The sequence below is a fragment of the Pseudomonas sp. GD04058 genome (assembly GCF_029836855.1).
Classification (GTDB): domain Bacteria; phylum Pseudomonadota; class Gammaproteobacteria; order Pseudomonadales; family Pseudomonadaceae; genus Aquipseudomonas; species Aquipseudomonas bharatica.
The window spans coordinates 1-56,879 of record NZ_JAOECN010000034.1 but is presented as its reverse complement, the minus strand read 5'-3'; the positions used below and the strand labels follow the sequence as shown (position 1 = coordinate 56,879).

49 protein-coding genes and 1 pseudogene (1 of these 50 running past the window's edge) are annotated in these 56,879 nt (G+C 62.7%); 23 read left to right on the top strand and 27 right to left on the bottom strand.

Translation table 11 applies throughout. The annotated features are described in order from the left end of the window. The 4 genes from N7650_RS22435 to rpsU form a co-directional block, all read right to left on the bottom strand. Positions 1-3,585, bottom strand: partial view of an EAL domain-containing protein gene (locus N7650_RS22435; protein ID WP_279900072.1) — the 5' portion only. Its footprint begins 159 nt before the window's first position; 3,585 of the gene's 3,744 nt are visible here — the first part of the coding sequence; its start codon is at positions 3,583-3,585; its stop codon lies beyond the left edge, outside the window. 122 nt (positions 3,586-3,707) lie between these two features. Further along, positions 3,708-5,558 (bottom strand): RNA polymerase sigma factor RpoD, encoded by a 1,851-nt coding sequence (rpoD, locus tag N7650_RS22430; RefSeq protein ID WP_064302989.1) that lies wholly within the window; start codon positions 5,556-5,558, stop codon positions 3,708-3,710. A gap of 67 nt (positions 5,559-5,625) precedes the next feature. Next, entirely contained in the window at positions 5,626-7,620 is a 1,995-nt protein-coding gene (gene dnaG / locus N7650_RS22425; protein WP_279900071.1) for a DNA primase, read from the bottom strand. 321 nt (positions 7,621-7,941) lie between these two features. Next, entirely contained in the window at positions 7,942-8,157 is a 216-nt protein-coding gene (gene rpsU / locus N7650_RS22420) for a 30S ribosomal protein S21 (RefSeq protein ID WP_002551877.1), read from the bottom strand. A gap of 201 nt (positions 8,158-8,358) precedes the next feature. On the opposite strand from rpsU, the gene tsaD reads away from it, so the two are divergent. Beyond that, complete coding sequence (gene tsaD / locus N7650_RS22415; protein ID WP_009404243.1) at positions 8,359-9,384, top strand: tRNA (adenosine(37)-N6)-threonylcarbamoyltransferase complex transferase subunit TsaD; 1,026 nt, start codon at positions 8,359-8,361, stop codon at positions 9,382-9,384. Here tsaD and plsY read toward each other — a convergent pair. Further along, entirely contained in the window at positions 9,381-9,950 is a 570-nt protein-coding gene (gene plsY, locus N7650_RS22410) for a glycerol-3-phosphate 1-O-acyltransferase PlsY (protein WP_009404244.1), read from the bottom strand. The genes tsaD and plsY overlap by 4 nt on opposite strands. 75 nt (positions 9,951-10,025) lie before the next feature. Here plsY and folB point away from each other — a divergent pair, with 75 nt between their 5' ends. Both folB and folK read left to right on the top strand, forming a co-directional pair. Further along, positions 10,026-10,382 carry a dihydroneopterin aldolase gene (folB, locus tag N7650_RS22405; RefSeq protein WP_009404245.1) on the top strand — a complete coding sequence of 119 codons (357 nt, stop codon included), beginning with the start codon at positions 10,026-10,028 and terminating at the stop codon, positions 10,380-10,382. Then, positions 10,373-10,888 carry a 2-amino-4-hydroxy-6-hydroxymethyldihydropteridine diphosphokinase gene (gene folK / locus N7650_RS22400; protein ID WP_009404246.1) on the top strand — a complete coding sequence of 172 codons (516 nt, stop codon included), beginning with the start codon at positions 10,373-10,375 and terminating at the stop codon, positions 10,886-10,888. The genes folB and folK overlap by 10 nt, the downstream gene beginning before the upstream one ends. Positions 10,889-10,999: 111 nt before the next feature. Here folK and N7650_RS22395 read toward each other — a convergent pair whose 3' ends face one another. The 11 genes from N7650_RS22395 to N7650_RS22345 form a co-directional block, all read right to left on the bottom strand. Further along, positions 11,000-12,229, bottom strand: coding sequence for a multifunctional CCA addition/repair protein (locus tag N7650_RS22395; protein WP_279900070.1), 1,230 nt, complete (start codon positions 12,227-12,229; stop codon positions 11,000-11,002). Positions 12,230-12,289: 60 nt separating this feature from the next. Then, complete coding sequence (locus tag N7650_RS22390) at positions 12,290-13,852, bottom strand: SpoVR family protein (protein WP_009404248.1); 1,563 nt, start codon at positions 13,850-13,852, stop codon at positions 12,290-12,292. Then, positions 13,849-15,120 (bottom strand): YeaH/YhbH family protein, encoded by a 1,272-nt coding sequence (locus N7650_RS22385; protein WP_009404249.1) that lies wholly within the window; start codon positions 15,118-15,120, stop codon positions 13,849-13,851. The genes N7650_RS22390 and N7650_RS22385 overlap by 4 nt, the downstream gene beginning before the upstream one ends. 141 nt (positions 15,121-15,261) lie before the next feature. Continuing rightward, entirely contained in the window at positions 15,262-17,184 is a 1,923-nt protein-coding gene (locus N7650_RS22380; protein WP_009404250.1) for a PrkA family serine protein kinase, read from the bottom strand. 283 nt (positions 17,185-17,467) lie between these two features. Then, positions 17,468-17,797: a thiosulfate sulfurtransferase GlpE gene (gene glpE / locus N7650_RS22375; protein WP_009404251.1), complete on the bottom strand. Its 330-nt coding sequence runs from the start codon at positions 17,795-17,797 to the stop codon at positions 17,468-17,470. 32 nt (positions 17,798-17,829) lie between these two features. Next, positions 17,830-18,693 (bottom strand): symmetrical bis(5'-nucleosyl)-tetraphosphatase, encoded by an 864-nt coding sequence (locus tag N7650_RS22370; RefSeq protein ID WP_279900067.1) that lies wholly within the window; start codon positions 18,691-18,693, stop codon positions 17,830-17,832. Then, the gene (apaG, locus tag N7650_RS22365) at positions 18,693-19,073 is read right to left on the bottom strand and encodes a Co2+/Mg2+ efflux protein ApaG (RefSeq protein WP_009404253.1); all 381 of its coding nucleotides are present in this window, start codon (positions 19,071-19,073) and stop codon (positions 18,693-18,695) included. The genes N7650_RS22370 and apaG overlap by 1 nt, the downstream gene beginning before the upstream one ends. A gap of 103 nt (positions 19,074-19,176) precedes the next feature. Continuing rightward, positions 19,177-19,983: a 16S rRNA (adenine(1518)-N(6)/adenine(1519)-N(6))-dimethyltransferase RsmA gene (gene rsmA, locus N7650_RS22360; protein WP_279900065.1), complete on the bottom strand. Its 807-nt coding sequence runs from the start codon at positions 19,981-19,983 to the stop codon at positions 19,177-19,179. Continuing rightward, entirely contained in the window at positions 19,980-20,969 is a 990-nt protein-coding gene (gene pdxA, locus N7650_RS22355) for a 4-hydroxythreonine-4-phosphate dehydrogenase PdxA (protein WP_279900063.1), read from the bottom strand. Before pdxA ends, rsmA begins: the two co-directional genes overlap by 4 nt. After that, on the bottom strand, positions 20,966-22,282 hold the full coding sequence (gene surA, locus N7650_RS22350; RefSeq protein WP_009404256.1) for a peptidylprolyl isomerase SurA: 1,317 nt from the start codon (positions 22,280-22,282) through the stop codon (positions 20,966-20,968). Before surA ends, pdxA begins: the two co-directional genes overlap by 4 nt. Beyond that, on the bottom strand, positions 22,263-25,085 hold the full coding sequence (locus tag N7650_RS22345) for an LPS-assembly protein LptD (protein ID WP_279900061.1): 2,823 nt from the start codon (positions 25,083-25,085) through the stop codon (positions 22,263-22,265). Before N7650_RS22345 ends, surA begins: the two co-directional genes overlap by 20 nt. A 271-nt stretch (positions 25,086-25,356) precedes the next feature. On the opposite strand from N7650_RS22345, the gene N7650_RS22340 reads away from it, so the two are divergent. Genes N7650_RS22340 through N7650_RS22330 form a run of 3 tightly spaced genes read left to right on the top strand, consistent with a single transcriptional unit; the run spans position 25,357 to position 27,801 of the window. Continuing rightward, on the top strand, positions 25,357-26,370 hold the full coding sequence (locus N7650_RS22340; RefSeq protein ID WP_009404258.1) for a phosphotransferase: 1,014 nt from the start codon (positions 25,357-25,359) through the stop codon (positions 26,368-26,370). Then, the gene (gene murU, locus N7650_RS22335) at positions 26,367-27,038 is read left to right on the top strand and encodes an N-acetylmuramate alpha-1-phosphate uridylyltransferase MurU (protein WP_279900058.1); all 672 of its coding nucleotides are present in this window, start codon (positions 26,367-26,369) and stop codon (positions 27,036-27,038) included. The genes N7650_RS22340 and murU overlap by 4 nt, the downstream gene beginning before the upstream one ends. 1 nt (position 27,039) lies before the next feature. After that, positions 27,040-27,801: a TerB family tellurite resistance protein gene (locus tag N7650_RS22330; protein ID WP_279900057.1), complete on the top strand. Its 762-nt coding sequence runs from the start codon at positions 27,040-27,042 to the stop codon at positions 27,799-27,801. On the opposite strand, the gene N7650_RS22325 is transcribed toward N7650_RS22330, so the two are convergent. Beyond that, a complete protein-coding gene (locus N7650_RS22325; RefSeq protein WP_279900056.1) occupies positions 27,798-28,790 on the bottom strand; it encodes an alpha/beta hydrolase family protein in 993 nt (330 codons plus the stop codon). The genes N7650_RS22330 and N7650_RS22325 overlap by 4 nt on opposite strands. 95 nt (positions 28,791-28,885) lie before the next feature. On the opposite strand from N7650_RS22325, the gene N7650_RS22320 reads away from it, so the two are divergent. The 9 genes and pseudogenes from N7650_RS22320 (at position 28,886) to trpE (ending at position 39,764) form a co-directional block, all read left to right on the top strand. Further along, positions 28,886-31,288 (top strand): transporter substrate-binding domain-containing protein, encoded by a 2,403-nt coding sequence (locus N7650_RS22320; protein ID WP_279900054.1) that lies wholly within the window; start codon positions 28,886-28,888, stop codon positions 31,286-31,288. Next, positions 31,285-31,914, top strand: a complete 630-nt coding sequence (locus tag N7650_RS22315) for a response regulator transcription factor (RefSeq protein ID WP_009404263.1) — start codon at positions 31,285-31,287, stop codon at positions 31,912-31,914. Before N7650_RS22320 ends, N7650_RS22315 begins: the two co-directional genes overlap by 4 nt. A 259-nt stretch (positions 31,915-32,173) precedes the next feature. Further along, positions 32,174-33,298 (top strand): ABC transporter ATP-binding protein, encoded by a 1,125-nt coding sequence (locus N7650_RS22310; protein ID WP_009404264.1) that lies wholly within the window; start codon positions 32,174-32,176, stop codon positions 33,296-33,298. Positions 33,299-33,338: 40 nt separating this feature from the next. Next, positions 33,339-34,373: an ABC transporter substrate-binding protein gene (locus tag N7650_RS22305; protein ID WP_009404265.1), complete on the top strand. Its 1,035-nt coding sequence runs from the start codon at positions 33,339-33,341 to the stop codon at positions 34,371-34,373. Between the two features lie 66 nt (positions 34,374-34,439). Further along, positions 34,440-35,687 carry an ABC transporter permease gene (locus tag N7650_RS22300; protein ID WP_009404266.1) on the top strand — a complete coding sequence of 416 codons (1,248 nt, stop codon included), beginning with the start codon at positions 34,440-34,442 and terminating at the stop codon, positions 35,685-35,687. A gap of 11 nt (positions 35,688-35,698) precedes the next feature. Further along, entirely contained in the window at positions 35,699-36,526 is an 828-nt protein-coding gene (locus tag N7650_RS22295; protein WP_009404267.1) for an ABC transporter permease, read from the top strand. Positions 36,527-36,722: 196 nt separating this feature from the next. Further along, a complete protein-coding gene (gene rpe, locus N7650_RS22290; protein ID WP_009404268.1) occupies positions 36,723-37,397 on the top strand; it encodes a ribulose-phosphate 3-epimerase in 675 nt (224 codons plus the stop codon). After that, positions 37,394-38,210 (top strand): annotated as a pseudogene (locus N7650_RS22285) (phosphoglycolate phosphatase). Before rpe ends, N7650_RS22285 begins: the two are co-directional and overlap by 4 nt. 72 nt (positions 38,211-38,282) lie before the next feature. Then, positions 38,283-39,764, top strand: a complete 1,482-nt coding sequence (trpE, locus tag N7650_RS22280) for an anthranilate synthase component I (protein WP_279900051.1) — start codon at positions 38,283-38,285, stop codon at positions 39,762-39,764. 98 nt (positions 39,765-39,862) lie between these two features. Here trpE and estP read toward each other — a convergent pair whose 3' ends face one another. Continuing rightward, positions 39,863-41,770, bottom strand: a complete 1,908-nt coding sequence (estP, locus tag N7650_RS22275) for an esterase EstP (protein ID WP_279900050.1) — start codon at positions 41,768-41,770, stop codon at positions 39,863-39,865. A 365-nt stretch (positions 41,771-42,135) separates the two neighbouring features. Between estP and N7650_RS22270 the strand changes: the two genes are divergently transcribed. From N7650_RS22270 to N7650_RS22255, 4 genes are all read left to right on the top strand, one after another. Further along, complete coding sequence (locus tag N7650_RS22270; protein WP_064302969.1) at positions 42,136-42,729, top strand: aminodeoxychorismate/anthranilate synthase component II; 594 nt, start codon at positions 42,136-42,138, stop codon at positions 42,727-42,729. Positions 42,730-42,738: 9 nt separating this feature from the next. Beyond that, a complete protein-coding gene (trpD, locus tag N7650_RS22265; RefSeq protein ID WP_279900049.1) occupies positions 42,739-43,788 on the top strand; it encodes an anthranilate phosphoribosyltransferase in 1,050 nt (349 codons plus the stop codon). Continuing rightward, positions 43,785-44,600, top strand: coding sequence for an indole-3-glycerol phosphate synthase TrpC (trpC, locus tag N7650_RS22260; protein ID WP_279900048.1), 816 nt, complete (start codon positions 43,785-43,787; stop codon positions 44,598-44,600). Before trpD ends, trpC begins: the two co-directional genes overlap by 4 nt. A 163-nt stretch (positions 44,601-44,763) precedes the next feature. After that, positions 44,764-45,468, top strand: a complete 705-nt coding sequence (locus N7650_RS22255; RefSeq protein WP_009408509.1) for a lipoate--protein ligase family protein — start codon at positions 44,764-44,766, stop codon at positions 45,466-45,468. Here N7650_RS22255 and crp read toward each other — a convergent pair. Continuing rightward, positions 45,465-46,109, bottom strand: coding sequence for a cAMP-activated global transcriptional regulator CRP (gene crp, locus N7650_RS22250; RefSeq protein WP_279900047.1), 645 nt, complete (start codon positions 46,107-46,109; stop codon positions 45,465-45,467). The genes N7650_RS22255 and crp overlap by 4 nt on opposite strands. 190 nt (positions 46,110-46,299) lie before the next feature. On the opposite strand from crp, the gene N7650_RS22245 reads away from it, so the two are divergent. Then, the gene (locus N7650_RS22245) at positions 46,300-46,722 is read left to right on the top strand and encodes an OsmC family protein (protein WP_009408513.1); all 423 of its coding nucleotides are present in this window, start codon (positions 46,300-46,302) and stop codon (positions 46,720-46,722) included. Positions 46,723-46,726: 4 nt separating this feature from the next. On the opposite strand, the gene N7650_RS22240 is transcribed toward N7650_RS22245, so the two are convergent. From N7650_RS22240 to hemJ, 6 genes are all read right to left on the bottom strand, one after another. Then, positions 46,727-47,767: a DUF2157 domain-containing protein gene (locus tag N7650_RS22240; RefSeq protein ID WP_009408515.1), complete on the bottom strand. Its 1,041-nt coding sequence runs from the start codon at positions 47,765-47,767 to the stop codon at positions 46,727-46,729. 6 nt (positions 47,768-47,773) lie between these two features. After that, complete coding sequence (gene coq7, locus N7650_RS22235; protein ID WP_009408517.1) at positions 47,774-48,421, bottom strand: 2-polyprenyl-3-methyl-6-methoxy-1,4-benzoquinone monooxygenase; 648 nt, start codon at positions 48,419-48,421, stop codon at positions 47,774-47,776. Between the two features lie 65 nt (positions 48,422-48,486). Next, positions 48,487-48,825 (bottom strand): histidine triad nucleotide-binding protein, encoded by a 339-nt coding sequence (locus N7650_RS22230; RefSeq protein ID WP_009408519.1) that lies wholly within the window; start codon positions 48,823-48,825, stop codon positions 48,487-48,489. Positions 48,826-48,898: 73 nt separating this feature from the next. Continuing rightward, complete coding sequence (locus tag N7650_RS22225) at positions 48,899-49,672, bottom strand: SDR family oxidoreductase (protein WP_009408521.1); 774 nt, start codon at positions 49,670-49,672, stop codon at positions 48,899-48,901. A 49-nt stretch (positions 49,673-49,721) separates the two neighbouring features. After that, entirely contained in the window at positions 49,722-50,678 is a 957-nt protein-coding gene (locus N7650_RS22220; protein ID WP_009408523.1) for a nitronate monooxygenase family protein, read from the bottom strand. Positions 50,679-50,705: 27 nt separating this feature from the next. After that, positions 50,706-51,128, bottom strand: coding sequence for a protoporphyrinogen oxidase HemJ (gene hemJ, locus N7650_RS22215; RefSeq protein WP_170395230.1), 423 nt, complete (start codon positions 51,126-51,128; stop codon positions 50,706-50,708). A gap of 142 nt (positions 51,129-51,270) precedes the next feature. On the opposite strand from hemJ, the gene argC reads away from it, so the two are divergent. Further along, positions 51,271-52,305 (top strand): N-acetyl-gamma-glutamyl-phosphate reductase, encoded by a 1,035-nt coding sequence (gene argC, locus N7650_RS22210; RefSeq protein ID WP_009408527.1) that lies wholly within the window; start codon positions 51,271-51,273, stop codon positions 52,303-52,305. Positions 52,306-52,449: 144 nt separating this feature from the next. After that, positions 52,450-52,800, top strand: coding sequence for an iron-sulfur cluster insertion protein ErpA (erpA, locus tag N7650_RS22205; RefSeq protein WP_009408529.1), 351 nt, complete (start codon positions 52,450-52,452; stop codon positions 52,798-52,800). 59 nt (positions 52,801-52,859) lie between these two features. Here the strand turns inward: erpA and N7650_RS22200 are convergent, their stop codons facing one another. Further along, complete coding sequence (locus tag N7650_RS22200; protein ID WP_009408532.1) at positions 52,860-53,951, bottom strand: anhydro-N-acetylmuramic acid kinase; 1,092 nt, start codon at positions 53,949-53,951, stop codon at positions 52,860-52,862. A 3-nt stretch (positions 53,952-53,954) separates the two neighbouring features. Then, positions 53,955-55,382, bottom strand: a complete 1,428-nt coding sequence (locus tag N7650_RS22195) for a peptidoglycan DD-metalloendopeptidase family protein (protein ID WP_009408534.1) — start codon at positions 55,380-55,382, stop codon at positions 53,955-53,957. Between the two features lie 210 nt (positions 55,383-55,592). Between N7650_RS22195 and tyrS the strand changes: the two genes are divergently transcribed. After that, positions 55,593-56,792: a tyrosine--tRNA ligase gene (gene tyrS, locus N7650_RS22190; protein ID WP_009408536.1), complete on the top strand. Its 1,200-nt coding sequence runs from the start codon at positions 55,593-55,595 to the stop codon at positions 56,790-56,792. The last annotated feature ends 87 nt before the right edge of the window (positions 56,793-56,879 follow it).

Sequence of the window (56,879 nt, the reverse complement as noted above, 5' to 3'; positions counted from 1 at the left end):
CTCCACGCCTTCGGCAATCACTGTCAGTTGCAGGCTGCGGCCCAGGGCGATGATGGCCCGGGCGATGGCGGCGTCGTTGGGGTCGTCGGGGAGGCCGCGGATGAAGGATTGGTCGATCTTCAGGATGTCCAGCGGCAGGCGCTTGAGGTAACTGAGGGACGAATAGCCGGTACCGAAGTCGTCGATCGCCAGTTGCACGCCGAGGCGCTTGAGTTGGTGGAGAATGGCCAGGCCTTCCTCGGCCTGGCTCATGATGAAGTTCTCGGTAATTTCCAGTTGCAGATCGCCGGCCTTGAGCTGGTGGGTCCTGAGCAGTTGCTCGATGCGTCGCACCAGCCCCGGCTGGCGCAACTGGGCGCCGGCGAGGTTGACCGAGAGCGGGCCGAACGCCTGGTACTGGCGCTTCCAGGCCTGCATTTGCCGACAGGCATGCTCCAGTACCCAGTCGCCGAGTTGCAGGATCATGCCGTTCTCTTCCGCCAGCGGGATGAAACGCTCGGGCGGCACATCGCCGAAGTTCGGATTGGCCCAGCGAATCAGCGCTTCGGCACCGACCAGGCGTTGGGTCTTGAGGCTTAGCTTGGGCTGGAAATACAGGCTCAGTTCGTTACGTTCGATCGCCCGGCGCAGTTCGTGCTCGAGCGCGATACGCTCGCTGGCCTGTGCGGTGAGGTCGCGGGTATAGGCCTCGACGCGGTTGCGGCCCTTGGCCTTGGAGCGGTACATGGCGGCATCGGCGTTGCGGATCAGCGAGGCGACATCGATACCGTCCTGCGGGTACAGGCTGATGCCAATGCTGGCGCTGGAGAAGAACTCGTGATCGCCGGCCTGGAATGGCGCATTGAAACAGGCCAGGACCTTCTGCGCGATATGCTCGGCATCGCTGGCTTGATGCAGGCCGGGCAGCAGGATGATGAATTCGTCGCCGCCGAGGCGGGCGACGGTGTCGATATCGCGTACCTGTTCCTTCAGGCGATGGGCGATGGCCTTGAGCAGCAGGTCGCCGACCGGGTGGCCGAGGCTGTCGTTGATGTGCTTGAACCGGTCCAGGTCCAGGAACAGCACCGCGCCCTGGCGGCTCGATGCCTGTGGACAACTCAGTGCGGCCTGCAGGCGGTTTTCGAACAGTGTGCGATTGGGCAGGCCGGTGAGCGGATCATGGTGGGCCTGGTAGTCGAGCTTGGCCTGGGCGTGCTTGAGGCTGGAAATGTCGGCGAACACGGCCACGAAGTGGGTGGTGCCAAGTTCCGGGTTGCGCACTGCACTGATGGTCAGCCAGGCGGGATACAGCTCGCCGTTCTTGCGCCGGTTGAGAATCTCTCCCTGCCAGTGCCCGTCGGCACCGAGCTGATGCCACATGGCCGCGTAGAAGGCGCTATCGTGCTGGCCCGAGGCGAGCAGGCGGGGCGTGTGGCCGAGCGTTTCGTCTTCGCTGTACCCGGTGATCTCGCTGAAGGCCCGGTTGACCGCGCTGATGCGCTGGTCGGTATCGGTAATCAGCACGCCCTCGGCGGTGTTTTCGAAGACAGTAGCGGCCAGTTGCAGTTTTTCCTGCATCTGGTGGCGATCGGTGATGTCGCGGGCGATGGTCAGCATGCAGTCGCTGCCGCCGATGGGCAGCGGCCTGGCGGACAGTTCGCAAAGGCGTACCTGACCATCGGCACGCCGCAGATTGCACAGGAAATCTCGCACAAAGCCGTCTTTTTTCAGGTGTTCGAGCATTGCCCTGCGTTCGTTGAGATCGACCCAGATACCCAGGTCGATCGCCGTGCGGTCCAGCGAAGTCTGCATATCGAAGCCGGTCAGGCGGCAGAAACCTTCGTTGACCTCAAGCAACAGCCCGTCGCTTTGCCGCGACAGCAGCATGCCGTCTGGCGAGGCGTGGAAGGCCTTGGCGAATTTCTCTTCGGAAATCTGCAGTTGCTCCTGGGTTTCCTTGAGCTGGCTGATATCGCGTACCGCTACCACCAAGGCGGGGGTGCTTTCCAGGTCGAAGGATTCCGCTGAAATCAGTCCGGTGAACAACTGGCCATTGCTGCGACGGAAGGTCATTTCAAGATTGCGCACGCTGCCGCGCTGCAGACGCTGCAGCAGGCTCGGGCCGATGCCTTCGACGCCCCAGATATTCAGTTCGGTGGCGGTGCGGCCGACCACCTGCGAAGGGGTGAGGCCGATCTGCTCTTCGAAGGTCTCGTTGATTTCCAGCAGGCAACCGTCGCTGAGACGGGCGATCACCAGGATATCCGGGCATTGGTGGAACACCGAGGCGAATTTCTGCTCCGACAGGCGCAAGGCCTGTTCGGTGTGCTTGGCTTCGCTGATATCGATCATCAAGCCGCGCATCACCGGCCGGTGGCCGTGCTCGATGAGGCTGACGATGTCGCGGATCCACAGGGTCCGGCCATCGGCGCGGATTACCCGGTAGTCCAGGCTGTGATCGCGCCCGGCGGCGGTTTCCGCGTCGCAGTAGGCCTGGGCCCAGAGGGCGTCGTCCGGGTGCAGGATGGAACGCCAGAATCCCGGTGTGAGCCATGCGCTCAAGGGGTAGCCGAGCAGGTTTTCGGCATGGGGCGAAACATAGTTGTAGGTGAAGTCGTTGGCGTCGGCTTCCCAGGCAATGGCCGAGAGACTCTCGACCAGGCCGCGGTAGTGGTATTCGCTGCTGTGCAGTTCCTGTTCAAGGGCGATGCGCCGGGAAATCTCCGAGCTGAGCCGGCGATTGACCCGGATCACCGCTGCCAGGATCGCCACCAGCAACAACATGCCTGGCAGGCCGTAGAGCAACAGGTCGCGCCACAGTGGCCGTTGCTCCAGCACCTTGCCGACCCAGCGTGCCTGGATGTCGGCAACCTCCTGCGCAGACATGTCGGCGAGCACTTTATCGAGGATGCCGATCAGGGTCTTGTTGCCTCGGGGCGTACCCATGGCCAGTTGGTAGCGGTAGGGCGTTTCGCCACTGACAAAGAGGCCTTCCAGCTTGAGTTCGCGCAGGGCCCAGACGCTCGAAGCCAGATCGCCGACCACCGCGTCCACCTCGTCGGTAGCCAGCGCTTGCAGCGCCGAACTGACATTGGGCATGGCCACCAGGTTGAGGTCCGGGTAATGGGAGCGCAGCAATTCATGGGGCGCATAGTTTTCCACCACCGCAATCTTCAGGCCGTACAGGTCCTTGATGGCGGCGGGGTGCGGGCCGCCTTCATGGGCGAGGATCACGATGGGGAAATCCAGGTAGGGCCGGGTGAACGCCAGGTACTCCTGGCGCTCGGGCGTGGACATGATCCCGGGCATCAGGTCGATCTGCCCGTTGCGCGCCTGCTCGAGGACCTGCGTCCAACTGGAAGGGGCGCCGAGCGTGAAGTTGACGCCCAGGCGCTCGCGAATCGCGGCGATGTAGTCGGCGGCCAGTCCCTGGTAGCGGCCTTCCTGGTCCCGGTATTCGAAGGGTAGCCACGAAGCATCGACGCCGAGGCGCAGGCTGGAGTGGGCGTCCAGCCAGGCCTGCTCTTCATCGGTCAGGGTCAAGGCGCCGGCCGCTGCGCTCCAGGTGAACAGGAGCGACAGCAGAAGGGCCGGCAATCTCGGCATAGCGGCCTCGTCTACGAATGGATAGATTCGAGTGTAGACGGGCATTTTGCCTTCAGGGTCTGGGCGACAGGCCGTTGTTCGCCCAAAAAGAAAAACCCCGGCGGTGGCCGGGGTTCGTCTTGTTACTCGTCGAGGAAGGAGCGCAGATGCTCGCTTCGCGTCGGGTGACGCAGCTTGCGCAACGCCTTGGCTTCGATCTGACGGATCCGCTCGCGGGTCACGTCGAACTGCTTGCCGACTTCTTCGAGCGTGTGATCGGTGTTCATGTCGATACCGAAACGCATGCGCAGCACCTTGGCTTCACGTGCGGTCAGGCCCGAGAGCACGTCACGGGTGGCTTCCTTGAGGCTTTCGACAGTTGCCACATCGATTGGCGACTGCATGGTCGAGTCCTCGATGAAGTCGCCCAGATGCGAATCTTCGTCGTCACCGATCGGGGTTTCCATGGAGATCGGCTCTTTGGCGATCTTCAATACCTTGCGGATCTTGTCCTCGGGCATTTCCATGCGCTCGCCCAGCTCTTCCGGCGTCGGCTCGCGACCCATTTCCTGGAGCATCTGCCGGGAAATGCGGTTGAGCTTGTTGATCGTCTCGATCATGTGCACCGGAATACGGATGGTGCGCGCCTGGTCGGCGATCGACCGGGTGATCGCCTGGCGAATCCACCAGGTGGCGTAGGTCGAGAACTTGTAGCCGCGACGGTATTCGAACTTGTCCACCGCCTTCATCAGGCCGATGTTGCCTTCCTGGATCAGGTCGAGGAACTGCAAGCCGCGGTTGGTGTACTTCTTGGCGATCGAGATCACCAGACGCAGGTTGGCCTCGACCATTTCCTTCTTGGCACGACGAGCCTTGGCTTCACCGATCGACATGCGACGGTTGATGTCCTTGATCTCGGCGATGGTCAGGCCGGTTTCGGCCTCCAGGTCGACCAGCTTCTGCTGGCAACGCACGATGTCGGCGTCCAGGCGGCCCAGGGCTTCGGCCCATTTGGTGCTGCGCTTGGCGAGATCGCCGCTCCAGGTCAGGTCGACCTCGTTGCTCGGGAACAGGCGCAGGAAGTCGGCGCGTGGCATGCGGGCGTCACGAACGCACAGTTGCATGATGGCGCGTTCCTGGGCACGCAGGCGGTCCAGGGCACCGCGGACGCGCTCGACCAGCACTTCGAACTGCTTGGGCACCAGCTTGATCGGCATGAACAGCTCGGCCAGGGCCAGCAGCTCGGCGACGCCCTGCTTGCTGTCACGACCATGCTTCTTGAGGATCTTGGCGGTCGCTTCCAGTTGTTCGGCGACGGCGCCGAAACGCTGGCGAGCGACTTCCGGGTCGGGACCGCTCTCGGTCTCTTCCTCTTCGTCGCCGCTTTCTTCCTTTTCCTCGTCTTCGTCGTCACTGTCGGCAGCAGGAGCTGCCTTGGTGTCGACGGGCGGCGGCATCTCGGCTGGCGCCGCGATGCTGTCGTCAGGGTCGATGTAGCCGCTCAGCACGTCCGACAGGCGGCCGCCTTCGGCGGTGACGCGATCGTATTCGCCGAGGATGTATTCGACGGTGCCGGGGAAGTGGGCGATGGCGCTCATCACTTCACGGATACCTTCCTCGATCCGCTTGGCGATTTCGATCTCGCCTTCACGGGTCAGGAGTTCGACGGTACCCATTTCGCGCATGTACATGCGCACCGGGTCGGTGGTGCGACCGATGTCGGTTTCCACGGCCGCCAGCGCAGCAGCGGCTTCTTCGGCCGCGGCTTCGTCGGTGTCGGCTTCGGCCAACAAAAGGGCATCCGCATCCGGAGCACTCTCGAATACGTTGATCCCCATGTCGTTGATCATGCGGATGATGTCTTCCACCTGTTCCGGATCTGAAATATCCTCAGGCAGGTGGTCGTTGACCTCCGCGTAAGTCAGGTAGCCCTGCTCACGGCCGCGGGTGATCAACTCTTTGATGCGAGACTGCTGTTGCGCTTTTCCGGACATAACACCCTATCCACTGAAGGTCTTGGCGGGCAAAAAACAAGCCGGGGATTATACCCGAGCATGGACCTCACGCGCCAGTTGAGGTCGGGGTTTGTGCGGGAACATTGCGACTCAGGAGGTCGCGCAGCTGATTTTTTTCCTCTGCGCTCAGTTCGCTTTGACGTGCTTTCCGGAGCAGATGTTCCAGGCTGCGCTCGCGTTGGCGAGCGGACAAGCTAGTTATAGTGTCGAAAAACTGCTGTTCAAGGTTGTCGGCATCGATCAGCCATTCCTTTTCCGCCAGCGCCCGCAGCAGGCGACCCTGTTCGGTACCATGCCAGCGTGCGATCAGCTGTAGTGAGCGTAGCTCAGGATTCTTTTGCAGCGCCTCCAGCAGTGCCACCAGCAACTGTGCGTAGACGTGCTCTTCGTCGGCAAAGTGGCTGGCGTCCTCGACCTTGCGTGCCAGCGCCGGGTGGTGCAGCAGGGTGCGCAGGGCGCTGAGTGTCGGCGGCTCTACCGAGGTCGGCACGCGCGGCGGATGATTCTGCTGCTGGCCGTTTCGCTCCCATGGCTTGCCCTTGCCACCCTTCCTGTCCCATGGCTTGCCATCCCATTTCTTCTTCTGGCCGCCGCCCTGGTTGGGGGGCCATTGCTGCTGTGACTGTGGCTGGAAATGTTCTGCATGATGGAAATCGCTGTAGTCCGGGCTGTAGTCCGGGATCGCATCGTAGTCGATGCCCGGGTCGTAGGCCGGCGGTGCGGTTTCCTGCGGTGCGTTCCGGGCCAGTTGCTCGACCTGCTGGTTGTCCAGGCCGGTGATTTCCTTCAGGCGATTGCGCATCAGCGCACGCAGGTTCGCACCCGGCACCTTGTCGATCAACGGCGCGGCGAGGGTGGCCATGTGGGCCTTGCCTTCCAGCGAGCGCGGGTCGGCTTCCTCGGTCAGTTGCTGGAAGAAGTAATCGGCCAGCGGCTGGGCGTGCTGGTTGATCCGCGCGCGGAAGGCGTCGGTGCCCTCGGCGCGGACCAGGCTGTCCGGATCCTCACCCTCGGGCAGGAACAGGAAGCGCGCCTTGCGTCCGTCCTGCAGGCTCGACAGGGTGGCTTCCAGTGCACGCCAGGCGGCATTGCGGCCAGCCTGGTCGCCGTCGAAGCAGAACAGCACGCTCGGCACCACCCGGAACAAGCGCTTGAGGTGTTCCTCGCTGGTGGCCGTGCCGAGGGTCGCCACCGCATTGCGCAGGCCTTGCTGGGCCAGGGCGATGACATCCATGTAGCCCTCGACCACGATGATTTCGTCGAGGTTGCGATTGAACTTGCGTGCCTCGTACAGCCCGTACAGCTCCTGGCCCTTGTGGAAGACCGGGGTTTCCGGGGAGTTGAGGTACTTGGGCTTGTCGTCGCCGAGCACCCGTCCGCCGAAGGCGATGACCCGGCCACGGCTGTCGCGGATGGGGAACATCACCCGGTCACGGAAACGGTCGTAGCGCTTGCCGCTTTCGGCGTTCTCGATCAGCAGCCCGGCGTCGATCATTGCCTTCTGCTGCAGGCTGTCGCTGCCCAGGTGCTTGAACAGGTTGTCCCAGCCTGGCGGGGCGAAGCCCAGGCCGAAATCGCGAGCGATTTCCCCTGACAGGCCGCGGCCCTTGAGGTACTCCACCGCAGCCTTGCGGGTTGGATGGCTTTTCAGGGCCTGGCGATAGAACTCGGCAGCCGCGGTCAGCAGCGGATAGAGCGGTGAATCCGTGGGCTGTCGCGGCTTGTGCCCGCGCCCGCTTTCTTCTCGCGGCACTTCCATGCCGGCGGCTTTCGCCAGTTCCTCGACGGCCTGGGGGAAGTCCAGGTTGTCGTGGTCCATGATGAAGCCGAGGGCGTTGCCGCCGGCGCCACAACCGAAGCAGTAGTAGAACTGCTTGTCTGGGCTGACGCTGAAGGATGGCGTCTTTTCCTTGTGGAAAGGACAGCAGGCGGTCAGGTTCTTGCCGGCCTTTTTCAGTTGCACGCGCGAACTCACCACATCGACGATATCGGTGCGGTTGAGAAGGTCGTCAATGAAACTCTGGGGAATCAGCCCGGCCATGGCTCTCTCGTCATCAGGCGATAATGAAGTCTATCGCTAATGCTGCGGGAACGACGGTGCATTCGAAACAGGTCGAATGGCAGACGCAAGAAAACGGAAAAGAAGATGTGCTCGTCGGTAACCCGTGAGGGTCCGTCAGTGTGACGTGCACGCCTGGCTATAAGCCAGTTCTGACGATTGTGGCAGGCTGCCCGGGCTGGGAACCAGTCTGGGCGTCTCCGGCGATACGACGGGTGTCGTGGCTGGAGTGAACAGCTTTGCTCGCTGCCGGCAGCCCGGCTTTGGGCCGGGCGAGGCAGAAGCTTGCGACAGACGTCTGTATCAGTACAGACGAACGGCGCGGCGCTGTTCGCGCTGAACTTTCTTGGCGTGACGCTTGACAGCAGCAGCTGCCTTGCGCTTACGCTCGGAAGTCGGCTTCTCGTAAAATTCGCGGCTACGAACTTCAGCCAGTACACCGGCTTTTTCGCAGGAGCGCTTGAAACGACGCAGAGCTACGTCGAAGGGTTCGTTCTCTTTAACTTTGACGGCTGGCATCCAGAGCTACCTTCATTCATTACCGGGGTCAACGAACTCGTGGCAGAAATGTGCACTGGAGAACGTCGGTTTTTAAGGGTTGCGGATGTTAACCCTTAGCCAGCAGGAATGCAAAGCCTCTGATCGAAAACCGCTGGTCGGCACAGGGAGCGAGGACTATCATGCGCGCCTTCGAATTCAGCCTCGACAAGGCAAGGACCCATGCTAGTACTGGGATTGGAAACATCCTGCGATGAAACCGGCGTCGCCCTCTACGACAGCGAACGCGGCCTGCTGGCCGATGCCCTGTTCAGCCAGATCGACCTGCACCGCGTCTACGGTGGCGTGGTGCCGGAGCTCGCCTCCCGTGATCACGTCAAGCGCATGCTGCCGCTGATCCGCCAGGTCCTGAGCGAAGCCGGCTGCGCTGCCAGCGATATCGATGCCATTGCCTATACCGCGGGTCCCGGCCTGGTCGGCGCCCTGCTGGTCGGTGCGTCGTGTGCCCAGGCGCTGGCCTTCGCCTGGGGTATCCCGGCGCTTGGCGTGCATCATATGGAAGGTCACCTGCTGGCGCCAATGCTCGAAGAGCAGCCACCGGAGTTTCCGTTCGTCGCCTTGCTGGTGTCCGGCGGTCATACGCAACTGGTTCGCGTCGATGGCATCGGCCGCTACGAACTGCTCGGCGAGTCGCTGGATGATGCCGCTGGCGAAGCCTTCGACAAGACTGCCAAGCTGATCGGCCTGGATTACCCCGGTGGTCCGGAAATCGCCCGCCTGGCTACCCAGGGCGTGCCGGGGCGCTTCGTCTTCCCGCGACCGATGACCGATCGTCCCGGGCTGGATTTCAGCTTCAGTGGCCTGAAAACCTTCGCCCTGAACACTTGGCAGCAGTGCCAGAAGGCTGGAGACGACGGCGAACAGACTCGTTGCGACATCTCGCTGGCCTTCCAGCAGGCAGTGGTGGAGACTCTCACCATCAAATGCCGCCGTGCCCTGAAGCAGACAGGCCTGAAGCGCCTGGTGATCGCCGGTGGCGTGAGTGCCAACAAGGCCCTGCGCGCGTCGCTGGAGGAAATGACTGCCGGGCTCAAGGGCCATGTCTTTTATGCCCGGCCGAAATTCTGTACCGACAATGGTGCGATGATCGCCTACGCCGGTTGCCAGCGTCTTGCTGCGGGGCAGCAGGAAACCCTGGCCATCAGCGTGCAGGCACGCTGGCCGATGGAGACGCTGCAAGCGATTTAGAAGTGGCGCTCCCGGCCTGCGAAGAGGTCACGCAGGTTGCCGCGATGTCGCCAGACGATCAGCAGCGTCAGCAGGGTCATTGGCAGGAGTGCTTCCGGCTCGCGCCAGGCCAGCAGCGGCAGGGTCAGGGGCGTTGCGATCAACGCCGCCAGCGAACTGGTGCGGGTGAGGTAGAAGGTCAGCAGCCAACTGCAAATGGCCAGTAGGGCGGCAGGCGGGTAAAGGCCGAGCAGCATACCAGCGGCTGTGGCGACGCCCTTGCCGCCACGGAAGCGGAAGTAGAGCGGGAACAGGTGGCCGAGTACCGCGCAGAGACCGATCCAGGCTTGTTGCTGCTGGTCCAGGCCGGCCAGTTGGGCCAGCAGGACCGGCACCAGGCCCTTGCACAGGTCGCCAAGCAGGGTCAGGATCGCCAGTTTCCGCCCCGCCAGGCGCAGCATATTGGTAGCGCCGGCATTGCCGGAACCGCTCATGCGCGGGTCGGGACTGCCGTTCAGGCGGCTGAGGACGATGGCGAAGGACAGAGAGCCAAGCAGGTAGGCGAACATCGCCAGTAACCAAAACATGCTAACTATTCCGGGCAAGGACGCCCCTGATTCTAACGGCGCAAGGCGCCCTTGTCGTGCTGTGGAGAGAAGTGCTTGGACAGAGTGTTCATCGAAGGGCTGGAAGTCGACACCGTGATCGGCGCCTACGACTGGGAGCGTGGCATTCGCCAGTGCCTGCGTCTCGATCTGCGGTTTGCCTGGGACAATCGCCCGGCTGCGGCAGGTGACGACCTGAGCCTGGCCCTGGACTACGCCAGCGTGTCCGCTCGTATCCAGGCATTTGCCGAGCAGGCGCAGTTCGAATTGGTGGAAACCTTCGCCGAGCGCCTGGCCAAGGTGCTAATGGATGAATTCAACATTCCCTGGCTGAGCCTCAAGCTGACAAAGCCCGGCGCCGTGCCGGCGGCTACCGGTGGTGTTGGCGTGGAGATCGAGCGCGGATGCCTCTGACACGGGTCTACCTGGGCCTCGGCAGCAATGTCGAGCGCGAGCGGCACCTGACTGCCGGCCTCGATGCGCTGGCCGGTTTCCTCCAGCAGATGGAGTGCTCGCCGGTCTTCGAGAGCCAGGCGGTGGGAATCAAGAGCGGTCCCTTCCTCAACCTGGTGGTGACCGGCCTGACCGACCTGCCGCTGATCGAGCTGGATCGCCGGCTCAAGTTCATCGAGGCCGACAATGGCCGCTATGCCCCGGAGCGCAAGGGCTTGCCGCTGGATATCGATGTGCTGATGTACGGTGACCTGCACGGCAACTTCGACGGCCTGATCCTGCCTCGCGCCGAAATCCTCAAGAATGCGTTCGTGCTCTGGCCGCTGTCGTTGATTGCTCCGCAATTGGTGCATCCGGGGGCGGGCAAGAGCATGGCGCAACTGTGGAGCGAGGCACGGATCGACCAGGTGCTGGCACCTGTTCCTTTTCTCTGGCATGAGCGGCAACTGGCAATTTCCGGTAGCTGAGGCCTCATCGCTGCGGTGCGGCGGTCCGACAAGCCATACACAGGGTATGCGGCGCCTGCGATCCTGTGGGAGCTGGCTTGCCAGCGATGAGGCCCTCAAAGTCACAGCAGGTCAGCCTGCAGTACTCTCCTTGTAGCCCTTCAACGCATTCAGGCGAGCCTTTTTCAGCGCTTCGCCGAGTGCCTGCCCGGTGTAGCCCTGCTCGACCAGCGGCTGCACCGCGACCTTCCTCGCCGCCTCGGCCGCGCCGCGCAGGTAATCCGCCTGCGGATACTGGCGATCTTCCAGTCCCAGTCGCCCCCGGGCATCCATCTCGCACGCCACGATGAACTCCTCGAAGCGCTGCGGCCGCCGATACACGTCAAAGCGTTGCAGCAGTTCCAGCAGGGTCGCGGGCTTCAGCTCCAGCGCCCGGTGCCCGTGGGTGTGGTACTCGCCCACCAGCATCGCCAGTTCCTGGCAGTCCCGTGGCACCTTGAAGCGTTGGTTGATCTTGTCGATCAGCTTCAGCCCGCGGTGCTCATGAGCGATATGCCGCGGCCATTCGTGTTCCGGTGTGGTGCCCTTGCCCAGGTCGTGCAGCAGGCAGGCCCAGCGTACGGTGAGCGGCTGAGCGTGGCGGGCGGCTTGCTCCAGCACGGCCAGGGTATGGGCGCCGGTATCGATTTCCGGATGATGGGCAACTGGCTGTGGGACACCGAACAGGCTGTCGACTTCCGGCATCAGCTCGCGCAATGCGCCGCAATCGCGCAGGACCTGGATGAATACCTGGGGATGATCTTCCATCAATGCCCGGGAAATTTCCTTCCAGCTGCGCTCCGGCGTCAACGCCTGGAGCTCGCCGGAATTGCTGAGCTGGCGCATCAGTTCGAGGGTTTCCGGTGCGACGCTGAAGCCCAGTCCTGCGAAGCGTGCGGCAAAGCGGGCTACCCGCAGGACGCGCAAGGGATCTTCGGCGAATGCGGGGGAAACATGGCGTAAAACCCGATTGTCCAGGTCTTGCTTGCCGTTATAGGGATCGGTCAGGTTGCCGTGCTCGTCTTCGGCCATGGCATTGATGGTCAGGTCGCGGCGGATCAGGTCTTCTTCGAGGGTAACCTCGGGGCTGGCGTGGAACGTGAAGCCGCCGTAACCCACGCCGCTTTTACGTTCGGTGCGGGCGAGGGCGTACTCCTCGCCACTTTGCGGGTGCAGGAACACCGGGAAATCCGAGCCCACGGGACGAAACCCCTGTTCCAGCATCTGTTCGGCCGTGGCACCGACCACCACCCAGTCATGGTCGGTGACCGGCCTGCCGAGCAGGCGATCGCGAACGGCGCCGCCGACTTTGTAGATCTGCATGAAAAACCTCCGTAGATGCCCCACAGGATAACCCGTGTGGCCTCTCGGAGGCGTTTGGCGTTACAGGTGCACCACGGCGAGATCGAGGCGACCGTGGTCGCCGTCGCCGTGTTCACCCTTTGGGGGGACGTGGTGGGTTTTCATGATTTGGTCGCCCTGCAGGGTTTCCAGATGGATATCGAACCCCCACAGGCGATGCAGATGCTTGAGTACTTCTTCAGTGGAGTCGCCGAGCGGCTTGCGGTCATGTTGCTGGTGGCGAAGGGTCAGGGACCGGTCGCCGCGGCGGTCGATGCTCCAGATCTGCACGTTGGGCTCGCGGTTGCCAAGGTTGTACTGGGCGGCGAGGGTTTCGCGAATGACGCGGTAGCCGCTTTCGTCATGGATGGCCGGTACCAGCAGGTCGTCGCGTTGGTCGTCGTCCATGATGCTGAACAGCTTGAGGTCGCGAATCACCTTGGGCGAGAGGTACTGCAGGATGAAGCTTTCATCCTTGAAGCTGCTCATGGCGAACTTGATCGCCGACAGCCAGTCGCTTCCGGCTATCTCCGGGAACCAGCGGCGGTCTTCCTCGGTAGGGTTCTCGCACATGCGGCGGATGTCGGTATACATGGCGAAGCCCAGGGCATAGGGGTTGATGCCGCTGTAGTAGGGACTGTCGAAGCCCGGCTGGAACACCACGCTGGTATGGGACTGAAGGAACTCCAGCATGAAGCCGTCGGTGACCAGGCCTTCGTCGTACAGATCGTTCATCAGGGTGTAGTGCCAGAAGGTGGCCCAGCCTTCGTTCATGACCTGGGTCTGGCGCTGTGGATAGAAGTACTGGGCGATCTTGCGCACTATGCGCACGATCTCGCGTTGCCACGGCTCCAGCAGCGGCGCGTGCTTTTCGATGAAGTAGAGGATGTTCTCCTGCGGCTCGGCGGGGAAGCGTGCAGTGTCCTTTTCGCTGACCTTGTCCGCGCTTTTCGGAATGGTGCGCCACAGGTCGTTGATCTGTTTCTGCATGTGCTCTTCACGGTCCTTCTGCCGCCGCCGCTCCTCTTCGGCGGAAATGGGGTAGGGCCGTTTGTAACGGTCGACGCCGTAGTTCATCAGGGCGTGGCAGGAGTCCAGCAGATCCTCGACCGCATCGATGCCGTGACGCTCCTCGCACTGGGTGATGTACTGCTTGGCGAACACCAGGTAATCGATGATCGAGCTGGCGTCGGTCCAGGTACGGAACAGGTAGTTGCCCTTGAAGAAGCTGTTGTGCCCGTAGCAGGCATGGGCGACCACCAGCGCCTGCATGCAGATGGTGTTTTCCTCCATCAGGTAGGCGATGCACGGGTCGGAATTGATCACGATCTCGTAGGCCAGGCCCATCTGGCCTCGGCTGTAGGATTTTTCTGTGCTGAGGAAGTGCTTGCCGTAGGACCAATGGTGGTAGCCCAGCGGCATCCCTACCGATGCATAGGCGTCCATCATCTGCTCGGCAGTGATCACTTCGATCTGGTTGGGGTAGGTATCCAGGGCGTAGCGCTCGGCAAGGCGGCTGATCTCTCGGTCATAGGCCTGGATGAGCTCGAACGTCCACTCGGACCCGGTGGAAAGCGGTTGGCGTTTCTGCTCTCTGGCGGTCATGTCACTAACCTGCGCTGGAAGAGTTCACGGAAGACCGGATAGATATCACCGGCCGACACCAGCTGCTGCTGGGCGAACGTATCAGGGAAGGCTTCGCCGATGCGTTCGTATTCGAACCACAGTGCCTGATGTTCCCGGGGGGTGATCTCGACGTAAGTGTAGTACTGGACGAACGGCATGATCTGCTTGCTGAGAATCTCCCGGCAGATCGGCGAATCGTCGTTCCAGTTATCGCCGTCCGAGGCCTGGGCGGCGTAGATGTTCCATTCGTTGGCGGGATAGCGCTCGGCCATGATCTCCTGCATCAGCTTCAGGGCACTGGAGACGATGGTGCCGCCGGTTTCCCGGGAGTAGAAGAATTCTTCTTCGTCCACTTCGCGGGCGCTGGTGTGGTGGCGGATGAAGACCACTTCGATACGGTCGTAGTTGCGCTTCAGGAACAGGTACAGAAGGATGAAGAAGCGCTTGGCGATGTCCTTGGTAGCCTGGGTCATGGAGCCGGAGACGTCCATGAGGCAGAACATCACTGCCTTGGAACTGGGGTTGGGGTGCTTGACAAGCAGGTTGTACTTCAAATCGAAGGTATCGAGGAACGGAATGCGGTTGATCCGGGCGATGAGGCGTTCGATCTCCGCTTCGATTTCCTGGATATCACCGAAGTTGTCCGGTTCTTCCCGTTTCAGGCGCGCAAGCTCTTCCCGGGCTTCACGCAGCCGGGCCCGACTGCTGCCGGACAGGGCGATGCGCCGTGCATGAGCCGAGCGCAGAGTGCGGATGATGTTGATGCGTGACGGATTGCCCTCGTTGCTGATGCCGGCCCTCACGGTCTTGAAGGTGTCGGTACCGGTCAGGTGGCGCTTGACCAGGTTGGGCAGCTCCAGGTCCTCGAACATGAATTCGAGGAATTCCTCCTGAGTGATCTGGAAGACGAACTCGTCCATGCCTTCGCCGGAGTTGCCCGCCTTGCCACGACCACCGCCGCCTCCGCCGCCCTGCGGCCGAGGAATGTGTTCGCCAGCGGTGAACTCCTTGTTGCCCGGGTGGACGACAGTCTGCTTGCCGCCACGGCCATGGTGCAGCACCGGTTCGTCGATATCGCGGCCAGGGATGCTGATCTGCTCGCCATGCTCCATGTCGGTGATGGAGCGGCGGCTCACGGCCTCCTCGACGGCTTTCTTGATGTGATCACGGTAACGCCTCAGGAAGCGCTGGCGGTTGACCGTGCTCTTGTTCTTGCCATTCAGGCGTCGGTCGATGACGTAGCTCATAGGCCCTCCGGTAGCTGGGGTACAGCTGCAAGCTTCAAGCTACTAGCTGCAAGTAAAAGCATCCGCCACGGACCCGCGCCGTGCGGTGTGCAGGAGCACACCGCGAATGGCTCAGGGCTTGTGGCTTATGGCTTGCCGCTTTTACTGGGACTTTCTGACCCGCAGGTACCATTCCGACAGCAGGCGAACCTGTTTGTCGGTGTAGCCGCGTTCCACCATGCGCGTGACGAAGTCGTTGTGTTTCTGCTGGTCCTCCTTGCTCGCCTTGGCGTTGAAGCTGATGACCGGCAGCAGGTCCTCGGTGTTGGAAAACATTTTCTTCTCGATCACCACCCGCAGCTTTTCGTAGCTCAGCCAGGTCGGATTCTTGCCGTTGTTGTTGGCACGGGCACGCAGGACGAAGTTGACGATCTCGTTGCGGAAATCCTTCGGATTGCTGATGCCGGCCGGCTTCTCGATCTTTTCCAGCTCTTCGTTGAGGGCGATGCGGTTGAGGATTTCGCCGGTTTCCGGGTCGCGGTATTCCTGGTCCTGGATCCAGAAGTCTGCATAGAGCACGTAGCGGTCGAAGATGTTCTGACCGTACTCGCTGTACGACTCCAGGTAGGCGGTCTGGATTTCCTTGCCGATGAACTCGATGTAGCGCGGGGCCAGGTATTCCTTGAGGTAGCGCAGATAGCGTTCGCGGACCTCGGCCGGGAATTGTTCCTGCTCGATCTGCTGTTCCAGCACATAGAGCAGGTGGACCGGGTTGGCCGCCACTTCATGCGGGTCGAAGTTGAAGACCTTGGACAGGATCTTGAAGGCGAAGCGGGTCGACAGGCCGTTCATGCCCTCGTCGACACCGGCGGCGTCGCGGTATTCCTGGATCGACTTGGCCTTGGGATCGGTGTCCTTGAGGTTCTCGCCGTCATACACGCGCATCTTCGAGTAGATGTTGGAGTTTTCCGGTTCCTTGAGGCGCGAGAGCACGGTGAACTGGGCCAGCATCTTCAAGGTGTCGGGTGCGCAATGGGCCTTGGCCAGGGAGCTGTTGAACAGGAGCTTGTCGTAGATCTTGATCTCGTCGCTGACCCGCAGGCAGTACGGCACCTTGACGATGTAGATCCGGTCGATGAACGCCTCGTTGTTCTTGTTGTTGCGGAAGCTGTGCCACTCCGATTCGTTGGAGTGGGCCAGCAGGATACCGGAGTAGGGGATCGCGCCCAGGCCTTCGGTACTGTTGTAGTTGCCTTCCTGGGTGGCGGTAAGCAGCGGGTGCAGGACCTTGATCGGGGCCTTGAACATCTCGACGAATTCCATCAGGCCCTGGTTGGCCCGGCACAGTGCACCCGAATAGCTGTAGGCGTCGGCGTCGTTCTGCGGGAATTCCTCCAGCTTGCGGATATCCACCTTGCCCACCAGGGCCGAGATGTCCTGGTTGTTCTCGTCGCCCGGTTCGGTCTTGGCTACGGCGATCTGGTTGAGGATCGAAGGGTAGAGCTTGACCACCTTGAACTGGCTGATATCGCCGCCGAATTCGGCCAGGCGCTTGGTTGCCCAGGGGGACATGATGGTATTGAGATAGCGCCGCGGGATGCCGAAGTCTTCCTCGAGAATGGCACCGTCCTCGGCGGCATTGAACAGCCCCAGTGGCGACTCGAACACCGGCGAGCCCTTGATGGCGTAGAAGGGTACCTTTTCCATCAGTTGCTTCAGTTTTTCCGCCAGGGACGATTTACCGCCGCCGACCGGGCCGAGCAGATAGAGGATCTGTTTCTTCTCTTCCAGGCCTTGGGCGGCATGGCGGAAGTACGAGACGATCTGGTCGATGCACTCTTCCATTCCATGGAAGTCGGCAAAGGCCGGATACCGGCGAATCACCTTGTTGGAGAAGATTCGCGACAGCCTGGAGTTGTTGGAGGTGTCGACCAGTTCCGGCTCGCCGATGGCCATGAGCAGGCGCTCGGCCGCGGAAGCGTAGGCGCTGCGGTCGGTCTTGCAGAGCTCCAGGTACTCCTGTAGCGAGAGCTCCTCCTGGCGGGTGGACTCGAAGCGTTGTTGGAAGTGGCTAAAAATACTCATGACGTCACCTCGCTCGATACGTGAGGCCGACGCCGGATCAGTCAGCTGATGCTGGCATGCAATCGCGATGAACGATTGCTGTATACCCCCCAGAACACCCTTAAATCGCTACCGATGACCCGCACGCCGGTGTACCGGCTCTCCCCTTTTTTGGATGGCCTGGGCTTAAGGATAGTTGGTTCTCGGGGAGGTCAAGGGCGGATGGCGGATAAGTTCGCCATGACCGTTCGTCCGGTCGGGCGCGAGCCCGCACGGGACGCGGGCTGCAGGGGGCGGAAAAAAATTATTCGGGGTTTCCCTGGCTGGTTTCCGACGGGAAGGTGCCGCGCCACAGTTCAAAGCCGCCGTCGAGGCTGTAGACATCGGAAAAGCCCTGGCTGGCCAGGTACGCCGCTGCGCTCTGGCTGGAGTTGCCGTGGTAGCAGACCACCACGGTCGGTGCGTCGAGATCGGCGCCGCGGATGAAGTCGGCCACGGAGTGGTTGTCCAGGTGGCGGGAGCCGGTGATGTGGCCGTTCGCATAGGTTTGCGGGTCGCGAATATCGACCACGACCGCACCTTGCTCGCGCAGTGCCTGGGCCTGTTCGGGAGGGATGCGTTTGAATTCGCTCATTGGGCGGTTTCCTTCAACGATGACGGGCCATTCTAGCCGTTTGCCGGCGGTGGGGAAGGGCGGGTGGCAAGGACCTTTTCCTTTTGCTCGCATTCGCAACGGTGCATTTCCCCGCTGTCGACGTTCATCAGGGTCATGGCTCCCCCCCAGACGCATCCGGTATCGAGGGCATACACGCCGGGAGCATCACAGCGTCCTTCGAGGGCGGCCCAGTGTCCGAAGATGATCTTCACGTGTCGCGAACGCCGCTCCTTGTGCGCGAACCATGGCTTGTAGCCAGGCGGCGCGGTGTCGGCGCCTTCCTTGCCCTTGAGGTCGAGCTTGCCCTCGGCGGTGCAGAAGCGCATGCGCGTGAAGTAGTTGGTGATTACCCGCAGGCGCGTGACGCCGGTCAGGTCCTTGTTCCACTTGGCCGGGTCGTTGCCGTACATGCCATCGAGGTATTGCTTGATGCGCAGGTCGTCGCGCAGCACTTCCTCGACTTCCGCAGCCAGCCCCAGGGCCTTGCCCAGGGTCCATTGTGGCGGAATACCGGCATGCACCAGCACCGTGCCGCGCGGCTCGTCGAAGTGCAGCAGCTTTTGCCGGCGCAGCCAGTCGAGCAGTTGCGGCGCGTCCGGTGCCTCGATGATCTCGCGCAGCGTGTCGCTTTTCTTCAGGCGTTCGATGTTGTGCCAGACCGCAAGCAGGTGCAGGTCATGATTGCCCAGCACGCAAACCAGCGAGTCGCGCATGGGGTAAAGAAAGCGCAGGGTTTCCAGGGACTGCGGGCCACGGTTGACCAGGTCGCCCACCAGCCACAGGCGGTCGACGGCCGGATTGAATTTGACCCGTTCCAACAGGCACTTGAGCGGTTCAAGGCAACCCTGGAGGTCACCGACGGCATAGGTGGCCATCAGTGCAGGGCTCCGGGTACGGCCAGACGGAACGGCGCAATGGTGGCTTCGAAGCGTTTGCCGTCGCGCGCGAACATCTGGTAACTGCCCTGCATGAAGCCGACCTTGCCGGAAATGACGGTGCCGCTGCTATAGGTATGGCTTTGACCCGGGGCGATCAGCGGTTGTTCACCGACGACACCATCACCGCGCACCTCTTCTTCCTGGCCGTCACTGTGGGTGATCAGCCAGCGGCGGGACATCAACTTGGCGGCCACGCTGCCGTTGTTGGTCACGGTGATGGTGTAGGCAAAGGCATAACGGTCTTGTTCCGGTTGCGACTGCTCGGGGAGGAAACGGGTGACGACGCTGACGTCGACCTGGTACAGGGGATCGGACATGCGGAAGAGCCTTCAAGACGAACGGATGCGGCCATGGAAGGTCAGTCTAGGCCATGGGTGGGGCCCCCGGCCAGCCTTGTGGCCAGGCTGGCCGGGGTTCGCATCACCTGTTGGCGGACTGTTCAGCCAGCTTGTCCGCGAGGCGGACGAAGGCAGCCAGGTCGAGCTGCTCGGGCCGCAGGCTGCCATCGACGCCGGCGGCTTCGATGGTCTGGCTGTCGAGCAGAGCCTTAAGGGTGTTGCGCAGGGTCTTGCGACGCTGGTTGAACGCTTCGCGGACGATGCGCTCGAGCAGGCGATGGTCCTTGGCCGGGAACGGCAAGGTCTCGTGGGGGATCAGGCGCACGATCGCGGAATCCACCTTCGGCGGCGGATTGAAGGCGCCGGGGCCGACATTGAACAGGTGCTCCACGCGGCAGTGGTACTGCACCATGATCGACAGGCGTCCCCAGTCACCGCCACCAGGACCCGCCGCCAGACGCTCGACCACTTCCTTCTGCAGCATGAAGTGCATGTCGCGGATCAGCTCGGCGTTATCCAGCAGGTGGAAAATCAGCGGCGTGGAGATGTTGTAGGGCAGGTTGCCCACTACCCGCAGCGAACGCTGCGCGGCACCCAGGGTGGTGAAGTCGAACTTCAGCGCATCGCCCTGGTGCAGGCGGAAGTTGTCGCGGCTGGCGAACTGCTGGTTGAGGATCGGGACGAGGTCCTTGTCCAGCTCGACCACGTCCAGTTGCGCGCCGCTGTCCAGTACGCCTTCGGTGAGGGCGCCCTGGCCCGGGCCGATCTCGAGGATGTGCTCGCCGGCCTTGGCATTGATGGCGCGCAGGATGCGGTCGATCACGCCTGCGTCGTGCAGGAAATTCTGGCCGAAGCGCTTGCGCGCCCGGTGTTGGTATTGCTCGGTCATAGTCGGGTCTCGGCCATCTGGTAGGCGGTTTCCAGGGCGACCTGAAGGCTGCCGGTGTCGACCTTGCCGGTGCCGGCCAAGTCCAGGGCAGTGCCGTGATCCACGGAGGTGCGGATGATCGGCAAACCGAGGGTGACATTGAGCGCCGCGCCAAAGCCCTTGAACTTGAGCACGGGCAGGCCCTGGTCGTGGTACATCGCCAGCACTGCGTCGCAGTGCTCCAGATATTTGGGGGTAAACAGTGTGTCGGCGGGCAGCGGACCGCGCAGGTCCATGCCTTCGAGGCGCAGGCGCTCCAGCGTCGGCTCGATGATGTCGATTTCCTCGCGTCCCAGATGCCCACCCTCGCCAGCGTGCGGGTTCAGGCCGCAGACCAGGATCCTTGGCTGGGCGATACCGAATTTCTGCTGCAGGTCGGCATGCAGGATCCGTGTGACCCGTTCCAGGCGCTCGACGGTGATGGCGTCGGCCACGTCGCGCAGGGGCAGGTGGGTGGTGACAAGGGCGACGCGCAAACCGCGGGTGGCGAGCATCATCACCACCTGGGCGGTATGGGTCAGTTCGGCGAGAAATTCGGTGTGCCCGGAAAACGGGATTCCGCTCTCGTTGATCACGCCCTTGTGCACCGGTGCGGTGATCATGCCGGCGAAGTGCCTGTCCAGGCAGCCTTGACCGGCGCGGGTCAGGGTTTCCAGGACGAAGGCGGCATTGGCCTTGTCCAGCTTGCCGGCCACTGCCGGCCTGGCCAGCGGTGTATCCCAGACGTACAAGCTGCCGGCCTTGGCCGGCGCATCGGGGAAGGCATCGGGACTGACCGGCAGCAGGTCGACGGCCACGCCCAGTTGCGTGGCCCGCTCGGCGAGCAGGTCACGGCTGGTGATGGCGATCAGGGGATGTGGCTGGGCTTGCGAGGCGAGCAGCAGGCACAGGTCGGGACCTATGCCTGCGGGTTCGCCGGGGGTGAGGGCGAAGCGCTGCGGTTTCACTGGGCTGCCTGTTCGGCGCCAGGAAGCTTGATTTCAACGTAGGCTTCGTCGCGGATCTGACGCAGCCAGCTTTGCAGCTCTTCGTCGTACTTGCGATTGCGCAGTACGGTCATTGCCTGTTGCTCGCGGGCCTGGGCGGTGCTGTCGGTGGCGCGACGGCCAAGGACTTCCAGGACGTGCCAGCCGTATTGGGTCTGGAATGGCTTGGACACCTGGCCCTGCGGCGAGCTGGCCATGACTTCGCGGAATTCCGGAACCAGGTTGTTCGGGTCGACCCAGTTGAGGTCGCCGCCGTTGAGTGCCGAACCCGGGTCTTCCGAGAAGCTCTTCGCCAGTTCGGCGAAGTCTTCGCCTGCCTGGATGCGGTCGTACAGGCGCTGCGCGAGGATCTTGGTCTCGGCTTCGCTGCGGATCTCGCTTGGCTTGATCAGGATATGGCGAACATGCACTTCGTCACGCAGTTGGGTCTGGCCACCGCGTTTCTCTTGCAACTTGAGGATGATGAAACCGCCCGGGGTGCGAACCGGCTCGGTGACGTCGCCCACGGCCATGGTGCTGAGCATGCGATCGAACGGAGGTGGCAGCTGGGCTGCCTTGCGCCAGCCCATCTCGCCGCCTTCCAGCGCAGTTTCGCTGGCGGAACGGGCGATGGCCAACTGGGCGAAATCGGCGCCTTGCTTGAGCTGCTGGTAGATCTCGCCAGCCTGGCGGGCTGCCGCCTGAATAGCGGTGGAGCTGGCGCTTTCCGGGGTCGGGATCAGGATGTTGGCGAGGCGGTATTCTTCCGACAGCTGCATCTTGCCCAGGTCAGAGGCGAGGAAGTTCTTCACTTCCTGTTCGGAGACCTGGATGCGCTCGGCGACACGACGCTGGCGCACGCGGCTGATGATCATCTCGCGACGGACCTGCTCGCGAGCGTCGTTGAACGACAGGCCATCATGGGCCAGGGCAGCGCGGAACTGCTCCAGGCTCATGTTGTTGCGCTGGGCGATGGTGCCGATGGCCTGGTTCAGTTCTTCGTCGGTGATGCGGATGCCGGAGCGTTCGCCGATCTGCAGTTGCAGGTTCTCGACGATCAGGCGCTCCAATACCTGCTGATCCAGCACGCTGGCGGGCGGAACGGCGCCGCCACGCTTGGCGATGGTCTGCTGCACCTCGTGGACGCGCTGGTCCAGCTGGCTTTGCATGACCACGTCGTTGTCGACGATGGCGACGATCTTGTCCAGGGTCTGCACCGCCGCATGGGCGGTGCTGCTCAACATCAGAGCGCCCAGCATCAGCGGGCGCAGACAATCAATAAGCTTGGTCTTCACGTGCACGGTAACCTTGAATGCCTTTATCGAGGAAGCTCTCGACCTTATTGCCCACCACGCCACCGAGGCCTTTCAGCACGATCTGCAGGAAGACGCCGTGGTCGCCTTTTTCATTTTCCGGAGCAGCCTGGCTGTATTCGTCGTAATCAACCCAATAGCGGTTGACTAGGCGCAGCTTCCAGCAGCAGTTGTCATATTCGAAACCGCCCATCGCTTCGAGGGTACGGTTGCGGTTGTAGTCGTGCTGCCAGCGGGCAATAGCGGTCCATTGTGGGACGATCGGCCACATGATCGAGAAGTCATGTTGCTGAATCTTGTAATAGTCCTTCACATAGCCCGGCTGGCCCGGCGTGCCATAGTCGCCACCACCTACGGACCACTTGCCGGTGACATTGTCGTAACGAACCATATCGTTACGATACCGATAACCGAGGTTGACGATCTTGTTGACGTTGTCCTCAGGCTGGAAGTGGAACATCGCGCTGCCCGACCGGGTGCTGCGGCTGTCTGGGTCCCAGTTGAAGTCGGAATTGAAGCGCCAGTCGCGGTTGAAGCGGTACTCGTACTCCAGCGCGTAAGGCGAAACATCGGCCTGAGCGTCGTCGCGCTCTTTCCAGTCGATGCCTGGCAACTGAACCTTGCGGTCCTTGAAGTAAAGGGCCTGACCGATGCTGAAGCGCTGGCGTTCGAAGCCGTTTTCCTCGATCCAACGGTTGGTCACGCCCAGCGAAAGCTTGTTCTCGTCGCCGATGCGGTCACCGCCGACGAAGCGGTTATCGCGGAATAGTGAGGCATAGTTGAACGAGGTCTCGGCTGAGTCGAAGATCGGGATGTCCGCCTGATCCTTGTACGGTACATAGAGGTAGTACAAGCGTGGTTCGAGGGTCTGGCGGTAGTTCTTGCCGAACCACTGGGTATCGCGATCAAAGTACAGGCCGCTGTCGATGCTTAGAACAGGGATGTTGCGGTTCTGGCTACTGTTGTAGTCGCCGTTGACCCTTAACTGCTCGGCGGTGTAGCTGGCGATGTCGCTTTTGCCCTTGCCGTCCAGATCAAGATCGTACTGGGTGGTAACGTACTTGAGTGATGGGGTAAGGAAGCCGTAAGTGTTGGATAGCGGCAGGCTAATCTTCGGGGCAGCGTTTAAGCGGGTACCGTTTGCCCGGGCAATCCCGAGAACGTTGTCGTCAAGGCGTCGTCCGCCAGTGGCTGGGTCCGGCACGCCGTCCTTGTCCAGCACTACACCGTTTTGCAGATCCCGCTCGAACCGGACCGCGTCGGCTTCATAGCTGAATTCGAGGCCGCCCGGATGGAAAGGGAGCATGCCAGTAATCATCAGTTGTGGCAGCCTGTCATACGGCGTGATGTTGGAAATCGAAGCCATTTCATAGGCGTGGACGGCCAACTGCGCGGTATAGCTGTCGCCCCGGTAGGTCGCAGCTGCGCGCTGATTGAGATAATCGCGGTTTTCGACGCCGATCTGGTCGGTTTCGAGGTCCTGGAAATAGAACGGATCACTGATGTCGGTGTAGTCGACTTCAGTCATCAGGCGCGAATCAAGGCCGCCCTTGTGCTGCCAGTTGACCATCCAGCGCTGGTCTTTGTAGTCGGTCTGTTTCTTGCGGTCATCATCCTGATCATTCAGCCAGGCACCACCGAACTGCCCTTCACTGCTCGGCGTCAGGTAACGGAACTCACCCTCCATCAACAGGCCACGCTTGGCCATGTAGCGTGGATAGAGCGTGGCGTCGTAGTTCGGCGCAAGGTTGAAGTAGTACGGCGTGACCAGCATGAAGCCGGTGTCGCTGCTGGTGCTGAACGATGGTGGCAGGAAGCCGGACTGGCGACGGTCGTCGATCGGGAAGTAGATATAGGGTGTGTAGAGCACCGGAATATCCTTGACCCGCAGGGTGACGTTGGTCGCGGTACCGAAACCGGTGGCCGGGTTCAGTGTGATGTTGTTGCCCTTGAGCTGCCAGGCGTTGCTGTTCGGCTCACAGGTGGTGTAGGTGCCATCCTTCAGGCGGATGATGGCGTTCTCGGAACGCTTGGCGTACAGCGCGTTGCCGCGGATGTGCGACTTGTGCATCACGTATTCGGCGTTGTCGACCTGGGCTTCGCCGGTGTCCAGCTGGATCTCGGCGCGATCGCCGACTACCAGCGAGCCGTTGTCGCGGATCTTCACGTTGCCGACCAGTTCACCGCGGTTCTCGGCCTGGTACAGGTTGGCCTCGTCAGCCTCGGCCTGCATGCTGCCCTGGCGCATGACCACGTCACCGGCGAGGGTGGCGATCTGCTGTTCCTGCTGGTAGCGGGACACCTTGGCACCGAGGAAGGTCGGCGACTCATCCTTCGGCGTGCTGTCGTTCATGCCCGGGCGAACCGGCTCGATGTAGGCGCCGGAGCAATACGGGCCGGTCTCGGCGAGCTGGGCCGGGGTCAGCTTCTCGCGAGGCACCCAGTCCAGGTGGCTGTAGTCGGCGCTGCGGGATTTCAGACCGCGGCCCTTGGATTCGGTGACCAGGACGGGTTTCGGACCACGGTCCTCGACGGCCGTGCCATCGCTGGACTGTTCCGGCGTGGCATTGGCCGAACTGACCGCGGCACCGTCATGGATCGGGCGAGGCGGCAACTGGGTGGCGCTGGTCTTCGGCTTGCAGTCCCATCCGCCGGAAGCGGAAACCTGGCAGTCGAACTGCTCGGCAGCGACTACATAGGAGGTCGCCAGAGGTTGCAATGCCAGCAGACCGCCGGTGACCAGCAACGGGAATTTTTTACGAAACGCGGGGGATTTCAATGCCATCTTATTAGTCCGGGCTTCCTGCGTGCCATCTGCCCGCGTGTGGGGCCGCACGCCTCTCGATGGTCTGAAAAAGATGCTGGATGATAAAGCATGCCCCGCTTGACGGCTAGGCTCTGTAAGAAATGCATCCTGCTTGCATCAGGTGCATCGAAAACGGCTCGGAATGCGCATTTACAACCAGTAAACTCCGCTTCCTTGTCCGTTTTCGCCTCGCCTGGCCTGCGCATGATTACCCTCGATACAGCGCCCAGGGCCTTCGGAGACCCTTGCAATGCCCGATCACGATGTACGCCTGCAACACCTGACCGTCTGGCTCGATGAGCAACTGGCGAATCTGTTTCGAACCCAAGGGTGGGGCCAGGTTCCCGCAGGCAGCCTGACCGCCGCAAGCAGCGATGCCAGCTTCCGCCGTTATTTCCGCTGGCAGGCCGACGGCCGCAGTTTCATCATCATGGACGCGCCACCACCCCAGGAAAATTGCCGCCCCTTCGTAGAGATCGCCCGCTTGCTGGCGACTGCCGGCGTCAATGTGCCGGTGATCCATGCGCAGGACCTCGAGCGCGGCTTCTTGCTGCTGAGCGACCTGGGCAACCAGACCTACCTGGACGTGATCGACGCCGGCAACGCCGACGCCCTGTTCGACGATGCCATCGACGCGCTGCTGGCCTTCCAGCGCCTGCCCATGGACGCGCCTCTGCCAAGTTATGACCTGGCTCTGCTGCGCCGCGAGGTCGAGCTGTTTCCCGAGTGGTATGTCGGTCACGAGTTGGGCAAGACCTTCGACCAGCACCAGCTTGCCCTGTGGCAGCAGGCCAGCAGCCTGCTGATCGACAGCGCCCTGGCCCAGCCCAAGGTACTGGTGCACCGCGACTATATGCCACGCAACCTGATGCGCAGCGTGCCCAACCCGGGTGTGCTGGATTTCCAGGATGCGGTCTACGGCCCGGTCACCTATGACATCACCTGCCTGTTCAAGGATGCCTTCCTCAGCTGGCCGCAACCGCAGGTCGCCGCCTGGCTGAGGGATTACTGGGAGCGGGCGCGGGCTGAGGGCATTCCGGTGCAATCCGACTTCGAGGACTTTCACCGCGCCAGCGACCTGATGGGCGTGCAGCGTCACCTCAAGGTGATTGGCATCTTCGCCCGTATCTGCCACCGCGACGGCAAACCGCGCTACCTGGCCGACGTCCCGCGGTTCTTCTCCTACATAGAAGAAGTGATTTCCCGTCGGCCGGAGCTGAGCGGGCTGGGTGAACTGATCGACAGTCTCGGAGTGCGTTCATGAAGGCGATGATCCTTGCCGCTGGCAAGGGCGAGCGGATGCGCCCGCTGACCCTGCATACGCCCAAGCCGCTGGTGCCGGTCGCCGGGGTGCCGTTGATCGAATACCACCTCAAGGCGCTGGCCGCGGCGGGCTTCAAGGAGATCGTGATCAACCACGCCTGGCTCGGTCAGCAGATCGAGGATCATCTCGGCGATGGCTCGCGGTTTGGCCTGGACATCCGTTTCTCCGCCGAGGGCGAGCCGCTGGAGACCGGCGGTGGCATCTTCAAGGCGCTGCCGTTGCTGGGTGACGAGCCGTTCCTGCTGGTCAATGGCGATATCTGGACCGACTACGATTTCACGCGCCTGCGCCAGCCGCTGCAAGGCCTGGCCCATCTGGTGCTGGTGGATAACCCCGGCCATCATGGCGCCGGTGACTTCCGTCTGGTCGCCGGGCAGGTCGAGGACGGCGCCGGAGCCGACGGCACCCTGACCTTCAGCGGTATCTCGGTGCTCGACCCGGCGCTGTTCGCCGGTTGCCAGGCCGGCGCGTTCAAGCTGGCGCCGTTGCTGCGTGCGGCCATGGCCGACGGCAAGGTCAGTGGCGAACACTTCCGTGGCCATTGGGTGGATGTCGGCACCCTCGAGCGCCTTGCCGAAGTCGAGCGCCTGCTCGCCGGGCGCCACTGACATGCTGTGGCCGAGCACAGTGATCGGAGCCGGAGCCGGCTTTGCCGTTGCCAGCATTCCTGGCGCGCTGTTGGGAGCCCTGCTCGGGCAGGCGATGGACCGCCGTTTGCAGTTGCACAGTTGGGCGCACCTGCGGGAAAAGCTCGGTGGTCGTCCGGTGCTTCGCGACGACGAGGTGCTGTTCGTGCTGCTGGGGCGGCTGGCCAAAAGTGACGGGCGGGTGGTCGAAGCGCATATCCAGCAGGCGCGCCAGGAAATGCAGCGCCTGGAAATGAACGACGATGCCCGCAGGAAAGCCATCGCGGCATTCAACCTCGGCAAGGCCGGACGGGAGAGGGTCGAGGGCTACCTGCAACGGTTGAAGCAACAACCCCATGCCGCAGAAGGGGTGTTGCGTGCCTGTTGCCGCATGGCCTGGGCCGATGGCCGCGCCGGGCGTGACGAGAGGGAGTTGCTGCTGCACTGGGGCCGGCAACTGGGCTGGTCAGCGGCCAAGGTGCAGGCCCTGGCGGGCGACTATGAGCCGCGCAAGGCGGTGCTGGAAGGGCCCGGCAGCTACGCCGAGGCGTTGCGACTGCTGGGCGTCGGCCCGGACACTGTGCCCAGCGAGATCAAGCGGGCCTATCGTCGCCTGGTCAGTCGCCACCATCCCGACAAGCTGCAAGGCAGCGGTGCCAGTCCGGCCAAGGTGCGCGAAGCGACCGAACGTACCCGCGAGCTGCACCAGGCCTATGCGATCATTCGCAAACGCCTCGATTTCTAGTCCACGTTGCTCGGGTTCAGCCAGCCACGAATCCGCCGGAACAACTGCTCCTGCTCCGCGGAGCGGTTGCCGGGCATCGCGGTCAGGGCGATCTGCTTGTAGGTGCTGTCTTTCAGGCGCTTGCTGGCTTGTAGCCGCTGCTGTGCTGTGTGACGGGCCGATCGCTGATCGTTGTAGTAGAGGTCTGCGGTTGGCACTTTCAGCGACGGCGTCAGGCTGTCCAGGCTGTGTTCGGCCTTGATGGGTGCCTGTGCCGATACCATTACCAGCTTCTGCACTTGCGCCGGCTGGCGTTCGCTCAGGTAGCGCGCGGCCCAGTAGGCGCCGGTGCCGTTGCCGAGGATCACCACGCTGCGCGCGTTCTGCTGCTGGGCATAGGCCACGGCGGCATCGAGGCGGGCGAAGATGCGTTCGGCGTCGGTGTTGTCGCTGCTGGCGTCGGCGGGTGGGCTATCGCTGGTTTCCGTGTCAGTCTCCGGCGCCGTGGCCTGAGCGATGTTGGCGTTGGCGTCGGCCGGTGTGTCCTTGGCCGGAGCGGCCTTGCTGGTGTCTTCTGCCTGGGGTGCCGGGGCGGGGCTTTCAGTGCGCGCCACCGGGCTGTCGGTCAGCAGGTCGGGCAGGGCCAGGCTCAGGGTGCCCCAGCCCGCATCCGGGAACTTGCGCCGCAACGGGCCGACGGTCTTCGGCCAGTCGGCTGTTTCGCCGGCGCCGGCAAGGAGTACCAGCACGCCGTGGGGTGCCGGATCATTCGCCGGTTTCCACAGGGCGAGAAAGCTGTCGCTGCCTGCCTGCAGGGTTTGTTGCTGTTCCTTTGGCACCTGGCGCTCCAGGGCAAGGGCGTCCTCTTGATTGCGCTCGATAAGGGCCGGGCGTTGCACCGTGGCATCCGCGCTGCTTTCTGGCGTTTTGCCATCCTCGGCATGGGCGCTGCAAGGTAGTATCAAGGTCAGGCATAACGCAGGAAGCGTTGCGCGATAAAGTGAGAACATTGATCGATCCAGGCCAGATTGAGACCGGCAGCCTAATGGTATTTGTCCGGGACGGCCATGCTCGGCAGGCGTCCTTCTATATGACGAGATTCAAGATGATTGGTTTGCGCCGTCTGTGGGTTATCGGCTGTTTTTTCCTGCCCTTGATCGTTTGGGCTGCTCCTGCGCCCTCCTTGGTGCAGCTCGACCCGGCTCAGCGGGAATGGCTGGAGCAGCATCGCAGCCTGCGCGTGGGGATGATCCTGCAGGCGCCCTTCGCCCAGTTCGACCGGCGCCTGCAACAGTTATCCGGGGTCAATGTCGAGGTCATGAACCTGCTGGCGCGCAACCTTGGCCTGGACCTGACGTGGCGCAATTTCGCCGACCAGGCCGAACTTGAGCATGCCCTGGCCCGGGGCGAGATCGACCTGGCCCCGGGCCTGACCCAGACGCCTGCCGGCCTGCGCCTGTGGCTGTTCAGCGACCCTTATATGCGCGTGCCGCAGTTGATCGTCGGCCAGCGCAACGGCGCGGTGGCGGTGGATGTGGAGAACATCGGCGAGATCGAGCGGGTTGCCGTGCGCATGCCCAGTGCGGTGGCCGACCATCTGCGCGCCACCTACACCAATCTCAATCTCCAGGGTGTGCCCGGCGAACGCCAGGCCCTGCAACTGGTGGTCAGTGAGCAGGCCCGTTATGCGGTAGTGGATGAAGCGCAACTGAGCCGGCTGTCCCGCGAGAGCGAGTTCAGCGAACTGGCGGTGGTGGGCGATATCGGTTTCCCGCAACTGCTGCGGGTCGCCTCGCGGCGGGACTGGCCGCTGCTCGCGGATGTGCTCGAGCGTGGTCTGCAGGCAATTCCCGCAAGAGACCTGGAAGAACTGCACAGCCGCTGGCTGCAACCCAGGTATCCGCGCCTCAGCGAGTCTCCCGGTTTCTGGCAGAACCTTGCGCTGCTGTTCGCTGCACTGTTCTTCAGTAGCGTGGCGATCATCGTCTGGCAGCGCCGCCAGCAGAGTTTCCTGGAACACAACCTGCTCGCGGCGAGGGAGGATCTGGCCGAGCGCCTGGGGCGTGAGGAGGCGCTGCGCCTTAGCCAGTTCTCCCTGGACCAGAGCACCGTCGGCATTCTCTGGGTGCACTGGGACAGCCATGTGCGCTACGCCAACCGCGCTGCCGAGGTCATGCTCGGCTACGAGCCGGGCAAGGTGGTGGAGCGACCGCTGATCGACTTCGAGCCGCAACTGCACATGGACCGCTGGCTCGACCTGTGGAAGCGCGCGCGGGCCAGCGACGAGTCGGCGCAGCGCTTCGAAACCCAGTGGCTGCGGGCCGATGGCTCGTTCCTGCCGGTGGATGTGTCCTTGAGCTTCCTGCGTTTTCGCGATGCCGAATACCTTGTGGTGTACCTGACGGATGTCAGCGAGCGCCGGCGCGCCCAGGCCGCCCAGCGCGAGAGCGAGGCGCGGCTAAAGGGGATCGCCGCCAACGTGCCCGGGCTGGTGTTCCGCCTGGAGCGCGACCCGGGGATCGACGAGCTGGAGTTTCCCTACATCAGCGAAGGCAGTGAAACCCTGGTCGGCTACGCCCCGGCGGAGATCCAGGACCCGAAGATGGGCCTGCGCAACCTGGTGCATGCCGATGATCGCGCGGACTATCACCGGGTCCAGGACCAGGCCCTGGCCACTGACAGCGACTGGTCGTGGCAGGGCCGCATACTCACCCGTCAAGGTGAGGAGCGCTGGGCCGATATCAAGGCCAGTGCCCGGACCTTGAGCAATGGCCGGGTGGTCTGGGACGGCATCGTCTGGGATATCACCCAGAGCAAGCATGCCGAGCTGGAGCTGGAAAGCTCCCGCGAGCATCTGCGCGAGCTGGCCGCGCACCTGGAAAGTGTGCGCGAAGAGGAAAAGGCGCGGATCGCCCGGGAAGTGCATGACGAGCTGGGCCAGATGTTGACCGTGCTGAAGCTGGAAACGTCCATGTGCGAGCTGGCCTACGCCGACCTTGACCCAGGTCTGACGGAACGTTTGGGCAGCATGAAGCGCTTGATCGCTCAGCTTTTCCAGTTGGTTCGCGATGTGGCGACGGCGTTGCGTCCGCCGATCCTGGATGCCGGCATTGCCTCGGCCATCGAGTGGCAGGCCAGGCGCTTCGAGGCGCGGACGCAGATTCCCTGCCTGGTCCAGGTGCCGGAAAACCTGCCGCCCTTGAGCGATGCCAAGGCTACCGGGCTGTTCCGGGTGCTGCAGGAGGTGCTGACCAATGTCATGCGCCATGCCCGGGCGCATACCGTGGAGATCAGCCTGACCCGGGAAGGGCCTATGCTGTGTCTGAGTGTTAGCGACGATGGTGTGGGATTCATGACGGATGAGAGTCGGCCAAGCTCCTTCGGGCTGGTCGGCATGCGGGAAAGGGTGCTGATGCTGGGTGGCGAGATGCATCTGCACAGTGAACCTGGCGAGGGCACCAGCCTGAGCGTGCGTATTCCTTTGGATGAAACAGGAGCGGGGCAGTGATTCGAGTATTGGTGGCCGAAGACCACACCATCGTGCGCGAGGGCATCAAGCAGTTGATCGGCCTGGCCAAGGACATGCAGGTGGTGGGCGAGGCGGGCAATGGCGAACAGTTGCTGGACGCGCTGCGGCATACCCCGTGCGAAGTGGTCCTGCTGGACATTTCGATGCCGGGAGTCAACGGCCTGGAGGCGATTCCGCGGATCCGTGCGCTGAATGCACCGCCGGCGATCCTGGTGTTGTCCATGCACGACGAAGCGCAGATGGCCGCCCGGGCGTTGAAGGTGGGCGCTGCGGGGTATGCCACCAAGGACAGTGACCCGGCCTTGTTGCTGACGGCGATCCGGCGGGTAGCCGGAGGCGGGCGCTATATCGATCCGGACCTGGCCGACCGCATGGTCTTCGAGGTCGGCCTGACCGATACCCGGCCGCTGCACTCGCTGCTGTCGGAGCGCGAGTTCTCGGTGTTCGAGCGCCTGGCCCAGGGGGCCAATGTCAACGATATCGCCCAGCAACTGGCGCTGAGCAACAAGACCATCAGCACGCACAAGGCGCGCCTGATGCAGAAGCTGAATGTCACCTCGCTGGCGGAGTTGGTGAAGTACGCGATGGAGCACAAGCTGCTCTGAGTGTTCTGAAAGCGACGTCTGAAAGAGTGATGTCGTTTGTGCGGGCCTCATCGCTGGCAAGCCAGCTCCCACAGGGTTCGGCAGCGCCGTGGATACTGTGGGAGCTCAAGACATACCTAAACCCGCCATCTTTGTAGGGCGATCCCTACAAGCACCCTTCCACCCGGCTGATATCAATCTCTCAGCACCCCCGATTTGCGCCGCCCGGGCCTTTCCTTACGCTTGGATCACAGCAGTCATCCAACAAAAAGGTGCAGGTATGAGTGAGGTCAGTTCGAACGCTGCGTCCGGCGAGATCCTGGTCAGCTTCCGTGGTGTGCAAAAGAGCTACGACGGCGAATCGCTGATCGTCAAGGACCTCAACCTGGACATCCGCAAGGGCGAGTTTCTTACCCTGCTTGGCCCCTCCGGCTCGGGCAAGACCACCAGCCTGATGATGCTGGCCGGCTTCGAGACGCCGACTGCCGGCGAGATCAAGCTGGCCGGTCGCTCGATCAACAACGTGCCGCCGCACAAGCGCGACATCGGCATGGTGTTCCAGAACTACGCGCTGTTCCCGCACATGACCGTGGCCGAGAACCTGGCCTTCCCCCTCAGCGTGCGCAACCTGAGCAAGACCGACATCAGCGAGCGGGTCAAGCGCGTACTGAACATGGTCCAGCTCGATGCCTTCGCCCAGCGCTACCCCGGCCAGCTGTCCGGTGGCCAGCAACAGCGCGTGGCCCTGGCCCGGGCGCTGGTGTTCGAACCGCAGCTGGTACTGATGGACGAACCCCTCGGCGCCCTCGACAAGCAACTGCGCGAACACATGCAGATGGAGATCAAGCACCTGCACCAGCGCCTGGGCGTGACCGTGGTCTACGTGACCCACGACCAGGGCGAGGCGCTGACCATGTCCGACCGCGTGGCGGTGTTCCATCAGGGCGAGATCCAGCAGATCGCCGATCCGCGCACCCTCTACGAAGAGCCGAAGAATACCTTCGTCGCCAACTTCATCGGCGAGAACAACCGCATCAACGGCCGCCTGCTCAGCAGCGACGGCGAGCGCTGCCTGGTGGCCCTGGCCCGTGGCGAGAAGGTCGAGGCACTGGCGGTCAACGTCGGCCAGCCAGGCGAGCCGGTGACCTTGTCGGTGCGTCCGGAGCGGGTGCGCCTGAACGGCCACAGCGAAAGCTGCGTGAACCGCTTCTCCGGCCGCGTGGCCGAGTTCATCTATCTGGGCGACCACGTGCGGGTTCGTCTGGAGGTCTGCGGCAAGGCCGACTTCTTCGTGAAGCAGCCTATCGCCGAACTCGACCCGGCCCTGGCCGTGGGCGACGTGGTACCGCTGGGCTGGGAGGTCGAGCATGCACGTGCCCTCGATCCTATCCTGGAAGCCCACTGAGGTTTGCTAACCAACACCCTGCACTGTGGAGAGAACAAGAATGCTCAAACACTTGAAGTTGACCGCCCTGGCATTGGGTCTGTGCACTGCGACCCACGCAATGGCGGCAAGCGATCTGACCGTGATTTCCTTCGGCGGCGCCAACAAGGCGGCGCAGGTCAAGGCGTTCTACGAGCCGTGGGAAAAGGCGGGCAAGGGCAAGATCGTCGCGGGCGAGTACAACGGGGAAATGGCCAAGGTCAAGGCCATGGTCGACACCAAGAGCGTGTCCTGGAACCTGGTGGAGGTCGAGTCGCCGGAGCTGGCTCGCGGCTGTGACGAGGGCATGTTCGAGGAACTGGATCCTGCGTTGTTCGGCAACGAGTCCGACTACGTGCCAGGCGCTATTCAGCCATGCGGCGTCGGTTTCTTCGTATGGTCCACGGTCATGGCCTACAACGCCGACAAGCTGAAGACCGCACCGACCAGCTGGAAGGACTTCTGGGACACCAAGAACTTCCCTGGCAAGCGTGGCCTGCGCAAGGGCGCCAAGTACACCTTGGAATTCGCCCTGATGGCCGACGGCGTTGCGCCGAAGGACGTCTACAAGGTGCTCGCCACCAAGGACGGCCAGGATCGCGCCTTCAAGAAGCTCGACGAGCTGAAACCGAACATCCAATGGTGGGAAGCCGGCGCCCAGCCGCCGCAGTACCTCGCTTCCGGCGACGTGGTCATGAGCTCGGCCTACAACGGCCGGATCGCCGCGGTGCAGAAGGAGAGCAACCTGAAGGTGGTGTGGAACGGCGGTATCTACGACTTCGACGCCTGGGCCATTCCGAAGGGCGCCAAGAACGCCGAGGAAGCGAAGAAGTTCATCGCCTACTCGGTACAGCCTGAGCAGCAGAAGATCTACTCGGAAAACATTGCCTACGGTCCGGCCAACTCCAAGGCGGTCGCACTGTTGTCCGACGAGATCAAGAAGGACATGCCGACCACCCCGGAAAATATCGCCAACCAGGTGCAGATCGACGTGGCTTTCTGGGCTGACAACAGCGAACAGCTGGAACAACGCTTCAACGCCTGGGCGGCCAAGTAAGTCGCCCCGATGGAGCGCCGGTGCCGAGCCGGCGCTCCCCGTTTTCCAAGATTTCCGGAGTTCGCTATGGCCATCGCAGTGCCCCTCAAAGAAGGCGCAGGTCCTACCCTCAAGCAGCGTCTGGCGCGTGCCGAGCGGGTCAACCGCTTCAAGGCGCAGGCGTTGATCGCGCCGCTGGCGCTGTTCCTGCTGCTGGTGTTTCTCGTGCCGATCGCCGCGCTGCTGTACAAGAGTGTCGGCAACCCCGAGGTGGTCGGCGGCCTGCCGCGCACCGTGGCCGCCGTGGCCGAATGGGATGGCAAGAGCCTGCCGGGCGAGCCCGTCTATAAAGCGCTGAGCGAAGACCTCGCCGAGTCGCGCAAGAACCAGACCCTGGGCGACCTGTCCAAGCGTCTCAACATGGAACTGGCCGGCTACCGCAGCCTGCTGGCAAAAACTGCCCGGGCCCTGCCGTTCAAGACCGAGCCGGCTTCCTATAAGGAAGCGTTGCAGGAGCTCGACGAGCGCTGGGGCGACCCCGCCTACTGGCAGGCGATCCGCCGCAATACCAGCAGCGTGACGCCATTCTATCTGCTGGCGGCCCTCGACCACCGCATCGACGATCTCGGTGAACTGGCCCCGGCCACCCCGGATCAATCCATCTACCTGGATATCTTCACCCGGACCCTGTGGATGGGCTTCGTTATCACCGCCATCTGCCTGGTGCTGGCCTATCCGTTGGCGTACCTGCTGGCCAACCTGCCGACCCGGCAGAGCAACCTGTTGATGATCCTCGTGCTCCTGCCGTTCTGGACCTCGATCCTGGTGCGCGTGGCGGCGTGGATCGTGCTCCTGCAATCCGGCGGCTTGATCAATAGCGCCTTGATGGCCATCGGTATCATCGACAAACCGCTGGAACTGGTGTTCAACCGCACCGGCGTTTACATCTCGATGGTCCACATCCTGCTGCCATTCATGATCCTGCCGATCTACAGCGTGATGAAGGGCATCTCGCCGACCTACATGCGCGCGGCCATCTCCCTGGGTTGCCATCCCTTCACCAGCTTCTGGCGCGTGTACTTCCCGCAGACCTACGCCGGCGTGGGTGCTGGGTGCCTGCTGGTGTTCATCATGGCCATCGGTTACTACATCACCCCGGCGCTGCTCGGCAGCCCGAACGACCAGATGGTCAGCTACTTCGTGGCCTTCTACACCAACACCAGCATCAACTGGGGCATGGCGACCGCGCTGGGCGGCCTGCTGCTGCTGGCCACCGTGCTGCTGTACCTGATCTATAGCTGGCTGGTCGGCTCCAGCCGCCTGCGTCTGAGCTGAGGAGCGTCGTCATGCTGAGTCCGTACATGTCGCCCGTCGAGCGGGTCTGGTTCTACAGCTTGCGCATTCTTTGCGGGCTGATCCTGCTGTTCCTGGTGTTGCCGGTGCTGGTGATCATTCCGTTGTCGTTCAACTCCGGCAGCTTCCTGGTCTACCCGCTGCAAGGCTTCTCGTTGCAGTGGTACCACAACTTCTTCGCTTCCGATGAATGGATGCGGGCCCTGAAGAACAGCATCATCGTCGCCCCGGCGGCCACGGTGCTGGCGATGGTCTTCGGCACCCTGGCTTCGATCGGCCTGACCCGCGGGGACTTCCCCGGCAAGTCGCTGATCATGGCCCTGGTGATCTCGCCAATGGTGGTGCCGGTGGTGATCATCGGCGTGGCCAGTTACCTGTTCTTCGCCCCGCTGGGCCTGGGCAATAGCTTCCTGTCGCTGATCCTGGTGCACGCGGTGCTGGGTGTGCCGTTCGTCATCATTACCGTGTCGGCGACCCTGCAAGGCTTCAACCACAACCTGGTCCGCGCCGCAGCAAGCCTGGGCGCCTCGCCGATCACCACCTTCCGTCGGGTGACCCTGCCGCTGATCGCGCCTGGGGTGATCTCGGGGGCGTTGTTCGCCTTTGCGACCTCGTTCGACGAGGTAGTGGTAACGCTGTTCCTCGCCGGCCCAGAGCAAGCGACCCTGCCCCGGCAGATGTTCAGCGGTATCCGCGAGAACCTGAGCCCGACCATCGCGGCGGCGGCCACCTTGCTGATCGCCTTCTCGGTAGTGCTGTTGCTGACCCTGGAATGGCTGCGCGGGCGCAGCGAGAAACTGCGGACACAGCAGCCTTCCTAAGCTTGACTGGCCCCTGTGGGAGCTGGCTTGCCAGCGATTTGGCCCGACCTGACAACATCTTTGTCATTGCCGGCCCAATCGCTGGCAAGCCAGCTCCCACAGGGTTTTGCAGTGCTCAGGAGATCTCCATTCATCCATCATCTGCTTTTCCCTGATGTACAATGCGCGCCACCGTGAATTTGCCCAAAGGTGCGCCATGCAGCCCTTCGCTATTGCCCCCTCGATCCTGTCCGCCGACTTCGCCCGCCTGGGCCCGGACGTGGATGCCGTGCTTGCCGCCGGCGCCGATATCGTCCACTTCGACGTGATGGACAACCATTACGTGCCCAACCTGACCATCGGCCCGATGGTCTGCTCGGCCCTGCGCAAGTACGGTGTGACCGCGCCGATCGACGTGCACCTGATGGTCAGCCCGGTCGACCGCATCATTGGCGACTTCATCGAGGCCGGCGCCACCTACATCACCTTCCACCCGGAAGCCTCGCAGCACATCGACCGCTCCCTGCAACTGATCCGCGACGGTGGCTGCAAGGCCGGCCTGGTGTTCAACCCGGCCACCGGGCTGGACGCGCTGAAGTACGTGATGGACAAGGTCGACATGGTCCTGCTGATGAGCGTAAACCCGGGCTTCGGCGGGCAGAAATTCATTCCCGGCACCCTCGACAAGCTGCGCGAGGCCCGCGCCCTTATCGATGCCAGCGGCCGGGATATCCGCCTGGAAATCGACGGTGGCGTGAACGTGAAGAACATCCGCGAAATCGCTGCCGCTGGCGCCGACACCTTCGTCGCCGGTTCGGCGATCTTCAATGCCCCTGACTACAAGGCGGTCATCGACCAGATGCGCGCCGAACTGGCGCTGGCCCGCCCATGAGCGGCTTCGAGCAGTTGTTTGCGCAACGCTTGCCACGCCTGGTGATGTTCGACCTGGACGGGACCCTGATCGACTCGGTCCCGGACCTGGCGGCGGCGGTGGATCGCATGCTGCTCGAAATGGGCCGCGCGCCTGCCGGTGTCGCAGCCGTGCGCCAATGGGTCGGCAACGGCGCGCCGGTGCTGGTGCGCCGGGCCCTGGCCGGTGGCATCGAGCATTCGGCGGTCAGCGACCAGGAAGCCGAGCACGGCTTGGAGATTTTCCTCCGTGCCTATGGCGAGAGCCATGACCGTACGGTGATCTATCCGGGCGTGCGCGACACCTTGCGCTGGCTGCAGGCGCAGGGCGTGGAAATGGCCCTGATCACCAACAAGCCCGAGCGCTTCGTCGGTCCGCTGCTGGACCAGATGCAGATTGGCCCGTATTTCCGCTGGATCATCGGGGGCGACACCCTGCCACAGAAGAAACCGGACCCTGCCGCCTTGCTGCATGTCATGCAACTGGCCGGGGTGACGGCGGACGAGGCGCTGTTCATCGGCGATTCACGCAGCGATGTGCAGGCGGCGAAGGCGGCCGGGGTCAAGTGCGTGGGCCTGACCTACGGCTACAATCACGGCCGGCCGATCAGCGAGGAATCGCCGGCGCTGGTGATCGACGATCTGCGCGCCTTGCTCCCGGTTGCTTCGGTGCAGCCACTGAGCTAACGTTGAGCCCTTCAACCTTCCCCCCGGTAGAGATTCCATCGTGGTAGCACCTGGCAAACTCTGGATGAAAGTCATCAAGGCCCTGGCCCGTTGGCGTTGGCGCGCCTGACTTCTTTCCAGCCGGCTCCGACCCGGCCCGTTTGCCATTTGTCTTTTTCTGCCCTACTGCCACGAGGCAATCATGACCCGCGAAGAATTCCTGCGCCTGGCCGCTGAAGGCTACAACCGCATCCCCCTGGCCTGTGAAACGCTGGCCGACTTCGACACGCCGCTGTCGATCTACCTGAAACTGGCCGACCAGCCCAACTCCTACCTGCTGGAGTCGGTTCAGGGCGGTGAGAAGTGGGGGCGCTACTCGATCATCGGCCTGCCAAGCCGAACCGTACTGCGGGTGCATGATCACCAGGTGCGCATCACCGTCGACGGTGTCGAGACCGAGCGCCACGATGTGGAAGACCCGCTGGCCTTCGTCGAAACCTTCAAGGAGCGTTACAAGGTTCCGACCATTGCCGGTCTGCCGCGCTTCAACGGTGGCCTGGTCGGCTACTTCGGCTACGACTGTGTGCGTTATGTCGAGAAGCGTCTGGGCAAATGCCCGAACCCGGACCCGCTGGGCGTGCCGGATATCCTGCTGATGGTGTCCGATGCAGTGGTGGTCTTCGACAACCTGGCCGGCAAGATGCACGCCATCGTCCTCGCTGACCCGGCGCAGGACAACGCCTACGAGCAGGGGCAGGCCCGTCTGCAGGATTTGCTGGAGCAACTGCGCCAGCCGATCACTCCGCGCCGCGGCCTCGACTTCAGCGGCCCGCAGGCCGCCGAGCCGGCGTTCCGCTCCAGCTTCACCCAGGCGGACTACGAACGCGCGGTAGACACCATCAAGGAGTACATCCTCGCCGGTGACTGCATGCAGGTGGTGCCGTCGCAACGCATGTCCATCGACTTCAAGGCGGCGCCGATCGACCTCTACCGCGCGCTGCGCTGTTTCAATCCCACGCCGTACATGTACTTCTTCAATTTCGGCGATTTCCACGTGGTGGGCAGCTCGCCGGAAGTGCTGGTACGGGTCGAGGACAACCTGGTCACCGTGCGGCCGATCGCCGGTACCCGCCCGCGCGGCGCCACCGAGGAGGCCGACCGGGCGCTGGAAGAAGACCTGCTCTCGGACGATAAGGAGATCGCCGAGCACTTGATGCTGATCGACCTGGGACGTAACGATACCGGGCGCGTGTCGGAAGTCGGCTCGGTGAAGCTGACCGAGAAAATGGTGATCGAGCGTTACTCCAACGTGATGCACATCGTTTCCAACGTCACCGGGCAGTTGAAGAACGGCCTGACTGCCATGGACGCCCTGCGCGCGATCCTGCCGGCGGGCACCCTGTCGGGGGCGCCGAAGATCCGCGCGATGGAAATCATCGACGAACTGGAGCCGGTCAAGCGTGGTGTCTATGGTGGTGCGGTCGGCTACTTCGCCTGGAACGGCAACATGGACACGGCCATTGCCATTCGCACGGCAGTGATCAAGGACGGCGAGCTGCATGTGCAGGCCGGTGGCGGCATCGTCGCCGACTCGGTGCCGGCGCTGGAGTGGGAAGAAACCATCAACAAGCGCCGGGCGATGTTCCGCGCGGTGGCGCTGGCTGAGCAGACCCCTCGGACATAAGTGTTGGCCCTAAATCGCTGGCAAGCCAGCTCCTACAGTCCCTGTGGGAGCTGGCTTGCCAGCGATGAGGCCATCAGTAACAACATAGCCTCTTGCGCTTAGAACTCCAGACTCAAGGCCAGATTGACCCCTTGCTGGGTCAACTCGTCACTCTTGCGCCAGTTGTAGCTTCCGCGCAGCGCCACTCCCGGCGCCACCGTCTGGCTCAGGCCCAGGCTCACCCGGTTCAGATTGCTCTGCGGCGTATACCCGGTCAGGGTGAAGTCGTTCGCCGGCAGGCTGTTCAGGTGCATGGTCAGGTCCTGCGTGTCATCCTCGAACTCATGCTCATGGGCAACCTCGCCGAACAGCAGGGTCGCTGGCGCCACCCGGTACTTGCCCTGCAGCCCGGCACCCAGCCGCCGTGAATCACGTTTCTGGTCATCGAAGGTCAGCGCCGTGGCCCGCATGCCTTTCTCGCTATAGCCATCCACCTCGATTCGCGCGTAATCGGCGCTGACGAATGGCGACAGGCTCCACTCGCTGCCCGGCGCCGCCAGATCGAAGCCGAGGCGGGCGGAGACGGCGACTACATCGCCATCGGTATCGCCTTTCTCGCTGCGGTCATTGGGCCCGAGGGCGAAGGTGCGTTGCAGGTCGTCGTAGTCCAGGCGCCCGCCGGTCAGCGCGGCATCGGCCCACCAGCGGCCGTGGTTGAACTGGGCGAAGACGGTGGCGAGGTAGCTGTTCAGGCGATAGTCGGAGTCCCGTGCTCCCGCTTCCAGCTTCTGCCGATAGACGCCGCCAGCGATACCGATGCGCCAGTCCTGGTCGAGACGGTAGCTGCCGCCGACGGTGAGGTTGTAGCCGTGGCCGTCGGCGCTGGCCGAGCTGCGCTGGCTGTCGATATCCAGCTTTTGCCCGCCCGCAGCGACGATCGCCTGCCATTGTCCGACCGGCTGCCAGTCGGCTTGCCATTGGTTGCGCAGCTCATCCTGATGCGCGCGCAAGGTGCCATGGGCCATTTCCGGCAGCAACGTCAGTTCCCAGGGCGCGGAAAGGATCGAATAGCCGTAGTCGGCGATCATCCGCTGGCCGGCGATGGTCGGGTGCACCGAGTCGTTGAACAGCAGCTTGCTGGCGTCCGGGTTGCTGCCGTTGGCGCCATATACCGGATTCTGCGTGCAGCCGTTGCCGCTGTAGCAGGTTTGCAGCAGGTTCTGGTCGCTGGCGAGGCCGAACAGGCCTGGCGAGGCGATGGCTTCCTGGAACAGCAGAGGGATGTTCAGCGGAATGATCTGGGCATCGATCCGTGCCAACTGGCTGACCAGGGCCTGGTTGAACAAGGCACTGAGCTGCGAACTGGCGTCTTGCAGCGGTGTGCCGTTCAGCGCCGGCGTCAAGCCGAGGTCGGGCAGCAGCCAGACCATGATGTAGCGCGCCCCCGCCTGTTGCAGCGCCTGCGCGCTGGCCGCCAGTTGGGTGGCCGATGTTGCGGCGGCGGCAGGCGAAGTCACCAACCCCTGGAGGAAGTCGTTGCCGCCGCCGGTGAGGTAATACAGCGCATTGGGATCGGCCAGGCGTCCGCCGGCCAGGTAGCCCGGGCGCTGGCGCAGCACCGTGCCTTCGCCAGGGTTGCCCGGGGGAATGACCACCAGGGATTCGCCGGTGATGGATTCGAAGATCTGGTCGGTTCGATAGCCGCCGGTCGCCCAGTTGTTGCCATCCGCAATGCCCAAGGCGGCGTTGACCGGTGAAGTGGAGGCATTCAGGTCGCCCGGGGCGATGCCCAGGTAGCCGCCGAGAAGCATCGACGACACCGGGGCGAAAGTGCCGTCCGGGTTGCGGTTGGTGTAGCGCTGGCTGGTGCCGGGCGCACCATCGGGGTCGGGGAACTGGCCGGCGTCGGCGAGGCTGTCGCCGAACACGATCATCGTCGAGTAGGGGGAGGGAGTGGCCATGGCATTGGCACAGGCGAGGGCGAGCAAGCACGCGGCGGATTGACGCAGATAACGGCGTTTTCTCATCGCAAGAGTCCTTTTGTCGTTGTTTTTGGGCATTGCGCCCGAACACGGTAGCAAATCCCTGGCTTCGTGCCCCCTCGATATTGCGCGCATTGTTTCCGTAAGCTACTGTGCGGCAACGTATGAACGAGACCTACCCCGTGTTGATCGTCAGCAAACTCTTGATGCGCGTTATCAAGGCCCACGCCCGCTGGCGTTGGCGCGCCTGACTTTATCTCCTGCCGGTTTTCCGGCCCGTTACGTTTTGCCTTTCTGAAATGATTCCACACACCTTCGCAACAGTTGGAAATGACTGGGGCGGGTGGCACTGCATGTCGGCAGTCGGGAAGGCGACCTTTCAAAGTCAGTATTCAAGAGGTTGAGCCCAGATGTTACTGATGATCGACAACTACGACTCCTTCACCTACAACGTCGTCCAGTACTTCGGCGAGCTGGGGGCAGAGGTCAAGGTCATTCGCAACGACGAACTGACCATCGAACAGATCGAGGCCCTGCAGCCCGAGCGCATCGTCGTCTCTCCCGGCCCGTGCACACCGACCGAGGCCGGTGTGTCCATCGCCGCCATTCATCACTTCGCCGGCAAGCTGCCGATCCTGGGCGTTTGCCTGGGGCACCAGTCCATCGGCCAGGCCTTCGGCGGGGACGTGGTGCGCGCGCGCCAGGTGATGCACGGCAAGACCAGCCCGGTGGTCCATGAAAACAAGGGCGTGTTCGCCGGTCTCAACAATCCGTTGACCGTAACGCGCTACCACTCCCTGGTGGTCAAGCGCGAAACCTTGCCGGACTGCCTGGAGATGACCGCCTGGACCGCCTTCGAAGACGGCTCCATCGATGAAATCATGGGCCTGCGTCACAAGACCCTGAACATCGAAGGCGTGCAGTTCCACCCCGAGTCGATCCTCACCGAGCAGGGCCACGCGCTGTTCGCCAATTTCCTCAAGCAGACCGGCGGCCGCCGTTAAGGATTGCGCATGGATATCAAGACTGCCCTGGGCCGTATCGTCAGCCAACTCGACCTGTCCACCGAGGAAATGCGCGATGTGATGCGCCAGATCATGACCGGTCAGTGCACGGAGGCGCAGATCGGCGCTTTCCTGATGGGTATGCGCATGAAGAGCGAGAGCATCGACGAGATCGTCGGCGCGGTTTCGGTCATGCGCGAGCTGGCGGACAAGGTCGAACTGGAAACCCTCGACGGTGTGGTCGATATCGTCGGTACCGGCGGTGACGGCGCCAATATCTTCAACGTATCCACCGGCTCGGCGTTCGTCGTCGCCGCAGCTGGTTGCACGGTAGCCAAGCACGGTAACCGCGCGGTCTCCGGCAAAAGCGGTAGCGCCGATCTGCTGGAGGCCGCAGGTATCTACCTGAACCTGACGCCGGTCCAGGTTGCCCGCTGCATCGACAGCGTCGGTATCGGCTTCATGTTCGCCCAGACCCATCACAGCGCCATGAAACACGCCGCAGGCCCGCGCCGCGACCTGGGTCTGCGGACCCTGTTCAACATGCTCGGCCCGCTTACGAATCCGGCTGGTGTGAAGCACCAGGTTGTCGGTGTGTTTACCCAGGCACTCTGCCGCCCGCTTGCCGAAGTGCTGCAGCGCCTGGGCAGCAAGCATGTGCTGGTGGTGCACTCGAAGGATGGCCTGGACGAGTTCAGCCTCGCCGCACCGACCTTCGTCGCCGAATTGAAGAACGGTGAAATCACCGAGTATTGGGTCGAGCCGGAAGACCTTGGCATGAAAAGCCAGAGCCTGCACGGCCTGGCGGTCAGCGGTCCGGAGGAGTCCCTGGCGTTGATCCGCGATGCCATTGGCCGACGCAAGACCGAGAACGGCCAGAAGGCCGCCGAGATGATCGTCCTCAATGCTGGCGCGGCACTCTATGCAGCGGATCTGGCAATAAGCCTCAAGCAAGGCGTCGAACTGGCCCACGATGCACTGCACACCGGCCTCGCTCGGGAAAAGATGGAAGAGCTGGGTGCCTTTACCGCGGTATTCAAGCAGGAGAATGAAGGATGAGTGTGCCGACGGTTCTGGAAAAGATCCTCGCCCGCAAGGTCGAGGAGGTCGCTGAGCGCAGCGCCCGGGTCAGTCTCGCCGAGCTGGAGCGCCTGGCCGCGGCCGCCGATGCGCCGCGCGGCTTTGCCAATGCGCTGATCGAGCAGGCCCGGCGCAAGCAGCCGGCTGTCATCGCCGAGATCAAGAAGGCGTCGCCGAGCAAGGGTGTGATCCGCGAGCACTTCGTTCCGGCGGAAATCGCCGTCAGCTATGAGAAAGGTGGGGCGACCTGTCTGTCGGTGCTGACCGATGTGGACTACTTCCTCGGGGCTGACGCCTACCTGCAGCAGGCCCGTGCTGCGGTGTCGCTGCCGGTTATCCGCAAGGACTTCATGGTCGATCCGTACCAGATCGTCGAAGCCCGTGCCTTGGGCGCCGACTGTGTGCTGCTGATCGTCTCTGCCCTGGACGACGTGAAGATGGCCGAACTGGCCGCCACTGCAAAAGGCGTCGGCCTCGACGTACTGGTGGAAGTGCATGACAGCGACGAGCTGGAGCGCGCGCTGAAGACCCTCGACACTCCGCTGATCGGGGTCAACAATCGCAACCTGCACACCTTCGAGGTCAGCCTGGAAGCCACCCTGGACCTGCTGCCACGCATTCCGCGCGATCGCCTGGCGGTTACCGAGAGCGGCATCCTCAATCGGGCCGATGTCGAGCTGATGGAAATCAACGAGGTCTACTCGTTCCTGGTAGGCGAGGCCTTCATGCGTGCCGAGGAGCCGGGAGTAGAGCTGCAGCGCCTGTTCTTCCCCGGGGGCGTGCCCGACTGATCGACTCGAAGCCGGCGTTTGCCGGCTTTTTTATTTCAGGTCGGACAATGATGTCGTCTGGCCTGGCCTCATCGCTGGCAAGCCAGCTCCCACAGGGCATATGGGGCTGGCTTGCCAGCGATGAGGTCATCAGCAACAGCCAAGGGTTAAAGGAAAGAACCACATGAGTGAACAACCCGTAGCCGTAACCGTCGCAGCCGGCCTGCAGGCCGAGCAGGATCTGCTGGCGGCTGTCTGCAAGGGCGATCAGGACCATGGCCTGCTGTTCTGGCGCCCTACCGACCGGGCACTGGTGATGCCGCGCCGGATGAGTCGGCTGGACGGCTTCGAGGCCGCCTGTGGCGAACTGGCGATCGGAGGCTGGCCGGTGCTGCTGCGCGAAACCGGTGGCGAGCCGGTTCCCCAGTCCTCGGCCGTGATCAATATCGCCTTGGTGTACGTCGCACCACGCAGTGAAGGCGACCTAAACCGGATCGAGACCGCCTACGAGCGCTTGTGCCTGCCGTTGTGCGAGGTCCTGCGGGAGTGGGGAGGCGTGGCTTCCGTCGGGGAGATCGAAGGCGCCTTCTGCGATGGGCGCTATAACGTCAATCTGAATGGTCGCAAGCTGGTTGGCACGGCCCAGCGCTGGCGCCAGGGCCTGGGAGGTAAACGCCCGGTGGTGCTGGTGCATGGCGCGCTTTTGCTGGATAACGAGCGCGAATCGATGGTCGCGGCGGTCAACCGCTTCAATGAGTGTTGCGAGCTGGAGCAGCGTTGCCTGGCCGACAGCCATATCGCCTTGCATGAAGTCATGCCCGAGGCACCGTTGCTGGAGTGCCTGGCCCAGGCCTATGCCCGGACCCTCGAAGCCATTGCCAAGGATTAACGGGTGCCGAAGACGACCATGGTCTTGCCTTTCACATGCACCAGGTTGCGTTCTTCGAGGTCCTTCAGAACGCGACCGACCATCTCACGCGAGCAGCCGACAATACGACCGATCTCCTGACGGGTGATCTTGATCTGCATGCCGTCCGGGTGGGTCATCGCATCCGGCTGCTTGCACAGCTCCAGCAGGCAACGGGCCACGCGGCCGGTGACGTCGAAGAAGGCCAGGTCACCGACCTTGCGCGTGGTATTGCGCAGGCGCTGAGCCATTTGGCTGCCGAGGGCGTAGAGAATGTCCTGGTCCTGGCGAGCCAGCTCGCGGAATTTCTCGTAGCTGATTTCTGCAACTTCGCATTCGCTTTTCGCCCTTACCCAGGCGCTGCGCTGCTGTTCCTTGCCCGTGGGTTCGAAAAGCCCGAGTTCGCCGAAGAAATCGCCGCTGTGTAGGTAGGCGATGATCATTTCCCGACCATCATCGCCTTCGATCAGGATGGTGACCGAACCCTTGACGATGAACGACAAGGTTTCAGCGGTATCGCCGGCGCTGAGAATATTGCTTTTGGCCGGGAAGCGGCGGCGCTGGCAGTGCGCAAGCAACTTGTCGACATTCTTGATCTTGGCTGGAAGTGTTGCGGCAACCATGGTTAAGCCCCGAAATACGCGGTCCGTGAGTATTTGTTGTTCTGGGATGGGTGCAAACGCCATCAAATTGGCGTCAGTTTATCAGACGACAAGATGTTATCGGCATATTTACTCAAGTGCTTAAGCCTTTTCGCTTTCGCCTGTAGGGACTAAGCTGGCAGCCATTTTTCCAAGCGAGAGGAAACCGGTTATGAAGGCGCGTATCCAGTGGGCCGGCGAGGCAATGTTCCTGGGTGAGTCGGGCAGTGGCCATGTTGTCGTGATGGACGGCCCACCCGAGGCGGGTGGGCGCAACCTGGGTGTTCGTCCGATGGAAATGCTCTTGCTGGGCCTGGGCGGCTGCAGCAATTTCGATGTGGTCAGTATCCTGCGCAAGTCCCGCCAGGCTGTCGAAAGCTGCGAAGCCTTCCTTGAAGCCGAGCGGGCCAGCGAGGATCCCAAGGTGTTCACCAAGATCCACCTGCATTTCGTGGTCAAGGGCCGTGGCCTGAAGGAAGCCCAGGTCAAGCGGGCCGTCGAGCTGTCGGCAGAGAAGTACTGCTCGGCATCGATCATGCTGGGCCGTGCCGGTGTAGAGATCAGCCACGACTACGAGATCGTCGAACTCGGCTGATCCCTCAGCGCCGCAGTGCCGGCAGCCAGTCCATCAGGCTGGCCGGCAGTGCGGCGCACAGTCGGTCGCTGAGGCGCTCACGGTGTTTCTGGTAGAGCAGGCCGAGGCCGATCACCGCCAGGCCGATCAGGCTCAGGACCACCGGGAACAGCAACGACTCGGCGAACACCTCGTATGACAGATAGCCGAGATAGGCCGCCACACCCAGCGCGCCGAAGACCATGAACATCGGTCGGCGCAGCAACACCGCCACCAGCATCAGGCCGACGTTGATCAGGCAGTACAGGGCCTTGCCCAGTTCGCTGTCACTGTTCATCGAGGTCAGCCCGCCCCAGAACGCCAGCAATCCGGCCAGATAACCCCAAAACGCGTAGTCCTCGCGGGTGCGGCCGTCGATCAGCAGGACCACCAGCAGCAGGCCCAGCCCGAACCACAACGAAACCTCCTGGCGTTGCTCCCAGGTGAAGGTGTCGCCGTGGAACCACTCGCTCAGGTCCATCGACATGAACCACAGCGCCACGGCGATCGGCATGACGATGAACGGGAAGGGGATCAGGCGCAGCATCAGCAGGCCGGCGCAGACCGTCGCTACTTCCATCAACAACCAGCCGCCCTGCACGTAGCGGTAATAGTTGTGATAGTCGCCCTGGCTGTCGTCCAGCGGCCAGAGCCCGGTCAGGCGTTCGAGGGCGAACACCGCCAGTGGCACGATGCTCACCGCCACTGCGGCAAGTACACCGCCGGGAATCAGTTGGCCGCGGCGCTGCATGGCCAGGCCGGCGAAGGTCAGCAGGGTGATGTAGGCGAGGGCAACCACCAGCAGCGCGGTGTCGCCGATGCGCATCCAGGCTTCGCTCAGCAGCCAGCCCATGGCGCCCATGATCAGCAGGGCGCCCAGATAGAAGGCGACGTGGGCGAGCTGGAAACTGGGGTGCTGCGCCGGTTGTTCGCGCAGGAAGCGCAGGAGCGCCTGTTCCTGCTCGGCGCTCAACAGGCCCGCTTCAACTGCGCGGGCCAGGTCCCTGGCATCGAAGCGCCCGGTCATGGCGGGTCAGATTCGGTAGGTGCTTTTGGTCATGACCTTGGCCATCAGGCTCATGCCGAACTTGACCGGCGCCGGGAAACGGAACCCTCCGGCATCCAGGGCCGCGTCGGCGTGGTGTTCTTCGTCGATGCGCATCTGCTCGAGGATCGCCCGGGATTTCTCGTCTTCCGGCGGAATCTGCTCCAGGTGTTCGTCGAGATGCTTGCAGACCTGATGCTCGGTGGCGGCGACGAAGCCCAGGCTGACCTTGTCACTGATCAGGCCGGCAACCGCGCCGATGCCGAACGACATCCCGTAGAACAGCGGATTGAGAATGCTTGGCGAGCTGCCCAGTTGGCGGATGCGTTGCTCGCACCAGACCAGGTGGTCGATTTCTTCGTCGGCAGCCTGCTCCATCGCTTTGCGCACTTCCGGCAGCTTGGCGGTCAGGGCCTGACCTTGATAGAGCGCCTGGGCGCAGACCTCGCCGGTGTGGTTGATGCGCATCAGGCCGGCGACATGGCGGGCCTGCTTGTCGTCCAGCTCGGCTTCGGGCTGGATAATGGCAGGAGATGGACGGGAAGGTTGGCCGCTGAAGGGCAGCAAGGTACGCATGGCCGTATCGGCCTGCAGCAACAAGCGGTCGAGCGGCGAGTATTGACGTTCGGTAGCCATCGGGCACCTCCGCAAGAATGTGCCCGACAGTCTAACTCAAACCCCGTGACAGGGCTTGCGCTGGATCAGCCCGGAGGCCAGTGCATCTGACGCTGGCCGAGCACGTGCATGTGAATGTGGTAGACCGTCTGGCCGCCCAGTTCGTTGCAGTTCATCACGACGCGGAAGCCGTCCTCGCAACCCAGCTCCTTGGCCAAGCGCTGGGCGGTGAAGAGGATATGTCCGGCCAGGCCCTTATCTTCCTCGGTGAGGTCGTTGAGGGTGCGGATCGGCTTTTTCGGGATGACCAGGAAGTGTACCGGCGCCTGCGGGGCGATATCGTGGAACGCCAGGACCTGGTCGTCTTCGTAGATGATCTTCGCCGGGATTTCCCGGTTGATGATCTTGGTGAAAATTGTCTCCACAACGCTTGCTCCATGGTGGTGGTCGGGCCTGAGTGTACTCAGCCGGCACGCCGCCGCCCAGTGGCGATTCGATTCAGCGTGGGCAGTAGGCGCGGTTGATGACACCCGCCAGCTTGCGACTGATCCAGCGGGTCAGCAGGCGTGGCGCCCGCGCCAGCCAGCGGTTGCGGCGGCCGGGGATGATGATCGCCTTGTTGCGGTCCAGTGCGCGCACGGTATAGAGCGCGACTTCTTCCGGACTCAGGCAGCGGTTACCTTTTTCCAGGCGCGGGATACGCCGGTTGGCCGAACGCACCGGGCCGGGGCACAGCACCGAGACCTTGATCCCGGTCTGCTTGAGTTCTTCGCGCAGGCCTTCGGAGAAATGCAGGACATAGGCCTTGCTCGCGGCATAGCTGCTCATCCACGGGCCCGGTGCGAAAGCGGCGAGTGAAGCTACATTGAGGATCTGTCCGCCCCCCTGTACGGCCATGGCGTTGCCCAAGGCATGGCAAAGGCGTGTGAGAGCGAGGATGTTGACCTCGATCAGGTCCTGCTCGTCGCCCCACTCCTGGGCGAGGAAGTGCCCGTAGGAGCGGATGCCGGCACAGTTCACCAGCAAATCGATCTGCCGCTCGCCTTCCTCCAGCTCCAGCAGGAAACCCGACAACCGCAGCGGTTCGCCAAGGTCACAGGCGCGGAACAATACTTCCACACCAAAGCGCTGGGTGAGTTCGATGGCGACCGGCTCTAGCCGCTCGCGCTGGCGTGCTACCAGGATCAGGTTGCGCCCCCGCCGCGCCAATGCTTCGGCCAGTGCCAGGCCCAGACCGCTGGAGGCACCGGTGATCATGGCGTAACGGGTCATGCGGCTCTCCAATGGCGGGGGCGTTCGAAAAGGGCGCCTAGTCTACTTGTTAGCGTGGCCAGTGGCTGCCCAGTTGACCGGCTTTTTTCAGCGCCTGGCGATATTCCTCGTCGAGGCGGGCGATCAACTGATTCACCGGCAATTCCCGGTCGATGGCCCCCACGCCCTGGCCGGCGGACCATACGGTTTTCCAGGCCTTGGCTTCTTCATGGATGGGCTTGAGCTGGATGTCGCCGCCTTTGGCCAGCTTGGTCAGGTCATAGCCGGCCTTTTCCAGGCTCTGGCGCATGAAGCTGGCGGGAACGCCGGACACTACCGGGGTATGCACGATATCGGCGGCCCTGGCCTCCAGCAGCATCGCTTTGTACTCCGGCGAGGCCTGGCTTTCCAGGCTGGCGATGAAATGGGTGCCCAGATAGGCGAGGTCAGCGCCGAGCAATTGGGCGGCGAGGATCTCGTGGCCGCTATTGAGGCAGCCAGCGAGGAGGAGGGTCTTGTGGAAGAACTGGCGGATTTCGCTGACCAGGGCGAACGGACTCCAGGTGCCGGCATGCCCGCCAGCGCCCGCAGCTACTGCGATCAGGCCGTCGACGCCGGCCTCGGCGGCCTTTTCGGCATGCCGCCGGGTCGTCACATCGTGGAACACCAGGCCGCCGTAGCCATGCACGGCGTCCACCACTTCCTTCACAGCGCCCAGGCTGGTGATCACCACCGGCACCTTGTGTTCGATGCAGGCGGCCAGGTCGGCCTGCAAGCGCGGATTGCTCTGGTGGACGATCAGGTTCACCGCATAGGGGGCGGGGTTGGCCAGGTCGGCCAGCCCTGTTTCGATCTCCTCCAGCCAGCCCCGGAAGCCCGCGGTGTCGCGCTGATTCAGCGCGGGGAAACTGCCCATCACGCCATTGCCGCAACAGGCCAGGACCAGTTGTGGGTTCGATATCAGGAACATCGGTGCTGCCACTACCGGCAGGCGCAGGCGTCGTTCGAGCAGTTCGGGCAATGACATGAGGATTCTCGCGTTTGAATGCCGGAATCAGAACGGTTTGACCACCACCAGAATTACGATCAACAGCAGGAACAGTACCGGTATTTCGTTAAACCAGCGGAAGTAGACGTGACTGCGGTGGTTTTCGCCGCGGGCGAAGCGCTTCACGTTGGCGCCGCACATGTGATGGTAGCCGGTGAGCAGGATCACCAGCGTCAGCTTGGCGTGCAGCCAGCCCTGGCTCAGCCAGCCCGGGGTCAGGTAGAGCATCCAGATGCCGAAGACGAAGGCGGCGATCATCGCCGGGCCCATGATGAAGCGATAAAGCTTGCGCTCCATCACCACGAAGCGGTCGCGGCTGACCTGGTCCTCGCTTGCGGCGTGGTAGACGAACAGGCGTGGCAGGTAGAAGAGGCCGGCAAACCAGCAGACGATGGCAACGATATGCAGGGCTTTGATCCAGAGGTACAGCATGTTTTTCAGTCCTTGGCGGTTCACGGTCGTCAGATAGTAGTAGCTAGGCGCTGCGCCCGTCATCTCAACGGTTGTGGCGGCCACCACGGGCACCTATCATCACTGGTTTTCCAGTCGGTTCGTTGATAGGGGGCAGTTAATGGTCAAGGTCGGTATCGTCGGCGGCACGGGTTACACCGGTGTCGAGTTGCTGCGTCTGCTGGCACAGCATCCTCAGGCTGAAGTCGCAGTCATCACCTCGCGCTCGGAAGCGGGCCTGGCGGTGGCCGACATGTACCCGAACCTGCGAGGCCACTACGATAACCTCGCGTTCAGCGTTCCGGACACCAAGGCCCTGGCCGCCTGCGACGTGGTGTTCTTCGCCACTCCGCACGGCGTCGCCCATGCCCTGGCCGGTGAGTTGCTGGCGGCTGGCACCAAGGTGATCGACCTGTCCGCCGACTTCCGTCTGCAGGACGCCGATGAGTGGGCCAAATGGTACGGCCAGCCGCACGGCGCTCCCGAGCTGCTGAAGGATGCTGTCTACGGCTTGCCCGAAGTCAACCGCGAGCAGATCCGCCAGGCGCGCCTGATTGCCGTGCCGGGTTGCTACCCGACCGCCACCCAGCTGGGCTTCCTGCCGCTGCTCGAAGCTGGAATCGCCGACGCCTCGCGCCTTATCGCCGACTGCAAGTCCGGTGTCAGCGGCGCCGGGCGTGGTGCCAGCGTCGGTTCGCTGTTCTGTGAGGCGGGCGAGAGCATGAAGGCCTATGCGGTGAAAGGTCACCGCCACCTGCCGGAAATTCGCCAGGGCCTGCGTCGTGCCGCAGGTGGTGAGGTCGGCCTGACCTTCGTGCCACACCTGACCCCAATGATCCGTGGCATTCACTCGACACTTTACGCAACGGTCGCCGATACCTCGGTTGACCTGCAGGCGCTGTTCGAGAAGCGTTACGCCAACGAACCGTTCGTGGACGTGATGCCGGCTGGCAGCCATCCGGAAACCCGTAGCGTACGTGGCGCCAACGTCTGCCGTATCGCTGTTCATCGTCCACAGGGTGGCGACCTGGTGGTCGTGCTCTCCGTTATCGACAACCTGGTGAAAGGCGCTTCCGGCCAGGCGGTGCAGAACCTCAACATCCTCTTTGGCCTCGATGAGCGCCTTGGCCTGTCCCACGCAGGCTTGCTGCCGTAAGCAACGGCTTGTCAGGCTACCGGCGGGACTTATGCTTTCCGCTTGTAGCCTGATACCGCTTATATAGTTGACCGATTTTCTCGGGGAAGCGGATAATGCGCGCCATCACGCACGATGGCGGTATAGCGCCGGGAGATATTCAGCATGAGCGTCGAATCCTTCACCCCTTCGGCCCTGCAGTTCACGCACAACGCCGCGCACAAGGTGAAGACCCTGGTTGACGAAGAGGGCAATGATCGTCTGAAGTTGCGGGTTTTCGTGACAGGCGGTGGCTGCTCCGGCTTCCAGTACGGCTTTACCTTCGATGAAGACATCGCGGAAGACGACACCATTGTCGAGCGCGAGGGCGTTGCCCTGGTGGTCGATCCAATGAGCTTCCAGTACCTGGCGGGCGCCGAAGTGGACTACCAGGAAGGCCTGGAAGGCTCGCGTTTCGTCATCAAGAACCCGAATGCCACGACCACTTGCGGTTGCGGTTCTTCGTTCTCGATCTGAGTCGCCTGGTCTTCAAGCAAAACGCCGCGCTTATGCGCGGCGTTTTGCTTTATTGAGCGTCATGCCGGGTAGATGGCCCCAAGTACTCGCGAGCCGCGAGCGCCGGTGACGCTGGGGCGGTTCGCGGCAATGCCTTCCAGGCAGCAATGAGCCAGCCAGGCGAAGGCCATGGCTTCGACCCAGTCCGGATCGACACCGAATTCGGCGGTGCTGCCGACCCGGGCAGCAGGAAGCAGGCCGGCCAGCCGTGCCATCAGCGCGCCGTTGTGCGCACCGCCACCACAGACCAGCAGGGCCTGGGTGTCTTGCTGGGCCTTCCTCAGCGAGTCAACGATGCTCAGCGCGGTGAGCTCCAGCAAGGTCGCCTGGACATCTTCATCGGCGCAGGCTGGCTGGGTGCTCAGGTGATGGTGCAGCCATGGAAGGTTGAACAATTCGCGGCCGGTACTCTTGGGGCCGGTGCCGGCGAAGAAAGGATCTCCCAGCAGGCTTGCGAGCAGCCCAGGAAGAATCTTGCCACTGGCTGCCCAGGCGCCGTTGGCGTCGTAGGCTAGGCCGCGCTTTTCGTTGATCCATGCATCCAGCAGAACATTGCCAGGGCCACAATCGAAGCCGGTAACCGGCTTGTCCTGCTCGATCAGGCTGAGATTGCTGAAGCCGCCGACATTGAGCACTGCAATACGCTCGCCCTGGGCGTTGAACAACGCATCATGAAAGGCGGGGACCAGCGGTGCACCCTGGCCGCCGGCAGCGACATCGCGGCGCCGGAAGTCGCCGACCACGCAGATACCGGTCAACTCCACAAGCAGGGCAGGATTGCCGATCTGCACGGTAAAGCCTCGGGCGGGTTCGTGGCGGATGGTCTGGCCGTGGCTGCCAATGGCGCGGATATCTTCGGGGCTAAGGCCTTCGGCATCGAGCAAGTGCCGGATACCCTGTGCTGCCAGCCGAACCCATTCGGCTTCTGCCAGGGCGGCGCGGGCAATCTCGTCCGGACCGCTGGCGCACAGGCCGAGCATGGCCAAGCGTAGCGTTTCGGGCATCGGAATGTAGTGGGAAGCGAGTAGAGAGACCCGCGGCTCGTTTTCGATCAAGGCGATGTCCAGTCCGTCGAGACTGGTACCGGACATCACTCCCAGATAAAGGGCCATGGATCAGCGCTTGTTCAAGGCGAGCATGCTGGCCTTTTCCTGGTCCATGCGGGCCACCAAAGGCTGGCTGACCTGCATGAAGCGTTGGCGTTCGGATTTCGCAATCGGATCGGCCATCGGCAGCTTCTGGCCCAGCGGATCGACGTGAACCCCGTTGACCTGGAACTCGTAGTGCAGGTGCGGGCCGGTGGACAGCCCGGTGGTGCCGATATAACCAATGACCTGGCCCTGCTTGACGGTGCTGCCGGTCTTCACGCCTTTGGCGAAGCCCTGCATGTGGCCGTAGAGCGTCTGGTAGGTGCTGCCGTGCTGGATGATCACGGTGTTGCCGTAGCCACCGCGACGACCGGCGAGGAGCACCTTGCCGTCACCGGCGGCCTTGATCGGCGTACCGCGTGGAGCAGCGTAGTCAACGCCCTTGTGGGCGCGGATCTTGTTCAGGATCGGGTGCTTGCGGCCTGCGGAGAAGCGCGAACTGATACGGGCGAAGTCCACCGGTGTACGGATAAAGGCCTTGCGCATGCTATTGCCGTCAGCGGTGTAGTAGCTGGTGCTGCCGGCCTTGTTGGTGTAGCGCACCGCACTGTATGTCTTGCCGCGGTTGGTGAAGCGTGCGGAAAGGATGTTCCCGGTGCCGACGACCTTGCCGTCGATCATCTTCTGCTCGTAGATCACGTCGAATTCGTCGCCTTGGCGGATGTCCTGGGCGAAGTCGATGTCGTAACCGAAGATGTTGGCCATATCCATGGTCAGGTTATGCGACAGGCCGGCGCGCTGGGCCGAGGCCGAGAGCGAGCTCTTGATCACGCCGTGGACATAGGCGGAGCGGGTGACTGGCTTGGTGACTTCACGGTTGAAGACGTAGCCGCTGGCGCTTTTGGCCAGGCGGATGGTTTCCAGGTCGCTCACCTTGCTGTGCAGGCTGGCCAGCTGGCCGTCCTTGTCCAGTTCGATCTGCAGTACCTGGCCGTTCTTCAACTGGCTGAACTGTTTGGCCTGCTTGTTACTGGCCAGTACTTCATGCACCGCGCTGGCAGGCAGGCCGAGCTTGGCGAAGAGCGTGGAGAGGGTGTCACCCTTGGCAACCACCACTTCGCGATGACCGGGCTGCTTGGCAGGCTCGGCTTCAGCGACTTCGGCTGCCTTCTCGGCAGGTTCGGTGGTGGCGGTGCCTTCGGATTGCGCTTCGGCGTTGTCGATCTGGGCGAAAGGCGAAGCACTGGTTTCTTCGCCGGCCAGTGGCTGTTCCGGTTGGGCCTTGAGCTGTTCGGTCGGGGCTTCCAGCTCGAGGTTGAGAGTGGTGCGCTTGGCTTCTACTTCGCTGGAAGGAAATACCAGCAAGGCCAGGCTGAGCAGGGCGGCGATGCCGCTGGCGGCCAACAGGTGGCTCTTCGGATAAAGCGGAGGCGCTTTAGTCGGTTCGTTGGTCATGTGATGAATAACTTTGAAAAAGATGAAAAGGAAAAGATGAATGACATGATGAAGATGAAATAACTGTATAAAATATAACCAAATCCCCTTCAAAGCAAGCGCGCAGACGTCATCAACCCGCCAGCGGGTCACATCAGTCGGCGGATCTTGTATTTGATGGCTGATCTTGTATGGTTGGGGCCCTTTGAATCTGAGCCTGCGGGTCTGTGTATGAAGTCGGTTGAAGAGCAGCTAGCGCTGATCAAGCGTGGTGCGGAAGAGGTCCTGGTAGAGGCCGAACTTGTCGAGAAACTCAAGCGCGGTCAGCCGCTGCGCATCAAGGCGGGTTTCGATCCGACCGCACCTGACCTGCACCTGGGACACACGGTCCTGATCAACAAGCTGCGCCAGTTCCAGGATCTGGGGCACCAGGTCATCTTCCTGATCGGGGACTTCACCGGCATGATCGGCGATCCCAGCGGCAAGAGCGCGACCCGTCCGCCGCTGACCCGCGAGCAGGTACTGGACAACGCCGAGACCTACAAGCAGCAGGTCTTCAAGATTCTCGACCCGGCCAAGACCGAAGTGGCGTTCAACTCCACCTGGATGGACAAGCTGACTCCAGCCGACTTTATTCGACTGGCTTCGCAGTACACCGTTGCGCGCATGCTCGAGCGCGACGACTTCGACAAGCGCTATAGCAGCAACCAGCCGATCGCTATCCATGAATTCCTTTATCCGCTGGTGCAGGGTTACGACTCCGTGGCGTTGAAGGCGGACGTCGAGCTGGGTGGTACTGACCAGAAGTTCAACCTGCTGATGGGGCGCGAGCTGCAGCGCAGCTATGGCCAGGAAGCTCAGAACATCGTGACCATGCCGCTACTGGAAGGTCTCGATGGTGTGAAGAAGATGTCCAAGTCCCTGGGCAACTACGTCGGCATCCAGGAAGCGCCTGGTGTCATGTACAGCAAGCTGGTTTCGATTCCTGACACGCTGATGTGGCGCTACTTCGAGCTGCTTAGCTTCCGCTCCATGGAAGAGATCGATGGTTTCCGTGCCGATGTGGCTGCTGGTGCCAACCCGCGTGACATCAAAATCAAGCTGGCCGAGGAGATCGTCGCTCGTTTCCATGGTGAAGAAGCGGCCGCCAATGCGCACCGTGCTGCAGGCAACCGCATGAAGGATGGCGAACTGCCGGAAGATCTGCCTGAGGTCGAGGTGCTTGCTGCGGAAGATATGCCGATCTCGGCCGTGCTGAACAAAGCGGGGTTGGTGAAGAACTCCGCTGCGGCGCGCGACCTGTTGGCCTCTGGTGGTGTTCGCGTCGATGGTGAGGTCGTCGATCGTGGTTTTGTCTTTGCTCTCGGCAAGACCCATGTCTGCCAGGCGGGCAAGAAGGCGTTTGCACGGATCACCCTGAAGGCTGAATAAGGAGGTCTTCTCCTTATATAGAGGTAATCGGTGTTTCAGGGCTGTTTTGAAAAAGTTTCAAATCAGCCCTTGACGCCCCGTTCCATC

Coding starts and splice junctions, on each gene's coding strand:
- rpoD (WP_064302989.1), bottom strand. CDS start 5,558: ATGTCCGGAAAAGCGCAACAGCAGTCTCGCATCAAAGAGTTGATCACC.
- dnaG (WP_279900071.1), bottom strand. CDS start 7,620: ATGGCCGGGCTGATTCCCCAGAGTTTCATTGACGACCTTCTCAACCGC.
- rpsU (WP_002551877.1), bottom strand. CDS start 8,157: ATGCCAGCCGTCAAAGTTAAAGAGAACGAACCCTTCGACGTAGCTCTG.
- tsaD (WP_009404243.1), top strand. CDS start 8,359: ATGCTAGTACTGGGATTGGAAACATCCTGCGATGAAACCGGCGTCGCC.
- plsY (WP_009404244.1), bottom strand. CDS start 9,950: ATGTTTTGGTTACTGGCGATGTTCGCCTACCTGCTTGGCTCTCTGTCC.
- folK (WP_009404246.1), top strand. CDS start 10,373: ATGCCTCTGACACGGGTCTACCTGGGCCTCGGCAGCAATGTCGAGCGC.
- N7650_RS22395 (WP_279900070.1), bottom strand. CDS start 12,229: ATGCAGATCTACAAAGTCGGCGGCGCCGTTCGCGATCGCCTGCTCGGC.
- N7650_RS22390 (WP_009404248.1), bottom strand. CDS start 13,852: ATGACCGCCAGAGAGCAGAAACGCCAACCGCTTTCCACCGGGTCCGAG.
- N7650_RS22385 (WP_009404249.1), bottom strand. CDS start 15,120: ATGAGCTACGTCATCGACCGACGCCTGAATGGCAAGAACAAGAGCACG.
- N7650_RS22380 (WP_009404250.1), bottom strand. CDS start 17,184: ATGAGTATTTTTAGCCACTTCCAACAACGCTTCGAGTCCACCCGCCAG.
- glpE (WP_009404251.1), bottom strand. CDS start 17,797: ATGAGCGAATTCAAACGCATCCCTCCCGAACAGGCCCAGGCACTGCGC.
- N7650_RS22370 (WP_279900067.1), bottom strand. CDS start 18,693: ATGGCCACCTATGCCGTCGGTGACCTCCAGGGTTGCCTTGAACCGCTC.
- apaG (WP_009404253.1), bottom strand. CDS start 19,073: ATGTCCGATCCCCTGTACCAGGTCGACGTCAGCGTCGTCACCCGTTTC.
- rsmA (WP_279900065.1), bottom strand. CDS start 19,983: ATGACCGAGCAATACCAACACCGGGCGCGCAAGCGCTTCGGCCAGAAT.
- N7650_RS22345 (WP_279900061.1), bottom strand. CDS start 25,085: ATGGCATTGAAATCCCCCGCGTTTCGTAAAAAATTCCCGTTGCTGGTC.
- N7650_RS22340 (WP_009404258.1), top strand. CDS start 25,357: ATGCCCGATCACGATGTACGCCTGCAACACCTGACCGTCTGGCTCGAT.
- murU (WP_279900058.1), top strand. CDS start 26,367: ATGAAGGCGATGATCCTTGCCGCTGGCAAGGGCGAGCGGATGCGCCCG.
- N7650_RS22330 (WP_279900057.1), top strand. CDS start 27,040: ATGCTGTGGCCGAGCACAGTGATCGGAGCCGGAGCCGGCTTTGCCGTT.
- N7650_RS22325 (WP_279900056.1), bottom strand. CDS start 28,790: ATGTTCTCACTTTATCGCGCAACGCTTCCTGCGTTATGCCTGACCTTG.
- N7650_RS22320 (WP_279900054.1), top strand. CDS start 28,886: ATGATTGGTTTGCGCCGTCTGTGGGTTATCGGCTGTTTTTTCCTGCCC.
- N7650_RS22310 (WP_009404264.1), top strand. CDS start 32,174: ATGAGTGAGGTCAGTTCGAACGCTGCGTCCGGCGAGATCCTGGTCAGC.
- N7650_RS22305 (WP_009404265.1), top strand. CDS start 33,339: ATGCTCAAACACTTGAAGTTGACCGCCCTGGCATTGGGTCTGTGCACT.
- N7650_RS22300 (WP_009404266.1), top strand. CDS start 34,440: ATGGCCATCGCAGTGCCCCTCAAAGAAGGCGCAGGTCCTACCCTCAAG.
- N7650_RS22295 (WP_009404267.1), top strand. CDS start 35,699: ATGCTGAGTCCGTACATGTCGCCCGTCGAGCGGGTCTGGTTCTACAGC.
- rpe (WP_009404268.1), top strand. CDS start 36,723: ATGCAGCCCTTCGCTATTGCCCCCTCGATCCTGTCCGCCGACTTCGCC.
- trpE (WP_279900051.1), top strand. CDS start 38,283: ATGACCCGCGAAGAATTCCTGCGCCTGGCCGCTGAAGGCTACAACCGC.
- estP (WP_279900050.1), bottom strand. CDS start 41,770: ATGAGAAAACGCCGTTATCTGCGTCAATCCGCCGCGTGCTTGCTCGCC.
- N7650_RS22270 (WP_064302969.1), top strand. CDS start 42,136: ATGTTACTGATGATCGACAACTACGACTCCTTCACCTACAACGTCGTC.
- trpD (WP_279900049.1), top strand. CDS start 42,739: ATGGATATCAAGACTGCCCTGGGCCGTATCGTCAGCCAACTCGACCTG.
- trpC (WP_279900048.1), top strand. CDS start 43,785: ATGAGTGTGCCGACGGTTCTGGAAAAGATCCTCGCCCGCAAGGTCGAG.
- N7650_RS22255 (WP_009408509.1), top strand. CDS start 44,764: ATGAGTGAACAACCCGTAGCCGTAACCGTCGCAGCCGGCCTGCAGGCC.
- crp (WP_279900047.1), bottom strand. CDS start 46,109: ATGGTTGCCGCAACACTTCCAGCCAAGATCAAGAATGTCGACAAGTTG.
- N7650_RS22245 (WP_009408513.1), top strand. CDS start 46,300: ATGAAGGCGCGTATCCAGTGGGCCGGCGAGGCAATGTTCCTGGGTGAG.
- N7650_RS22240 (WP_009408515.1), bottom strand. CDS start 47,767: ATGACCGGGCGCTTCGATGCCAGGGACCTGGCCCGCGCAGTTGAAGCG.
- coq7 (WP_009408517.1), bottom strand. CDS start 48,421: ATGGCTACCGAACGTCAATACTCGCCGCTCGACCGCTTGTTGCTGCAG.
- N7650_RS22225 (WP_009408521.1), bottom strand. CDS start 49,672: ATGACCCGTTACGCCATGATCACCGGTGCCTCCAGCGGTCTGGGCCTG.
- N7650_RS22220 (WP_009408523.1), bottom strand. CDS start 50,678: ATGTCATTGCCCGAACTGCTCGAACGACGCCTGCGCCTGCCGGTAGTG.
- argC (WP_009408527.1), top strand. CDS start 51,271: ATGGTCAAGGTCGGTATCGTCGGCGGCACGGGTTACACCGGTGTCGAG.
- erpA (WP_009408529.1), top strand. CDS start 52,450: ATGAGCGTCGAATCCTTCACCCCTTCGGCCCTGCAGTTCACGCACAAC.
- N7650_RS22200 (WP_009408532.1), bottom strand. CDS start 53,951: ATGGCCCTTTATCTGGGAGTGATGTCCGGTACCAGTCTCGACGGACTG.
- N7650_RS22195 (WP_009408534.1), bottom strand. CDS start 55,382: ATGACCAACGAACCGACTAAAGCGCCTCCGCTTTATCCGAAGAGCCAC.
- tyrS (WP_009408536.1), top strand. CDS start 55,593: ATGAAGTCGGTTGAAGAGCAGCTAGCGCTGATCAAGCGTGGTGCGGAA.